This is a genomic window from Mycobacterium sp. E2699 (assembly GCF_001666745.1).
Taxonomy (GTDB): Bacteria; Actinomycetota; Actinomycetes; order Mycobacteriales; family Mycobacteriaceae; genus Mycobacterium.
In genome coordinates this window covers 225,694-266,367 of the sequence record NZ_LZJH01000035.1, presented here as the reverse complement: position 1 = coordinate 266,367, position 40,674 = coordinate 225,694, and the positions used below count along the sequence as shown (strand labels likewise).

The window sequence follows — 40,674 nt, the reverse complement described above, 5'->3', positions numbered from 1 at the left end:
CCCGGGACCTCACGCTGCGGCTATGGGACGCGGACACCGGCCAGCCGATCGGGGCGCCGTTTGACGGGCATACCGACCCCGAGTCTGCAACCAATACCCCACCTCCCGATCCACCCAATACGACTGAGCCGCAGCCGGAGACAACACCATCACCAAAAAACGAGCCCGATCCATCGCCTCGGTGATCTTGCCCCACAAATCCGGACTCACCTCCAAATTGGTGTCATCACGAAACACCCGCAACGCCCGCAACTGCCCCAACCGCCGCCCAACCCGATGCAAACCCTTCTGAATCCCACTAGCCACCAACCGATCCCGATGCGTATACGACAAAAACGCGTCATACTCCGGCACCACCCGCCCCACACCTGGTGGCACAACCTGCATCGCATCCGACATCATGCCTCCTGAGCAAGGATCAGCGTGTTGGGTTCAACCAGTAGCAATTCCCGCGCGAAACGGGTTGCGGCGCAAAAGATCCGGTCAGACATGGCCGACGGCCACTAACCCGCGGGCTCGTCCGCCGGGGTGGGCAGCCCGGGGCAGGTCGCGACGTACGGGATGTCGGGCGACACCCAGTCCCGCCACTGTTTGTGGCTCATGTTGGCAATAAGCTTGTCGCACAAGGTCTTCGAGGTGGCGGTGACCGGCCACAGCCTTGCGGTGCCGTCGCCGCTGCCGCTGGCGAGGCGCTGCCCGTCGGGGCTGAATGCGACGGCGGTCACCGAGTTGGCGTGGCCGGTGAGCGGTCCGAACAGCGGTTGCTGCGTGTCGGCGTCCCATAACCGCACGGTGGCGTCTCGGCCGCCACTGGCCAGCCGGTGCCCGTCGGGGCTGAACGCCACGCCGAGCACCACGTCGGTGTGCCCGCTCATCGGGGCGCCGACGAGGTGGCCGGTGTCGGCGTTCCACAGCCGCACCAGGTGGTCCTCGCTGACGGAGGCGAGGCGGTGGCCGTCCGGGCTGAAGGCCACGCCGTAGACCTTCCCGCTGCGATCCTCGAGCGGCGTGCCGATGGCTTCGCCGGTGTCGGCGTTCCACAACCGCACCGTGTAGTCAAGGCCTCCCGCCGCCACCCGATGCCCGTCCGGGCTGAACGCCACGCTCCATACGGTCCTGGCGCTCCCCGTCAGCGGTGCTCCGCTCGGCCGACCGGTGGCGGCCTCCCACAGCCGCACGGTGCCGTCCCCGCCGCCCGTCACCAGCCGCCGCCCGTCCGGACTGAACGCCACGCTGGACACGCCGTCGGAGTGCGCCGAGATCGGTGTGCCGACCGGGCGACCGGTCCCGACGTCGAACACGACAACCGTGTCGTCGTCGCCGGCGGTGGCCAGCCGGTGCCCGTCCGGGCTGAACGCGACGCCGAGCACGGTGCTGGTGTGCCCGGTCAACGGCGGCCCGGCGGGCTCACGGGTGCTCACGTTCCACAGCCGGGCGGTGTGATCCTCGCCGCCGGTGGCCAGTAGGCGCCCGTCGGGGCTGAAGGCCACGCTGTCCACCATGCCGTTGTTTCCCGCGAGGGGCTCGGTGGCGTCCCACAGCCGGAAGGTGTGGTCCCAGCCCGCCGACGCCAGCCGTCGGCCATCGGGACTGAACGCCACGCTGAGCACCACGTTGGTGTGCCCGGTCAGCGGGGAGCCCAGCTGCCGTCCGGTCTCGGCGTCCCACAACCGCACGGTGTTGTCGACGCTGCAGCTGGCCAACCGGCGTCCGTCCGGGCTGAACGCCACACCCGTCACGCCGTCGGTGTGCGTCTCCCAGGGCGGCCCCAGCTGCCGGCCGGTGTCGGCGTCCCACAACCGCACACTGTTGTCATCGCCGCCGCTGGCCAGCCGGTGCCCGTCCGGGCTGTACGCGACGCTGCGCACCTGATTGGTGTGCCCGGCCAGCGGTGCTCCCACGGCCCGGCCGGTGGCGACGTCCCACTGCCGCACCGTCTTGTCGCGGCTGCCGGAGGCCACCCGCTGGCCGTCGGGGCTGAACGCCACGCCCGTCACGACGTCGGTGTGCCCGGTCAGCGGTGACCCCACGGGCCGGCCGGTGTCGGCGTCCCACAGCCGCACCGTCATGTCGTCGGCGCCGCTCGCGAGCCGGTGCCCGTCGGGACCGAACGCGACGCTGGTCACCCAGCCGGTGTGCCCGGTCAGCGGATTCCCGATGGGTTTGCCGGATGCGGTGTCCCACAACCGCACCGTGTGGTCACGGCTCGAGGTGGCCAGCCGGCGACCGTCCGGGCTGAACGCCACACCAGTCACCATGCCGGTGTGGCCCGTCAGCGGCGCCATCAGCGGCTGGCCGGTGTCGGCGCTCCACAATCGCACGTTGTTGTCATCGCCGCCGGTGGCCAGGCGGTGCCCGTCGGGGCTCACCGACACGGCCAGCACCCGCGCGCCGGTGTCCGCGACCTTGAGCGTGCTCGAGCGCACGGCGGCGGCGTGCAGGAGCGGGCGATCGTCGTGGGTGTTGGCCAACGTGTCGGCGGCGAGAAGTTCCTGGAAAGCACGCACATCCCCGCCCGGCGCCGATCTGGTGAAGATGTCCCCGGCCTCCGCGCGCAGCCGCACGGCGGTGGCGTCGAGGAACCGGCTTTGGGCTTGCCTGCGCGCCGAACGCGCATGAACCGACGCGGTCGCCGCCAGGATCGCCCCCACGACGGCGATCACCGCCACCACCGCCGTACCGGCCACCACGGCGCGCAGCACGCGCGAGCGCCGGCGCAGCGCCGCCGCGTGGGCCTCGGCGGTCTGCTGGCGTTCCCGCGCATCGCGAAGTTCGGCCTCCCGGCGCCGCGCCTCCGCCATCCGGCTGGCGTCCTCGGCGACCCGGGAGGCGCGCAGATACTCCCCCGCGACGAGCAGCCGCTCTTTGAATTCGGCGGTGGCGGCGAGGCTTTCGGCATCGACCAGCCGGGTTCCCGTCAGCAGCCACGAGGGGTTGCGGTCGTGGCCGGCCCAGGCGGCGGCGCCGCGCTCCACGTCGTCGGCGGTCAACAGGTGCTGCCGCTCCTCGCGCAGCCACCCTGCCAACGAGTTCCATTGCCGCAGCAGGCTTTCCAGCGCCACCTCGATGACGACCTCGCCGTCGCGCTCGTCGCGGACCATCAGCCGTTTCCTGACGAGCGCGTCGATCAGCGGGTGGCTGTCCTCGGGCAGGTCGCGGTAGCGCGCCACCCGCCGCACCGGCTGATCGCTGTCGGGATTGATCGTGGCCAGCCACGGGATGAATGCCGACCGTAGGATCGCCAGCGCGGTGCGGCGATCGTGCGGAGAGTCGGCCAGGATTTCGTCGATCTCGTTGTTGACGACATCGCGCATGCCGCCCATCGCTTCGTAGTCATCGACGGTCAGCTCGTTGACATCCGCGTCAAGCCAATCGGTGTACAGCCGGGCCAGCGTCAGCGACAGCAGCGGCAGGGTGTCGGCGCCCTCGCGGGCATCCTCGATCAGGCGTTGCACCAGGGCCGGCGAAAATCGGACATGCTGCTCGGCCTCCGCGGTCCGCGCGGCGGGGCCCACGATGACGTCGCGGAACTCAGAGGCCGGCATGGGCCGCAACTCGTTGAACAACACGCTGCCGAGGCCGTCGAGGGCGCGATGATTCTGCATCGCCTCGTAGCTGTCGGTGCGGATCGTCGCCGCGACCACGAAACCCAGACCGGCGGCGTTGATCTCGCGCAGGCTCGCGGCGAGCAAGGTCAGGAACTGCTCGGCCTGGTCGCCGGCGTCGACCGAGAACAGCTCCTCGGCCTGATCGAGCGGCAGCACGAGCGTCGGCGCCGCCCCGTCCCGGCCGACGTCGGCCAGCCGCTTGGCGGCCGCGGAGCGCGCCTCGGTCAGCAACCGCGCGATTCGATCGGGGTCGCCCAGGCAGGCCCTCTTGATGTCGCCCAGCCGGGTTCCGCGCAGTCCGAGTCGCTGGCACGCGCTGTGGATGGCGGCCGCGAAACCGTGCTCGCCGGTCAGCGCGGCCCGTTCGGGGCGCATGATGCCCAGCACCGCGAAGCGACCGTCCTCCCGCTGCAGCCGCGGGATCAATCCGGCGCGCAGGAACGACGACTTGCCGCTGCCCGACGGGCCCAGCACCACGAACAGTGGCTTGGCCCCCGCGAGCCGCATCGCGCGCATCTCGTCCAGGCCGCGCACGATCGCCGCGTCGCGGCCGAAAAACACTCCGGCATCGAGGGTTTCGAACGGTTCCCAGCCGCGGTACGGCGCGCGAAGCGGGTCCTCGGCCGGCGGCCACACGAAGTTCTCCGGCCCCACCCCGGTGCCCGCGATGGCCCGGCGCAGTTGATCGAGCGCCGCGGAGTTGAAGCGCAGCGGGGGGCCCCCGGGCACCTCGATCGGCGTTTGTGGGCCGACGGCGAACAGGTCGCAGCGCTGCCATTCGGAGGTGATGTCCGAGGGCCCGGTGTCCTCGAGCCGGGCGACGAGAATCTGTTTGCCGAGACCCTCGCTGGTGCGGTATTCGGCCCTGCACTGCGCGGACGCCTGCCAGGCGGCTGAGACCAGGCAGATCACCGCCTCGCAGCGGGAATCGTTTTTGAACAGCTCGCGCTTCCACCGCGCCGCCGAACCGGTCACCGAGTCGGGGCCGAGGTCCAGGAAGATCTCGTTGACGAGTTGCGGCCGGTGCTCGCACAGCCAGTTTCTCAACGCGATCGCCGCGCGGCGGTCCTCCGCCGAATGACTCACGAAGACGCGCGACATGGCCACTTCCCGATTGTCATGACGATTCGCCCGGGCCGGTCGGCAGTCCGGGGCAGAGCCGGACATAGGGGATGTCGGGAGAAACCCATGCGCGCCAGTCTTTTTGGCTGATGTTGGCAATCATCTTGTCGCACAGGGCGTTCGAGTCGGCGACGAGAGGCCACACCCGCACGGTGGCGTCCACGCCGCCGCTGGCGAGCCGTTGGCCGTCGGGGGCGAAGGCCACCGCCCACACCCCGCCGTCGTGCCCGACCAGGGGCTGCATCAGCGCGTCCCCGGTGCGGGCATCCCATAACCGGATCGTGTGGTCGATACTCGCGCTGGCCAGCCGGCGACCATCCGGACTGAACGCGACGGCGGTGACGGCGTCGATATGCCCGCCGATCGGTGCGCCGGCCGTGCGGCCGGTGTCGAGGTTCCATTCCTGCAGCGTTCCGTCCCTGCTGCCGGTCACCAGCCGGTGCCCGTCCGGACTGATCGCGAGGCAGATGAGATCGGTGGTGACGATGCGCAGGGTCTGCAGGGCCCGGCCGCTGTCGGCGTCCCACAGCCGCACGGTGCCGTCCCAGCTCGAGCTGGCGATCCGGCGGCCGTCGGGGGTGAACGCCACACCCGTCACGGTTGAGGCGTGCCCGGTCATCGGCGCGCCGATGGGCCGCCCGGCGTCGGCGTCCCACAGCCGCACCGTCCCATCCCAGCCCGCCGAGGCCAGGCGGTGCCCGTCGGGGCTGAACACCACCTTGCTCACCTTGCCGGTGCCTATCAGCGGCGCCCCGATCTGCCGGCCGGTGTCGGCATCCCACAGCCGCACCGTCCCATCCCAGCTCGACGACGCCAGGCGGTGGCCGTCGGGACTGAACGCCACACCCGTCACGTCGTCGGTGTGACCGCTCAGCGGGGCTCCGACGGGTTGGAGGGTGTCGAGGTTCCACAGTCGAAGGGTGTGGTCACCGCTGCCCGTGGCGAGGCGATGCCCGTCCGGGCTGAACGCGACACCGAAAATGGTCCCGGTGTGGCCGGTGAGCGGCTGGTCGGCGTCCCATATCCGGACCGTCTGATCGTCGGCGGCGCTGACGAGGCGGTGGCCGTCCGGGGTGAACTCCACCGCGTCCACCGACATGGTGTGCCCCGTGATCGCCGGCCCGAGGGGCTGCCGGGTGTCGGCGTCCCAGATTTGGAGCGTGTTGTCGGTGCTGCCGCTCACCAGCCGGCGCCCGTCGGGGCTGAACGCCACCGCGGTCACGTCCTGGGTGTGGCCGGCCATCGAATTGCCGATCGGTTTTCCGCTGTCGACGTCCCAGAGCCGCACCATGCGGTCGGCGCCTCCGGTCGCCAGCCGGCGCCCGTCGGGGCTGAAGGCCACGCACCACACGGTGGCGTCGTGTTCGGCCAGCGGCGCGCCGATCTGCTTCCCGGTGTCGGCGTCCCAGATTCGCGCCGTGCGGTCGGAGCCGGCGCTGGCCAGCCGGTGTCCGTCGGGGCTGAAGGCCACGCTGTTGACGCTGGCGGTATGCCCGGTCAGGGGATCCCCGATCTGTCGCCCGGTGTCGGCGTCCCACAGGCGCAGCGTGTCGTCGTCGCTGGACGAAACCAGCCGGCGCCCGTCCGGACTGAACGCCACATTGGTCACCCAATCTGTGTGACCCGTCAGGGGGGCGCCGATGGACCGCCCCGTGGCGGCGTCCCATATCCGCAGGGTGTTGTCTTCGCTGGCGGTGGCCAGGCGATGCCCGTCGGGGCTGAACGCCACGCTCATCACGGGCTTGGTGTGTCCCCGCAGTGGCGCCCCGAGCGCCCGGCCGGTGGCCGCGTCCCACAGGTGCACCATGTTGTCCCGGCCGGCGCTGGCGATGCGGCCCCCGTTTTGGGCGATGCCGAGCACGACCGTGCCGGTGTCGATGATCTTGAGCGTGGTGACACGTTCGGCGGCGGCGTGCACCAGCGGGCGATCGTCGGGGGCGCCCGCCAACGCGTGGGCGGCGAGCAGCTCGTCGAACGCGCGGATGTCCCCGCCGGGAGCCGATCCGGCGAGCATGTCGGCCGCCTCGGCGCGCAGGCGGGCGGCGGTCACGTCGTAGAACCGGCTTTGCGCCTGTCGCTCGGCCGCGTGCAGCTTGGACGTGTTGACCACGGCCATGATCGCCCCCACGATCGCGATGACGGCCACCACGGCGGTGCCCGCCAGCGCGCGGCGGAGGATGCGCGAGCGCCGGCCCAGGGCGGCGGCGTGGGCATCGGCGGTGTGTTCGCGCTCCCGGGCGTTGCGCAGTTGCGTTTGCCGATAGGATTCCTCGGCCGCCGCGGTCGCCTCCGCGGCGTACCGCGATGCCGCGAGGTAACCGCGGGTGCCGGCGAGGCGCTGTCCGAATTGCGGCATGCCCTCCAGGGTTTCGGCGTCGGTGAGCCGGGTGCCGCTCAACAGCCACGCCGGGTCGTGCCAGTGGGCCTGCCAGGCCGCAGCGCCGCGTTCCACGTCGTCGATGGTGATCAGGTGCTGGCGTTCCTGACGCAGCCAGCCGGCCAGCGATTCCCATTGGCGCAGAAAGCTTTCCAGGGCCACCTCGACGACCACCTCGCCGTCACGCTGGTCGCGGACCAGCAGCCTCCGCTCCACCAGCGCGTCGATCAAGGGGCGGCCTTCCGCGGGTAGATCGCGATAGCGCGCCACGCGCCGCATCGGCTGGTCGCTGTCGGGGTTCACCGTCGCCAGCCACGGGATGAACGCCGACCGCAGGAGGTCGAGCTGGTGCCGGCGCCGCGCGGGATCCTCGGCCAACACCGCCTCGACTTCGTTGTTGACGACGTTGCGCATTGCGCCCATCGCGTCGTAGTCGGCGGGGGTCAGCTCGCCGGCCGCGGCGCCTTCCTGTCGGCGCTCTCGCCAGTCGCCGTACAGCCGCGCCAGCGTCAGGGAGAGCAACGGCAGGCTGTCCGCGCCCTCGCTGGCGTCGGCGATCAGCCGCTGGACGAGGGCCGGGGCGAAGCGCAGTTGTTCGCCGGCGGTCTCACCGCGCCGGGCCGGGCCGACGATGACTTCGCGGAACTCGGTCGGCGGCATCGGTTTCAGCTCGTTGAACAACGTGGTGGCCAGCCCGGCGAGGGCGGGATGGTTCTGCATCACCTCGTAGCGGTCGGTGCGGATGGTGGCGGCGATGATCAGGCCGGTGTCCTCGGCGTTGAGCCGGTGGGCCAGCCCGGCGATCCGGTGGAGGAAGAGCTCGGCTTGCGGTCCGGCGTCCGCGGCGAACAATTCCTCCGCCTGGTCCACCGGCAGGATCAGCGTCGGCGCCGACCCCTCACCGCCGGCTTGGCCCAAGCGCTGCATCGCCGCGGAGCGCAGCTCGATCAGCAGTTGCCGAACCCGTTCCGGTTCGTCCAGGCAGGCCCGGTTGACCTCGTCGAGTGGCGGGCCCGGCAAGTCGAGCGCCGCTCGTGCGGTGTGAATGGCCGCGCCGAGGCCGCGGTCCCCGGTCAGCGCGGCGCGCTCCGGACGCAGGATCCCCAGCACCGCGAAGCGGCCGTCCTCGCGCTGCAGTCGCGGGATCAGGCCGGCCCGGAGGTAGGAGGACTTACCGCTTCCGGACGGGCCGAGCACGACGAACAGCGACTTGGTCCCGGCCAGGCGCATCGCGCGCAATTCGTCGACCCCGCGCACGATGGCCGCGTCGCGACCGAAAAACACTGCCGCATCGATGCTTTCGAACGGTTCCCAGCCCCGATACGGCGCGCGCGTCCGATCCTCGTCGGGTGGCCAGACGAAATTCTCCGGTCCGACGCCGCTGCCCTCGACCGCCCTGCGCACCTCCTCGAGGACGGTGGTGTTGAACCGCACCGGCTCTCCCACGTCCCCCAGCCGGGCCAGCTCCGGCGCCGCCGCGACATCAAGTTCCGTGTGCGGGCCGTCGGCAAAAAGGTCGAACCGCCGCCATTCGGAACTGATGTCGGTGTCGGCGACGTCCTCCAGGCGCACGCAGAGGATTCGTTTGCCCAAGCCCTCGGCGATCCGGTACTCCGCCTTGCATTCGTGGGAAGCCTCCCAGTTCCGCGACAGCAGGCAGATCACCAGCTCGCACCGGGCATTGCTGGCGAAGAGCTGGCCCTTCCATCGATCTCCCAGCTGCAGGCCCGTGCGGGTGTCGATGTCGAGGAAGATCTCGTTGGCCAGCTGCGGTCGCCTCAGCGACAGCCACTGCTTCAGGGCCACCGCCTGACGGCTGTCCAGGCTGGAATGGCTCAGGAAGATTCGCAGCACGACGGTGTCCAATCGCCCATGTAGCGTGCGGCCCGGCCGGCGCACCGGGCCTGACACCACCCGGAAAGCGCCGACCGGTCAATCAGCATTTGCCGCACGCCCGTGCCAACCAGATCTTCTCGTCACTCCATCGAGACCAGCATGCTCCCGGCGTCCGGCAGGGACGATTTGAATGTGTCCTGGCTGTTGGCGAAGTAATTGTAGAAGGCGGAGATCTCGGTCGAGGAGTTGTACAGGACTATCCATCCTCCCCAGATCTGCATTGTGCCCTGGTTGGTTTGGGCGTCGGCGGTGTAGTCCAACTCGATCAGTTGTTGAAAGTTCTTGCCTTGCAGCGGCACCGGCCGCGCCGAGGAATTCTGCTGGACGTTGGTCAAGCCGCCGCTTCGGATGTTCTGGTTGATCAGCGTGTTCGCTTCGCTGACGATGTCTTGCGTATTGGCTTTGCCGACGGAGGCATAAACGATGGCGTCGTGGCCGGCGTTGATCAGGTCGACCCACTGCCGGTCCCGATTCAGGATCGTCCAGCCCTGGGCGGGGGCCACGGACACTCCGCTTCCGAGGTCGATCGGGCCGAACGAGAGGGCAAGGGGTTTGGTGACGGACGCCAGATGCATGTTGCCCGAACGCAGTTCACCCGGCCGTCCCGGCGCCGGCAGGAGGGCGCCGGCCGCGGCCGCGGCGCCGGGCGCGATCGTGCCGCCATGCCCCGGGGGTGTCGGAGGCGTCGAGGCGCCGCCCTCCGCGACGGCCAGGCTGATCGCCGCGGCGACCGCCACCACCACGACGATGACAGCCGCCATCGCGGCCGCGTGCAGCCGATGCTCGAACTCCTCACGCTCCCCGGCCGTTTGGGCTTGGTCCGAATCGGCGACCGTCGCGGCCTGCAATGCGTTGCGAGCGGCCCACATTCCCGCGCCGGCCAACAGGAACGCGGCCAACGCCGTCAGCACGATCCCGCGCGTCCCGTACGGCTGCAGCAGCGTGGTGGCCAACTCGTACACCACCACCAGCGCCAGGCCCTCGAGGACCCCCACCACCGTGTTGACGCCCGGGACGCGCAACCCGAGCACGCCCACCATGGCGGCGGTCGCGAAGATGATCGGCTGCAAAAAGCCGAGCGTCAACGCGATGAAGGCCACGTGCGCGGGGTCGCCAGTGGTGGCCTGCACGTGGGTGAACGCTCCATGCTGCACGACGACACTGAGGCCCAGGGAGAACGCCGCACCAGCCAGCGAACAGGACACCACGACATCCAACGGATGGCGAAACGCCGACCGCGTGCTGATCAGCAGCGGGGCGATCAGAACCGCCGCGAACGCCACCACCGGCAGGACCAGGCCCAGCTTCAGGATCCGGGAGACCGGCGGCGAGTGGTATCCCGGCGCGCCCCACGCCACGACGGAGTCGACGAAATACGTTTCCAGCAGCCCCACGCCGACTCCGAGGACCAGCGCGAGCCCGAAGGCCAACACGATGATCGTGATCGGCTCGTCGTGCCACAGCCGGTGATCGTGGATGTAGACCAACACCGCCGCCGGCAGTGCGACCGCGGCCAACACCAACGCCACCGGCAACGAGCCCAGGGCGGCGGCGATCAAGGCGGCCACCAATGCGAGCCCGGTCACGTTGCGGTAGAGGTGATGGCGTCGCTCCGCCAGATGCGGCATCAACGTTCCCATCAGCGCCACTGGTCGACGCGGCTCCGAGGAAGCCGGGCTAGTCGGATTGACCATTGTTCGTACCTCTCCGGTTTTTCGGAAGCTGCATGCGAAGGATCACCGGCGGACCGGTGGTTGCGAACACACGGAGCAAGCCCGGACCGCAAGCCGTTGGCCGATCTGGGGCCCGATCGGTCGGCGTTGTATTCGGTCGCATAAGCAGCCCCCAAAAAGGCGGAATTTGCGCACTCGAAGTTTACGACCGCCGCACGCTTCAGGCGAGGGGTTTGCGCCGCGACGTTTTCAATGACCACAGGTCATTAGTTCACGCGTCGAATGCCCTGTCCCGGCGCCCCGTTCGGTCACCGGCCGCGCAGCGGCGGGACGCCGGCCCACCCGCCCGCCGATCAGCCGAGGGCGGCGGTGAGCAGCCCGGCCAGAACCGCCGGCGGACTCATCGGCACCGCCCGAATCAGGCCGGAGCCGACCAGGGCCGCGGCCCGGCCGTCGGCCGAACCGCCGCTAAGCGCGGCGGCGAGCACATCGGCGGTGCCCCCGGAGCCCGAAACGATCAGGACCGGGCGGGCGCTTTCGACACTGTGCCGGACGTCCAGGTAGGCGATCTCCCCGCCGTTGACGAGCACCGTGACCGATCGCCCGGACCCCGCGAGCGCCGTTGCGGCGCGGGCGATCCACGGCGACTCGGCGCCCCACTCGTCGCCCGGCACCACGACGAAATGCGTGTGGTGGGGTTCGAGCAAGGTGGCGACGTCGCCCGGGGACTGTTCCCGCGGCAGTTTCACCGGCCCGGCGGCCACCACGCCCAGCAGCGGAAATGTTGCCCCGCAGGCCGCACGGGCCTCGCCCAGCAGGCGCATGACGCCCGACCGGGTCCCGCCGTCGACGCCGGCCGCGCCGCGCGCCTGAAGGACCGGCGCGATGGCTTCCGCGAACAACGGACGCAGGCCGGCCATGCCGTCCCGGTCCAGCCCCGCGGCCCCGCCGACAACCACCACCGCCGGCCGCGGCGGGCGCAGCCCCAGCGCGTCGAGCGCGGCCGGCAATTGGTTCTCCTCGCCGACATACACGGCGCGCGCGGAGGCCGCGCCCGTCAACTCAACCCGGAACGGCGACGCCACCGGGCCGTCCCAGGAATCCGGCGAAGTGCTCGACGGCGACAGCGCCCGCCGCCGCCTGCCCGACCCGGCGTAGCTCGCCGATGTGCTCAACCGAATCCAGCGTCTGCACCTCCTCGGGCGCCACATCGCCCAGGCCCAACTCGTCGAGCCCGCAGCGCGAGAGCTCCGCGTTGTAGCGGACGTAACTGAAAAGCCGCTGCGGCAACAGCCCGGCTCCCCGCATCAGGTCCCCGACCTCCGCGTCGATGGGCGCACCGTGGCGGCACCGGCCGAACACCCGGCACAGCATGTCTTGTTCGGTGAGCGCCGCGTGCATCAGCGCCGCCGGCACGGAGGCGACGTTGAACAGGAGGTTCATCGAATCCGGGCGCAGCCGGTCGTCGGCCTTGGGACAGGTGCCCGTTCCCACCGAAACCAGCAGCAGATCGGATTCCGTTGCGGGCCAGCCTAATCGGTACTCGTCGAGTGTCGCCATCAGGAACAGTTGGAAGGCGGGGTTGTTGTACATGGTCAGCGCGCCGTCGACGAACACGAAGTTGCGCCCGCCCAGCGGGACCGTCTCGGGCGGGAAATAGGTCGGCGCGGCGGTGCTGGCCCGCACCAGCTGCCACAGCGGGATGGCCAGGTTACTGTCCGGCCGGCTCGGGTCGTTGAAGAGCGCGTTGGGGTTGTTGCTCAGCGGCCAGGGCGAGTCGGTGGTCGCGTTCCGCGCAACGATCATCAGCAGGGTCTTCAGCTCGTCGCTGCCCAGCGTGGTGTCTTCGCCGAGGACGCTTTGCAGGAGTTCCTGCAGCCGCACGCTGCCGTAGCGGTAGTGATACAGGCGGCGCAGCGATGCGTGGTCGAACATCTCGTCGCCCCTGCTCACGTAGAGCTCCAGCAGCTGTCCCGCGTGCAGCCCCTTGGCCAGCCCGGCCGCGATCATCGCCCCGGTGCTGGTTCCGCCGATGTAGTCGAAGTAGTCCCCCAGCACGAAATCGTCTCCCACGCAGAGGTGTTCTGCCAGCATCGATTCCAATCGCCGCAGTATCTCCAGGGTGATCACACCCCGAACGCCGCCGCCGTCCAGGGCGAGCAGCTTCTTCGGTCCCGGCGAGCTCACGCGGTCCCTGAAGGACATCTGACCTCCCGTCGTCGCTGCGACCGAACTTATCCGCCACCCGGGCTCGCGTGCATCCGATTGCCCCGAATGCGGTCAACTCGCCGATTGCCCGGTCCGCGTGCGGTTTCGTGGCGGACAATGGCAGCCATGCCCGGCAGGCCGGCGCGGACGGCGCCACCGTGACACCGCCGCCCGCGCCCTGGATCGCGATCACCGGGCTGGACGGCTCGGGCAAGACGACATTGGTGCGTTCCCTGGCCGAGCAGCTGGGCGGGTTCCGGTTCCGGCTGCCGTACCACGGCTTCGTGCGGCAATTCCTGGACGTGTCGGGCGGCGGGTCGGCCTTCGGTGACGTCCACACGGATCGCTTGCTGTTCGCGACGGATGCCCGGCTGACCAACACCCTCATCCGCGACTGGCGGCGAACGCACCCGCTGCTGCTGTCCCAGCGGGGGTGGATGGACAACTTCATCTTCGGGGCTGTGCAGGGCGTCAGCTACGACGAGACCGACGCGTTGCTGCGCACGACGGAGCTCGAGCGCGCCACAGCGATCGTCTACCTGACCGCCGAGCCGCGGGTGGCCTTCGACCGCGTCGCCGCCGACGACAACGGGGACAAGTACGAAACACTCGAGTTCATCACCGAGCAGCACCGACAGACGTTGCGGTTCTACGAATCCGTCGACACGGGCCTGCCGGCCCTGACGGCCTTCGACGCCATCCCCGCAACCCTGATCGACACGACCACGCTGACCATCGACGCGGTCCTGCGGAACGCGCGGGACTTCCTGCGCACGGTGTCGGTGTCACAATGACAGGATGGCAGGGCGCGGTCGCGGCAACGTCGTGCTGGTCGACATGGACGGGGTGCTGGCCGATTTCGACGCGGCGGTGTTGGATCGGCTGCCGCGCACCGTGGCGCGCGTCGCCCGGACGAATTTCTACGTCGCCGACGACTATCCGCGGCACGCGGCCCACGTCGCGGAGATCACGCGCCATCCCGATTTCTTCCTCGATCTGCCGCTGGTCGACCACGCGCTGCAGGGATGGCAACGGCTCATCGATGCCGGGTACGAGCCGCGGATCTGCTCGGCGCCGCTGTCCAGAAACGAACGGTCGGTGCGGAACAAACTCGCGTGGTTGCGACGCCACTTCGTTCCCCACTTCGGCGAACGAGTGGTCACCGACGCGATCATCGATCGGGAAAAGTACCGCTACGAAGGGCTTGTCCTGATCGACGACCGACCGGAAGTCGACACGAACGACGGCCGGGCCAGCTGGCGGCACGTCGTGTTCGACCGCCCCTACAACCGGAACTCGAGCGCCGCGCTGCGGCTACGCGGCTGGGACGATCCGCAGCTGGAAAGCACGCTGCAGCACGCGCGGTGACCGGGCGGGCGGATGTATGTTGAGCCGATGTGGAGCGGGCCCGTCGAACCGATCGCGCAGGCCATCCACGAGCGTTGGCGCAGCGCGCAGATCGCGGCCGGAAAACCCGCGCCGTCCTGGCAGGAACTGGATGAATCGCGCAGGGAGTCGAGTCGCGATCAGGCCCGCGACATCCCCGCCAAGCTGCGCGCCGTCGGCTGCGATATCGCACCACTGGACCGGACGCGCGCGAATGATTTCGCCTTCGCCGACGAGGAAGTCGAGAGGCTTGCGTCCGCCGAACATGCGCGCTGGGTGCGGGAGCGCACCGCCGACGGCTGGACCCCGGGCGACAAGGACGCCGCGCGCAAGACAACTCCCTATCTGGTGCCGTTCGAGGAGTTGCCCGCCGAGATCGCCGATTACGATCGCGACGCGGTCAGGGAAATCCCCCGGCTGCTGGCTTCGGTGGGCCTGCGGGTTGTCCGCGGACGAACGCCGACGCTCGCCCCCTGAAAGCCCTTGTAGCCCTCTGCAATTCGCTAAACATCCGCGGACGCCGGTTCCGTCGTGGACACCCTCGGGCCCTGGTAGACGGGCACCGGTCCGCGGTAGCGCCGCTCGAATTCGGCAGGGCGCACCGGCCATTGCTCGCCCCGGTCACCCTGGATCACGAAGTCGCCCTCTTCCGCCGCGACAGGTCCCTCGAGCGTGGGGACGGTCTCGCCCGGCCGGGCCCGCCGCGCGAGCACCGTTCCCGTGCGTTGCCATTGGTCTCCTCCCAGATGCCGGTAGGTCGCCCGGAAAATATCGTCGCGCACCGGCCAGCTGTGACTGCCATCGCGCACCTCCCAGTCGCCGGCAGCACCGCACAGGGCCTCCCCAGCGGCGGTGGTGTACTTCCATTGCCTGCGATGATGTTTCGCGGTCACGGTCCCCGTCCGCTCGTATGTGTCCCACATCGGCATCGAGCGGTAACCGAGCTTGCGCAGCTCCATCAGCGTGCCCGCCAGGCTCTTGAGCGCCGCGGCTTTCAGCTCCGGGTCCATCACCGTGGCTTCCCAGTCCGCCACCAATTTCTCGTGTTTCCGGTGGGTTTCGTCGCGCCGGTCGCCCTGCTTCCAATCGTGCCGGCGCAGGAAGCGGCTCCAGTCCTCCCATTCGGCTTGCGCCATCGCGTAGGCGGTGTCCTCGCTGAAGCCGAGCCGCTGGAGCCGGGCCAGCGCGATCTGGGAGTCCGCCAGGCTCTTCAGCGCGACCGCCCTCAGCTCGGGGTCCGCCAGGGTGGCCTCCCAGCTGTCGACCAATCGTTCGTGCCGCTTGTCGGCGATGTTGCGCGCGGGACCCCATGTCCACCCGCGCTGACGCAGGTAGTTGCTCCACTGTTCCCACTCCGCGCGCGCCATGGCGTAGCTGGCGGCCTCGCCGATCCCGAGCCGTTCCAGCTTTTTGAGCGCGGCCTCGGCGGGCGGTGTCCCCCCGTCGGCGCCGGCATCCAACGCTTCCAGGCTCTCCGGGGACACCGCGGTGTGCGGCGCGTCGGTGGCGTTCCAGGTGTGGCCCGCGATCTTCTCGACCATCCAGAGGGCGTTCTGCAGCTGGCGACGGTTGGAGCCCTTGTAGAAGCCGCTGAGCTTGTCCCACGGCTGCGCCGCGGGCTTGGTGCGATCCCCTTGCGACGACGCGTAACGCTCGTGGATCAACATGGCGGCGCGTTCGAAGTTGTCGTGGGCGTGGCCGTCCGGAAGTTCCATTCCCAGCCGGTAGGTTCGCAGCTCGCAGGCGACGGGGACGCTTTCGGCGTTGAGCCGGGCCGTCGGATCGCACATGTAGATCGGCATCGTGGGATGGCTTGCGGCCAACCGTGTCCCCAGGATCGGGTCGGCGGCCGCCACCGAGTCGACCACGATGACGGCCTTGGTCGAGTCGATCCCATCGGTGTCGGCGACGACCCGGCCCACCACCGCCGCGGAGGGCACCGCGGCGACGCGGTCCACCGGCGGCGGGTCGCTGCTGAACCCCTTCCGCTTGTGGCGTTCCTCGTGGTCGCTGACGTATTCGTCGGCATCGGGGGCGACCACGGTCAATGCGGGCAGTTCCGGCTGGCCCTCCGGGGCATGGAAGCACCGCTCGATGTGCCGCTGGGCCATCTCCGCGCACAGCGCAAGTGTCAATTGGGAAGCGCCGCAGACGATGATCTGTCGAACCGCCTTGTTACGAAGAACCTGGTCGGTGAGCCGCCGCGCGGTCGCCTCGTACTTCGACACGGTGTCGGCAACCCACAGGTGATCGGAGTCGCCGCCGTGATGACCGAACTTCTGCGCCCGCCAGGCCTCGGCCAACCATGGGTCGTCGACGCGCACGATCAGGGGAATGCGCCGCCTGGTCGCGACGGGCGCCAGGAGTTGGCTCACGGCGGTAAGCCGCGAGAGATTCGTCGACGGATCCGCCGAAAGCAGATACAGCGCGCTCAGGCGACGCCAAAACTTGTGCTCCACAAGCGTTTCGGGACGCTCGAAGCCCACCTGCACGACGCGCGCTCCCAGCCTGCGCGCCTCGGCGATGCACGCGTTGTCGACGTTGTCGGTCATGAGCACCAGCGCGCCGCCCGGGCGGAGACTGCGCGCTATGGGGCCGATCATCGACACGGAGTCGTCGTCGAGGTCCACCACCACCGTCACCGTGCGCGCCCAGGCGGCGCGCAGACGGTCAGATTGCGCGCGAAACGCCGCCGCGGCGACGCCCACCACGCTGATGAAGAGCGCGGCGACGATGGTCAGGCGCGCGACCTGCAGCGCCGCCGGCGTGGGCTTCGGGCATATTCCGGCGCTTTCCAGGACTTCGTCGCCGATGCCCCCCTTCACCAGGGAGGCCGTCCACAGCAACGGGCTGACGAAGGTCGGATGGTCCGGGTTGGTGCAACCCCAGAATGAGCTGAAGCCCAGCACCAGCCCGGTCAGGGTGAGCCCGACGACGATCATGACCGGCACGGCCGCCGACGAACGATTGCGCGGCAACCGGTAGGTGAGGACGCACAGCAGCGCGATCACCGCGACCACGAGCATGACCGGTGCCCAGTCGCCGCCGTCGGTCAGCCACTGCAACCATCGCGGCCATCTGCGTTCGGGCGCCACGGCCGCCAGGGCGAGGCAGCCGACGAGGCCGACGGCCACGACGAGCAGCGCCAGCTGTGCGACCCGCAACCCTGGGTCTCCGATCAGCGTCGGGCTGTCGGCTCCGCGGGCGGCCCAACCGCCTCCGCGCGAAGTGCGTTGGCTCGACTCGCCGTTGGCGCTCGGGTCAGCGTGCGGCGTCATTCAGGCCCAGTCCGTGTGCGGGTAAGCCGGCGGGCTCATCGGCAAAGGATATCGGCACCCCCGCCGGGTGCGGAAGGCTTCGCGGAGCGCCAACCACCCGGGTGTCGGCGAACGTCACGGCCAGCGCTTGTAACAACGGTCTTGGTCCCCGAGCACCCCGACGCGGAAGGCCGCAATGCGCGCGAACACGGACGGCGCCGACGCGCCGTTGACGTCCCCGGCGGCCGCGCCGTTGGTCAACAACCCTGAAACGGCCTCGTCCAGGTCGCCGCCGCTCAGCGCGATGGTGACGCCATTGGACACGACGACGGGCTTGGACAGCTTCGCGGTCGCCACGCCGGTCAGGCAAGCGGTGCGCAACCCCGCGTTGGTGTTGTCGAGCGCGAGTCCGCCGTGCTGCTTCTCGAGGGCCATCATGAACCGCGACACCAGCACCGAAAACGCAGTGTAGTCGCCGAACAGCGGCCCCATCATGTCGAGGGGGGAGCCGCGGGCCAAACTCGTGCCCATCATAACCAGCCGGGGCATGTCCACGCTGATGGTGTTGCTCGACGGACAGAACCACGCCGGCGGGCTCGGATGGGCGTCGGGACAGGGCGGCTGCTCGAACACGAGCTGCGGCGGCGTGGATAGGGGAAACAGCTTGTTCAGCGCCTCCAGCACCGACTTCGCCGACTCGTTGGTGATCGGCGTTTCGCCGGTGGTGCCGTGCTCGAGCAATTCCTTGGGGAGGTTGGTGCGGCGCTGCGCGATCTCCGCCTCGTTGATGCCCGCGCAGGCGCGCACTCCGCCGTCGAACCCGAATTGGAACGCCGTGACCCGTTCGAACGCCGAACCGTGCACCAGACGCCGCTCGGCCGGGTTGCCCGCCGCCAGCAGCGGGTCCCGAATGCCGATCATCACCCGCAGCAGCTTGGCCAGGCCGTCCCCGGTGCTGAGCGTGAACCTGGGCGATTTGCCGTCCGCCACCCAGCGCATGTACACGCCGGCAAAGCAGTCCGCCTGCTGTTCGGCCACCGTCGCGGAGGCGGTGTTGGTGATGTCCACCAGCGCGGCCATGTGCTGGATGGCGTGGCCGTACTCGTGTGCGAGCACCACCGCGACGCCCATGTCGCCGCCCACGTCGCGCTGCTCGGGCATGAGCTGACCACGGTCCCAGCCGATGGTGTTGCGCGACAACGTACACGTCGCCGGCGGGCTGGGCCGGTCGTCGGGGCAGTTCTGGTCCCTGGGGTCGGTGCTGCCGCACCACATCGCGTTGACCGTGTCGTAGGTCGGCGCCCCGCAGAAGCTGCCGTTCTTGTAGCGCGAGTCCCAGGAGAACACCGCGTTGACGGGCGCGAAGTTGCCCGTCAAGGGCGCGCCGTAGGCGCCCGCCCAGAATTGTTCGATGTCGGAAACCGCCATGGCGGCCAGGTTGTCGATCTCGCCGCCGTCACCGTCCTGGATGGGCCGCGTCGGCCCCGGAGCACCGGGCCGCAGACCCGAGGTCCCATTCGCCACCGGCGCCCCGGCCACCTGCGAGGGGTTGGGGCTCTCGGGGATCGGGGGGTGGGAGTCCGGGGGTCTCGGGGGTTTCGAACAACCCGCGACCAGCAGCGTCAGCGCGGCGACGGCGGCGACGGCGAGTCGCTTCATCGAGCCTCCTCGTGCCCGGTGACGAACGCGTGCGCCGCGGACGTGGGCGCGTTATGGACCGGCATCGTTGTTCACCCCGGAGCAGCCAGTGCCACGAGGATCGTGTCGGCTCTGGACAGGTGCCGTTCCGCCGTTTTCAGGGCGGACACGAAATCGTCCAGTTTGGTCATGCTGTGGGTCGCAACGGCCTCGATGCAGGACTGCGCAGCCGTGTCGAAGTTGTCGATGGCCTGCTGAACCTCGACGGTCAATCTCGGGTCCGGAGTGGGCATTCCGTTCCGCAACCCTTCATTGGCATCGTGGAGTCCGGTGCAATCCGCTTGCAACTGATCGGCATCGATCGGCCCCTCCGCCTGCAGGACGCCGAAGGCGTCGTTCTCCGCCCGGTGGATGCCTTCGACCGGCACCGCCGAGCGGGAAAGCCAGTCGGCGAGCGGAACCTGTGCGTTGGCGGTCGGTGGCGGGGCGGTTGTCAGCAGCGCGAGGCACAGCAGGCCGGCCGCACCGACCGGCAGGCGGCGCACCCGCGGATGTGGTTGGGGCGCAGCGTCGTTCGCGTGATGCACCGCCGCACGGCCCGGGTTGGTCTTGCAACCGGAGGGCCGACGCGGCGCCGAGGAACTGCTCTTCGGGAAAGTCACCATCATCGGGCTTTCGCATATCCGGTGTGGGCGGCCGCCCGCACGGGGCGTCGTCCAGGACGAACGTAGGGTAGCCCGCCGCGTTGCAACGCGCACTGGTTTTTCCGATCCGACTCGCTACCGACACGGGGCGCGGGCCCGGCGCCCTCGCTGTGCCCGGCTGTAGACGCGAACGCGTTGCTCGCTTCCGCCCGGTGACGCGCCGATCAACGGTTCGGCTGACCTCGTCGATGACCCGCCCGCGGGCGGGATCTCGCCGTTCGGGCGCACCGCCTAGTCCAGGCGGGCCATCCAGCCGTGCGTGTCAGCGAAGGTGCCCCGCTGGATCCCGGTCAGCGTGTCACGCAGCGCCATCGTCACCTCGCCCGGTTGCCCGTCGGCGATCGTGAACTCGTGGTCGCCGTACTTCACCCGGGAAACCGGCGTGATCACGGCGGCGGTGCCGCAGGCGAACACCTCGGTGATCTCGCCGGCGGCGGCCTTCTTCTGCCACTCGTCGATGTCGATCCTGCGCTCCTCGACCGAGAATCCGGCATCAATGGCCAACTGCAGCAACGAGTCCCGGGTGATGCCGGGCAGCAGCGAGCCGGACAGCTCCGGGGTGACCAGCCGCGCCGATCCGCCGCTGCCGAAGACGAAGAACAGGTTCATCCCGCCCATCTCTTCGATGAAGCGGCGCTCGACCGCATCCAGCCATACCACTTGGTCGCAACCGTTTTCGGCGGCCTGGGCCTGGGCCAGCAGCGAGGCGGCGTAGTTCCCGCCGAACTTGGCCGCGCCGGTGCCGCCGGGGCTGGCCCGCACGTATTCCGTCGACACCCACACGGTGACGGGGCTGATGCCGCCCTTGAAGTAGGCGCCAGCCGGCGAGGCGATCAGCAGGTAGCGGTACTGCTTGGCCGGCCGCACACCCAGTCCCGGCTCGGTCGCGAAGATGAACGGCCGCAGGTACAGCGCCTCCTCGCCGCCGCTGCGGGGCACCCACGCCTTGTCGACAGCGACGAGCTGGCAGAGGGATTCGACGAAGAGGCCCTCCGGCAGCTCGGGAATCGCCAGCCGCCGCGCCGACGAACGCATCCTCACCGCGTTGGCCTCCGCGCGGAACGACACGATCGAGCCGTCCGCCCAGCGGTATGCCTTGAGCCCCTCGAAGACTTCCTGCGCGTAGTGCAGCACGATCGCCGACGGGTCCAATTCGATCGGGCCGTAGGGGATGACGCGCGCGTTGTGCCAACCCTGGCCCTCGTCGTAGTCGATCGACACCATGTGGTCGGTGAAGTACTTGCCGAAACCCGGCTCCGCCAGAATGGATTCACGTTCTGCGTCGGTCGCCGGATTAGACGCGCGTAGAACCGTGAACTCGAGTGAGCCGCTGGTCATGGGGCCGATTCTATATCCGTGCGGCAACGGGTTTTCCTCACGTGAACCCCTGGCGGCTAACGCGTTTTGAGGTCGACGAACGGCGGGCGCACCACCTCGCACTCGACGGCGCGGCCGCGGACGTCGACGGTGACGTGCGCGCCGTCGTCGATTCCGGCGTCGGTGTCGATCAGCGCCAGCCCGATGCCGGCCTGCAGCGTCGGCGAGAACGTCCCCGACGTGGTGAACCCGACCGGAGCGTCCCCGGCCAGCACCGTCAGCCCGGGGCGCAACACCCCGCGGCCGACCATCCGCAGCCCCCGCAACAGCCGTCGCGGTCCCGCCGCCTTCTCGGCCAGCAGCGCGTCGCGGCCGAAGAAGGCGTCCTTCTTCCAGCCCACCGCCCACCCGCAGCGCGCCTGCAGCGGCGAGATGTCGAGCGAAAGCTCGTGCCCGTGCAGCGGATAGCCCATCTCGGTGCGCAGCGTGTCGCGGGCGCCCAGGCCGGCCGGGGCTCCCCCGGCGGCCGTCACCGCCGCGATCAGCGCGTCGAACACCGCTCCCGCGGAGTCCCAGGGCGGCAGCAGCTCGTAGCCGTGCTCGCCGGTGTAGCCGGTCCGGCAGACCCGCACCGGCACTCCCGAAAACGAGGCATCGGCGTAGCCCATGTAATCCATGTCGGCCGGCAGGCCCAGCTCGGCGAGCACGCCCGCCGATCGCGGGCCCTGCACCGCCAGCACCGCATACGAGCGGTGCTCGTTGGTGATGGTCAGCCCGGGTCCCGAACCGGACTCGGCCGCCGCCCGCAGCGCCTCGACCACCGCGGCGGTGTTGGCGGCGTTGGGCACCAGGAAGATCTCGTCGTCGGCGACGTAGTAGGCGATGAGATCGTCGATGACACCGCCGGATTCGGTGCAGCACAACGTGTATTGCGCCCTGCCCGGGCCGATGCGGCCCAGGTCGTTGGTGAGCGCGGAGTTGACGAACTGCGCGGCGCCCGGGCCGCGCACCAGGGCCTTGCCGAGGTGGCTGACGTCGAACAGACCGACCGCGTCGCGGGTGGCGTTGTGTTCGCTGACCGTGCCCGCGTAGGACACCGGCATCGACCAGCCGCTGAACTCCGCGAAACTGGCGCCCAGGGCGCGGTGGCGGTCTTCCAGCGGTCCGTGCTGCAGCTCGGTCACGACGACCCACCCTAATGGCCTCCGCAGCTGGCACACTTGGGCAGGTGTCCGGTCCGCTCGACTCCTTGGACTTCGAAGAGTTGGAGGCCGCGGGTATCGGCGACGCCCGCGAGCGGGCCGACCTGATCAGGTACCTGCACGGGCTCGGCTTCACCCTCGACGACATGGTCGAGGCCGAACGGCGCGGGCGGCTGTTCGGGCTGGCCGGCGACGTCGTGGCCTGGTCGGGCCGCCCGATCTACACGGTGCAGTCCGCGGCCGAGCGGCTCGGCCTGTCCGCCGACGAGGTGGCGCACGCGTGGGCCTTGCTCGGCCTGACCGTCGCCGGCCCCGATGTGCCCGCGCTGAGCCAGGCCGACGTCGACGCGCTGGCGACGTGGGTCGCGCTCAAGTCGGTGGTCGGCGAGGAAGGCGCGCTCGGGATGCTGCGGGTGCTCGGCGCCACCATGGCCCGGCTGGCGGAGGCCGAGTCGACGGTGATCCGCGCCGGGACGCCGGACATCCAGATGAACCACACCCACGACGAGCTGGCCACGGCGCAGGCGTACCGGTCGGTCGCCGAGTTCGTGCCCCGCATCGGAGCCCTGATCGACGTGGTGCACCGCCATCACCTGACCAGCGCCCGAACCCACTTCGAGGGCGTCCTGCGCGACACGTCGCCGAGCGTGGTGTGCGGCATCGGTTTTGCCGATCTGTCCAGCTTCACCGCGTTGACCCAGTCCTTGACGCCCGCGCAGCTGTCGGAACTGCTCACCGAGTTCGGCGGCACCGTCGCGGACGTGGTGCACGCCGACGGCGGCCGGGTGGTGAAGTTCATCGGCGACGCCGTGATGTGGGTGTGCTCGGCGCCCGAGCGGCTCGCGCAGGCGGCGGTGGATCTGGTCGACCATCCGCGGGCGCTCGAGGCGGGCCTGGACGTGCGCGCCGGTCTCGCGTACGGCGAGGTGCTCGCCATCAACGGCGACTACTTCGGCCTCCCGGTGAACCTGGCCGCCCGGCTGGTGGCCGTCGCCGCGCCGAGACAGATCCTGGCCGCGGCCGAGCTGCACCGGCAGTTGCCGGGCTGGCCCGCGGTGCCCCACGGCCCGCTGACGCTCAAGGGTTTCGAGGCCCCCGTGACCGCGTTCGACCTGCATAGGCGGGAAAGCAGCGGCGCGGGTGACTAGGGTGGTTTGCCGTGACCACCACCGAACCGGGCTATCACGCCCCCACCGTCAACGTCGCCACCGCGCTGCCCAAACGCGGCGCGACTTCCGCGGTATTGCTGGTGCCGGTCGTCTCGACCGGCGACGACGACAGGCCGGGCGCGGTCGTCTCGGCGGCCGGGCCGTTCCTGTCCGCGGACGCCGTCGCCGAGATCGAGTCCGGCCTGCGGGCGCTGGAGGCCACCGGCGCCGCCGAGCAGGTGCACCGGCTGGTGGTGCCGTCGCTGCCGGTGGCCAGTGTCCTGACGATCGGGTTGGGCAAACCGCGCTCCGAATGGCCGGCCGAGGTGATCCGTCGTGCCGCCGGCGTGGCGGCCCGCTCCCTGGGCGGGGCCGAGGCGGTGCTCACCACGCTGGGGCAGCTGCCCGGCGACGACGTCTGCGCGGCCGCCGTCGAGGGGCTGATCCTGGGCAGCTACCGGTTCACCGAGTTCCGCAGCGACAAGACCGCCCCCAAGGACAACGGGCTGCGCAGGATCACGGTGCTGTCCACCTCCAAGGACGCCAAGAAGGACAGCGCGCACGGCGCGGCCGTCGCGACCGCGGTCGCCACCGCCCGCGACCTGGTCAACACCCCGCCGAACCTGCTCTACCCGGCCGAATTCGCCAAGCGCGCAAAGGCTTTGGGCGAAGCCGTCGGCCTCGAGGTGGAGGTGCTCGACGACAAGGCGCTGCAAAAGGCCGGGTACGGCGGGGTGATCGGCGTCGGGCAGGGCTCGTCGCGCCCGCCACGGCTGGTGCGGCTCATTCATCGGGGCTCCAAGCTGGCCAAGGGCAAGAAGGGCAAGGCTGGAAAGCGAGTCGCTTTGGTCGGCAAGGGCATCACGTTCGACACCGGCGGCATCTCGATCAAGCCGGCCGCGTCGATGCACTACATGACCTCCGACATGGGCGGCGCGGCGGCGGTCATCGCGACCGTCGCGCTGGCCGCGCAGCAGCAGCTGCCCATCGACGTCATCGCCACGGTGCCGATGGCCGAGAACATGCCGTCGGCGACGGCGCAGCGCCCGGGCGACGTGCTGACCCAGTACGGCGGAATCACGGTCGAGGTGCAGAACACCGACGCCGAAGGCCGGCTGATCCTGGCCGACGCCATCGTCCGGGCCTGCGAGGACAACCCCGACTACCTGATCGAGACGTCCACGCTGACCGGCGCGCAGACGGTGGCGCTGGGCGCCCGGATCCCCGGGGTGATGGGCAGCGACGAGTTCCGGGACCGTGTTGCGGCGATCTCGCAGCGGGTGGGCGAGAACGGCTGGCCGATGCCGCTGCCCGACGAGCTCAAGGACGACCTGAAGTCCACGGTCGCCGACCTGTCCAACATCAGCGGGCAACGCTTCGCCGGCATGCTGGTGGCCGGGGTGTTCCTGCGGGAGTTCGTCGCCGACGGAGTGGCGTGGGCGCACCTCGACGTGGCCGGCCCGGCCTACAACACCGGCAGCCCGTGGGGCTATTCGCCCAAGGGCGCCACCGGGGTGCCGACCCGCACCATGTTCGCGGTGCTGGAGGACATCTGCGAAAACGGCTGACCGCCCGGCTCGGCGCCGATGTCTAGTTCGTGAGCAGCGCGGTCACGGCTCGCCGGATCCGGCGGCGCGGCCAGCCCGTCACGCCCGCCGCGGCCAGCGCGGCGTTAGCCGCGTTGCGCCCGCACGCGCCGTGCACCGATCCGCCGGGGGTGGCCGACGCGCTGCCCAGATACAGGCCCTCGACCGGGGTTTCGGCGCGGCCCATCCCCGGCGCGGGACGAAAAATCAGCATCTGCTGCAACTGCGCGGTGCCGCCGTTCAGCGCGCCCAGGTGCAGGTTGGCGTCGCTGGCCTCCAGGTCCGACGGGCGCTGCACGAACCGGTCGATCACGGCCTCGCCGAAGCCGGGAGCGTGCTCCTCGATGACGTGGTCCATCGACTTGGCGAGGCGCTCGGCCGCGACGTCGTCTGCCACGTTGCGCGGCAAATGCGTGTAAGCCCAAACACTTTCGGTGCCCTGCGGCGATCGGCTGGGGTCCGCCGTGGTGGTCTGCCCCAGCAGCATGAACGGATGCTCGGGCACCACCCGGGTGTTCAGGTCGGCCATCCAGCGCACCAGCCCGTCGGCGTCGGCCCCCAGGTGGACGGTGCCGACGCCCCGCAGGCTCTTCGCCCGCCACGGAATGGGGCCGTCGAGCGCGTAGTTGACCTTCACCACCGGCGGGTCCCAGACGTAGTGCTCGAGTTCGCGGCGCAGCGCGGCCGGGACGGCGTCCTCGGGCAGCATGTCGCAGAACAGCCGCGGCGCGGTCACGTCGGCCACGATGGCCCGGCGCGCGCGGACCGTGAGACCGGCCGCGGTGGTCACCCCGACCGCCCGGCCGCCGCGCACCTGGATGCGGGACACGTTCTGATTGCATTCGATTCGCGCGCCGGCCGATTCGGCGCGGCGCACCAGCGCCGCCGTCAGCTGGCCCGAACCGCCGACTGGCACCGGCCAGCCGCCGTCCTGGGCCAGCATCGTCATCAGGAAGCCCATCGCACCGCTGACGGGCGCGTCCGGCGGGACGTCGGCGTGCATCGCGTTGCCCAGCAACAGCATTCGCGGCGCCTCGCCGTCGAACAACTGCTGCGCCATGGTGTTGGCGGGCTGGATCAACAGGCTGGCGAGCCGCACCGCGTCGCCGGTGCCCAGCTTCAGCAGCAGCCGCAGCATCGGGCGCACGGGCGGAAACGGCGCCAGCATGGCGTCCAGCAGTGGCGCCTTGATTTTCTGCCACAGTTCCACGGCGCGCCACCAGTTGTCGCCGTCGGTGGGCTCCCGGCGGGCGAATTCCGTTGCGGTGCGGGCCGGGTCGGGGTAGACGATGGGCGGGTCGTCGTCGGTGGCGCCTCCCGGGTGGCCCACCACCGCCGGCGCTCGCGACCATCGCAGCCCGTGCTCTTCGAGCCGCAGCGCCGACATCGCCGGCGAGGCGACCGTCATGGGGTAGAACGAGCTGAACAGGTCTGTGATGTACCCCGGTGTCAGTTCGGCGCTGCGCACCGCGCCGCCCGGCTCCGGCTGGGCCTCCAGCACCAGCACGTCCCACCCGGCGTCGGCCAGCACCGACGCCGCCACCAGCCCGTGGTGCCCGGCGCCGATGACGACGGCGTCGGCGGTCTCGTCCGTCATGCCCTACTTGACCTGGCTGGGCTCGAGGCGTTCGGCGAGCGCCGCCAACCGCCACAGGCACTCCCGGTTGCGCGGATAGACGGCGGCCAGCACCAGGCGGTCGGGAAGGATCCGCAGCGGCCCGGAAGCCGGCGTCTCGATCATCTCGATGCGGCAGCCGTCCGGGATGTCCTTGAGGCGCAGCGTTATCCGTGCCGAGCCCAGCGCCCCGAGCCCGGCGCGCAGCACGAGTTCCTCGCCGGGCGTGCAACTTTCGACCACCGTCGCGTCGCTGATCACCAGCGGCCACACCCCTACCGAGTGCTTGATGGCGGAGCCGGGTCGCGGCCAGTTCGGGTCGACCGCGCGGGTCCGGCTGTTGCCCACCACCCACTGCGCATACGTCCATCCATCGCTCATCGCATCCCAGATCTGCTGGCGGGGAGCCCGCACTTCGCGGGTGGTCGCCATCTGTCGAGTCGCAGTCATTGCCCCCGAGTACCCCACCCGGCGGGAACCATGCGCCGCATCGGCCGCCGGCGACCGGTTTAGGGGCGGCGGCCAGTGGTTACTACGCCGTTACGACACTCGCGTTTGACGGGAGGCTAATAGTGACTGTGCGACGGATCATCATCGCAGTGGGCGCCGTGCTTTTGCTGGCCGGGATCATCGGTCTGTTGGTGCCGGTGTCCGTATCGGACGGCAACGGCAATTCCGTCTCGTGCGGGAACGGAATCGCCATGGACCTGAACAGCGCCAGGAACGCCAACGACAAGAACGGCGCCAACATCCCCATCCTCAACCAGGTCCTGCCCCACACCGACTACGTGGCGCAGTGCCAGTCGTCGGTGAACGGCCGGCGGAGCTGGACCATCCCGTTGGCCGTCATCGGGGTCGTCGCGATCGGCGGCGCGCTGTTGGTGCGACGACCAGCGGGGTCCCGAACGGTCTAGATCACGCGCACTCGCGCGGCGTTGCGCAACGCCTGCGGGGCCACGCGCGAAAGACCGTAGACCGCATAGGCTTCCGGCGCGACGGGACGGATCGGTTTCTGCTTCCTGACCGACGACAGGATCGCGTTGGCGACCTTGTCCGGCCCGTAGCGGCGCAGCGCGAACAGCCTGCCGATCTGGCCCCGACGGTCATCGACGCGTTGATCCTTGCCGGCCGGCGCGCTGAACCGGGTGGTGCTGATGATGTTGGTGTTGATCACGCCGGGGCAGATCGTGGTCAACCCGACCCCGGCGGCGTCGAGCTCGGCGCGCAGGCAGTCGGAGAACATGTAGGTGGCCGCCTTGGAGGTGCAGTAGGCGCTCAATGACCCCAGCGGCGAAAAGGCGGCCATCGACGCCACATTGACGATGTAGCCGCCGGTGCCGCGCTCGACCAGGCGCCGGCCGAAGGCCCGGCAGCAGTTGACGACGCCGCCCAGGTTGATGTCGAGCACCCGGTCGAAGTCCTCGGCCGGGGTGTCCAGGAAGCCGCCCGCCGCACCGATGCCGGCGTTGTTGACCACGATGTCCGGGACGCCGTGCTCGGCGCTGACGCGCTCGGCGAACGCCTCGACGGCGCCGGCGTCGGACACGTCGAGCACGTACGGATGCGCGACGCCGCCGCGCGCGGCGATCTCGGCGGCGGTCTCCTTGACGGTGGCCTCGTCGATGTCGCTGACCACCAGCTCGGCGCCCGCGCGGGCGAAGGCGAACGCCGTCTCCCGGCCGATGCCGCTGCCCGCGCCGGTGACCGACACCAGGGTGTCGCCGAAGTCGCCGCGCGGGCGCCCGACTTGGGCGCGCAGCATCGCGCGGCTCGGCTGTTTGCCGTCGGCCAGGTCGGCGAAGTCGTGCACCGCCGCCGCCATCACCTGCGGATGCGACATCGGCGAGAAGTGGCCCGCCCTGATGTCGCGGCGCCACAACCGCGGCACCCAGCGCGCCGCGTCGTCGAACCCGTAGGGCCGCACGTACTTGTCCCGGGTGTTGACGATCAGTTGCACCGGCACGTCCACGACGTGCAGCTCGCGCTTCCGGGAGAACGACCGAAAGTAGTTGGCGGGATACGTTTTCACCGAGTGGGCGGCGTCGCTGGGCAACTTGGCGGAGTGATGGATCTTGTCGTCGGGGATGTTGTCGACCGCGTTTCGCCGCAGGGCAGGGATCGACAGCGCCAGGCGCAGGAACAGCGGCGCCAGCACCGGGATCGAGAAGAACACCATGTATGTCAGCCGCAGCGCCTGGCTGACCGCCCGCACGAACCTGCGCGGGCGCCAGGGCCGTCGCAGCCCGCCGAAGATGTATTCGACCAGCTGGTCCTGGCTCGGGCCGGACACCGACGTGAACGAGGCGACCCGGTCGCCGGCGCCGGGGCGCTTCAGGTACTCCCAGATGCCGACCGAGCCCCAGTCGTGGGCCAGCACGTGCACCGGGCCGCCGGGGCTCAGCTCGCCGATCACCGCGGCGAAGTCGTCGGCGAACCGGGCCATGGTGTAGCCGGACACCGGCTTGGGCGCCGACGACATGCCGACGCCGCGGTTGTCGTAGCGGACGACGCGGAACCGCTCGGCCAGCAGCGGGACGACGCCGTCCCACAGCACGTGGGAGTCGGGGAAGCCGTGCACCAGCACGACGGTCGGGCCCGCGCGGTTGCCCTCCTCGTAGACGGCGATGCGCGCGCCGTCCGCGCTGTCGACGAACCGCTGGGGCACCTGTTGAATTGCCGGCATCGGACCTCCCGCTCTGGCTACGTCGCCACACCGTAGCAAGGGTGTTCGGGGTGCCCGGGCAACCGCGCGCCGTCCGCCCTGGATGTGTGCCGGCGCGGGCGCAATGACAGGATAGTTTTGGTTAGCGACATCGACCCGCCCCCGACCCACGAGCGATCGAGGAGTCAACACAAATGGCCTTCTCCGTCCAGATGCCGGCACTCGGTGAAAGCGTCACCGAGGGGACGGTCACGCGCTGGCTCAAGCAGGAAGGCGACACGGTCGAACTCGACGAGCCCCTCGTCGAGGTGTCGACCGACAAGGTCGACACCGAAATCCCGTCGCCGGCCGCGGGCGTGCTGACCAAGATCGTCGCCCAGGAGGACGACACCGTCGAGGTGGGCGGCGAACTCGCCGTCATCGGCGACGCGGGCGAGCAGCCGCAGGCCCAGCCCGCGGCGCCCAGCCAGCCGGAACCGGAGCCCGAGCCGGAACCCGAGCCTCAGCCGCAACCCCAGGCCGCGGCCGAGCCCGAGCCCGAGCCCGCGGCGCCGCCCGCGACCGGGGGCGATGCTTCCGGCGACTCCAAGCCGGTGCTGATGCCCGAGCTCGGCGAGTCGGTCGCCGAGGGCACCGTGACGCGCTGGTTGAAGAAGGTCGGCGACTCGGTTCAGGTCGACGAGCCGCTGGTGGAGGTGTCCACCGACAAGGTGGACACCGAAATCCCCTCCCCGGTGGCCGGCGTCCTGGTCAGCATCACCGCCGAGGAGGACGCCACCGTGCCGGTGGGCGGCGAGCTGGCCCGCATCGGCTCGGGCGCGGAGGCATCCGGCGCGAGCGCCCCGTCCGCCCCGGCAGCCCCGCCCGCGCCCAAGCCGGAGCCGAAACCCGAACCCAGGCCGGAGCCGAAACCCGCGCCGCAGCCGGTTTCCGAGGCCAAACCGCCCGCACCGGCCCCCGCGCCGAAACCGCAACCGGCCCAGGCCCCGCCCGCCGCGGAGGCCGGCGGCCCGGCTGCCGACGGCGCGCCGTACGTGACCCCGCTGGTGCGAAAGCTGGCCAACGAAAACAACATCGACCTTTCGGAGGTCACGGGCACCGGCGTGGGCGGTCGCATCCGCAAACAGGACGTGCTCGCCGCGGCGCAGAAGAAGCAGGAAGCCAAGGCCGCGCCCGCGCAGGCCCCCGCCGCCGCGCCGGCCGCGGAGCCGGCCAGGCCGGCTCCGGCCGCGGCCACCCCCGCGCCCGCCCTGGCACACCTGCGCGGCACCACGCAGAAGGCCAGCAGGATCCGTCAGATCACCGCGGCCAAGACCCGCGAATCCCTGCAGGCCACGGCCCAGCTCACCCAGACCCACGAGGTCGACATGACCAAGATCGTGGGCCTGCGGGCCAGGGCCAAGTCCGCGTTCGCCGAGCGCGAGGGCGTCAACCTCACCTACCTGCCGTTCATCGCGCGGGCCGTGATCGATGCCCTCAAGATCCACCCCAACATCAACGCCAGCTACAACGAGGACACCAAGGAGATCACCTACTACGACGCCGAGCACCTCGGCTTCGCGGTCGACACCGACCAGGGTCTGCTCTCCCCCGTCGTGCACAATGCCGGCGACCTGTCGCTGGCGGGTCTGGCCAGGGCCATCGCCGACATCGCCGAGCGCGCCCGGTCGGGCAACCTGAAGCCCGACGAGTTGGCCGGCGGCACCTTCACGATCACCAACATCGGCAGCCAGGGCGCGTTGTTCGACACCCCGATCCTGGTCCCGCCGCAGGCCGCGATGCTGGGCACCGGCGCGATCGTCAAGCGGCCGCGGGTGATCGTCGACGAGTTCGGCAACGAGTCGATCGGCGTGCGCTCGGTGTGCTACCTCCCGCTGACCTACGACCATCGGCTGATCGACGGCGCCGATGCCGGACGTTTCCTCACCACCATCAAGCACCGGCTCGAAGAGGCAGCGTTCGAGGCTGACCTGGGTCTTTAGGAGGCTTGGACAACTGTGGCCAAGCCGGTCATCGCGATTGCGGGTTCGTCCGGTCTGATCGGCTCGGCCTTGGCCGCGGCGTTGCGCGCCGCCGACCACCCGGTGGTGCGCATCGTGCGCCGGACGCCGGCGAATTCCGAGGAACTGCACTGGAATCCCGCGAGCGGCGATTTCGACGCCGACGCGCTGGTCGACGTCGACGCCGTCGTCAACCTGTGTGGCGTCAACATCGGTCAGCGCCGCTGGTCGGGCGCCTTCAAGCAGAGCCTGCGCGACAGCCGCATCGCCCCCACCGAGGTGCTGGCCAACGCCGTCGCCGACGCCGGCGTCGAAACCCTGATCAACGCCAGCGCGGTGGGCTACTACGGGAACACCAAAGACCGGGTGGTCGACGAAAATGCCAGGACGGGAAGCGGTTTCCTGGCCCAGCTGTGCGAGGACTGGGAGGCCGCCACGCTGCCGGCCCAATACGCCGGCACCCGGGTGGTGCTCGCCCGCACCGGCGTGGTGCTGGCCCGGTCGGGCGGCGCGCTGCGGCGGTTGCGGCCGCTGTTCGCGGCGGGCCTGGGTGCCCGGCTGGGCAGCGGCCGCCAGTACATGTCGTGGATCAGCCTCGAGGACGTGGTGCGCGCGCTGCTGTTCGCCATCTCACACCCGTCGCTGTCGGGTCCGGTGAACGTGACCGGGCCGGCGCCGGTGACCAACGCCGAGTTCACCACCGCCTTGGGGCGGGCGGTTAACCGCCCCACGCCGCTGATCCTGCCGGGTTTCGCGGTGCGGGCCGCGCTCGGCGAGTTCGCCGACGAGGGGCTGCTCATCGGGCAGCGCGCGATCCCGTCGGCGCTCGAGCGCGCCGGTTTCCAGTTCCACCACAACACCATTGGCGAGGCGCTCGACTACGCCACCGCCCGGCGCGACCACGACTAGCTACTTGAGGACCAACCGGAACCCGGGTATCGCCGGGGTCAGGCGGCGCCCGCCGCGATGTGCCGCTTCCCCCACTCGCACATAGCCTTGGTGACGGGCCGCAGTGACATGCCGTATTCCGTCAGCGAATATTCAACGCGGGGCGGCACTTCCGGGAATACCTCGCGGCGCACGATGCCGTCGGCCTCCAGCTCACGCAATTGGCGCGACAACACGCGTTCGCTGATTCCCGTTGTCTTGCGCCGAAGTTCGGCGAATCGGTGGGTACCGCCGTTCATCATGTGGAAGATCAGCACGGCTTTCCACTTGCCACCGATCACCGCGAGCGTGGCTTCCACCGGGCAACCGAAGTCGTCGTCCACACTAACCTCCCGGTCAGTACCGCACCTCAAGGTGCGTTCTTGTCTGCGGCCCCGCCCGGCCATAGCGTCCGTTACGGGCCGACGGCCTGCGAGCAGCAGTATCCCGCCGGGCGGAAACCATCGCAAGGGAGCCGAACATCAAGATCGCCATCATCGGAGCCGGCAACGTCGGCCGCGCCCTGGGGGCCGCGTGGGGCGTCGGGCACGACGTCAGCTACGGCGTGCGCAACCCCGATGATCCCAAATTCTCCGACCTCGGCGCACCGGTGGCGGCCAATGAAGCCGCGGCCGGCGGCAGTGACGTCGTGGTGTTGTGCACGCCGTGGTCGAACACCCAAGAAGCCGTCCTTGCCTGCGGCGACCTGACGGGCAAGATCCTGATCGACTGCACCAATCCGCTGACGGCCGACCTGACCGCTCTGACTGTCGGCCACACCACCTCCGGCGCAGAACTTGTCGCCCAATGGGCGCCCGGCGCCCGGGTGTGCAAGGCGATGAACCAGATTGGCGCACCGCTGATGAACCATCCGCGGTTGCCGGGCACACCGGTGATGTTCGTCTGCGGTGACGACGCTGCCAAGGACGTTGCCATCGCACTCGTCGCGGAGTTGGGCTTCGAAACCGTCGATGCCGGCGACCTGGGCGTGGCCCGGCTGCTCGAGCCGTACGGGCTGCTCTGGATCCACCTTGCGCTGCGGCGCGGATTCGGAGCGAACTTTGCCTTCGCGCTGCTTCGAGAGACAGCCGTCGAGTGATCGCCGGGTCGAAGGGAGCTCAACGTGTCTTCGGGAGCCGGGGCGTCGGAACTGGAACGCAACCGTCGGCTGGTGATCGACCACTTCGACGAGTTCGTGAACAACAAGGACCTGGCCGCCATCGACCGCAATATGTCGGCCGACTTCTACGATCACGACGGCCCGGGCGGCAGGCCGACCGACCGCGACGGCGACCGCAGGTTGATGGCGGCTTTGCACGAGTCGTTCCCCGACCTGCACGTCGAGGTCGTCGAATCGCTCGCCGAAGGCGACAAGGTGATGGTGCGCAACGTCTGGACCGGTACCGACGCCAGGACCGGTAAGCGGGTGGAATTTCACGGGTTCGTACTGTGGCGCCTGGCCGATGGGAAGATCGTCGAGCGCTGGGCAACCGTGACGCCGGCGCGGGAGTTCGCCGGCGACACCGTGCAGTGGTGACGCGCGCTTCCGCAGGGTGTGGCCGATCTGTCGCCAAGTGCGCGCCCGCCGGACGTTGCGCTGACCAAACCGGGACGCGCGACCCGGTGATCGCAACGACATGAGTAACCTCGCGTCAATGAGCTCCATCCGCTCGAGCGCAGAGCCGATCGACGTCCGCCAGCTGGGGACGGTCGACTACGGCACGGCCTGGCGGCTGCAGCGCGACCTGGTCGACGCCCGGGTCGCCGGCGGTCCGGACACGCTGCTGCTCCTCGAGCACCCGCCGGTCTACACGGCCGGACGGCGCACCGAGCCGCACGAACGGCCGGTGGACGGCACCCCCGTGATCGATACGGATCGGGGCGGCAAAATCACCTGGCACGGTCCCGGACAGCTGGTCGGCTACCCGGTCATCGGATTGGCCGAACCGCTCGACGTGGTCAAATACGTTCGGTGCCTTGAGGAAGCGCTGATGAGGGTGTGCGCCGACCTGGGCCTGGACACCGTTCGGGTCGACGGCCGGTCCGGGGTTTGGGTGCCGGCCGGCGGCGGCCGCCCGGCGCGCAAGGTGGCCGCCATCGGCGTTCGGGTGTCACGCGCGACGACGATGCACGGCTTCGCGCTCAACTGCGACTGCGATCTGGGCGCCTACAGCGCGATCGTTCCGTGCGGCATCACCGACGCCGGCGTGACGTCCCTGTCGGCCGAACTGGGGCGGACGGTCGCGGTCGACGAGGTGCGGGCGGCCGTCGCGGCCGCCGTGTGCGACGCCCTGGACGGCGCGCTGCCGGTCCGTGAAAGGCCCACCGCCCGCGTAGCATCAACCACGTGACTGTCGCTCCGGAAGGCCGCAAACTGCTGCGCCTGGAGGTGCGCAACGCGCAGACCCCGATCGAGCGCAAGCCGCCGTGGATCAAGGTGCGGGCGCGGATGGGCCCGGAGTACACCCAGCTGAAGGGCCTCGTACAGCGGGATGGCCTGCACACGGTCTGTGAAGAAGCCGGCTGCCCCAACATCTTCGAATGCTGGGAGGACCGGGAAGCCACCTTCCTGATCGGCGGCGACCAGTGCACCCGCCGCTGCGACTTCTGCCAGATCGACACCGGCAAGCCCGCCGAACTCGACCGCGACGAGCCCCGGCGGGTCGCCGACAGCGTGCGGGCGATGGGCCTGCGCTATGCGACGGTCACCGGCGTCGCCCGCGACGACCTGCCCGACGGCGGGGCCTGGCTGTACGCGGAGACCGTGCGCGCCATCAAGGAGCTCAACCCTTCGACCGGCGTCGAGTTGTTGATCCCCGACTTCAACGCGGAGCCGCGGCGGCTTGCGGAGGTCTTCGGGTCGCGCCCGGAAGTGTTGGCGCACAACGTCGAAACGGTGCCGCGCATCTTCAAGCGGATCCGGCCGGCGTTCACCTATCGGCGCAGCCTGGCCGTGCTCACCGCGGCCCGCGACTCCGGCCTGGTCACCAAGAGCAACCTGATTCTGGGCCTGGGCGAGACCGCCGACGAGGTGCGCGGCGCGCTGGCCGACCTGCGCGCCGCCGGCTGCGACATCGTGACGATCACCCAATACCTGCGCCCGACGGCGCGCCACCACCCGGTCGAGCGCTGGGTGACGCCCGAGGAGTTCGACGAATTCGCCCGCGACGCCGAGGCGCTGGGCTTTTCGGGGGTGCTGGCCGGCCCGCTGGTGCGGTCGTCCTACCGGGCCGGGCGGCTGTACGCGCAGGCCGTCGGCGGCCGCGCCTCGTAATTCCGCGCGAACGTATCCTTGGTGACTATGGCTAAACCCCGCACCGCCGCCGAGAACAAGGCCGCCAGGGCTCAGGCGGCCGCCGCCCGCAAGGCCGCCGCCAAGGAGCGCCGCGGTCAGTTCTGGCAGGCGTTCAACATGCAGCGCAAGGAGGACAAGCGCCTGCTGCCGTACATGATCGGCGCCTTCGTGCTGATCGTCGGCGTCTCGGTGGCCGCCGGTGTGTGGGCCGGCGGGCTCACCATGCTCACGCTCATCCCGCTCGGGGTGCTGGTGGGCGCGCTGGTCGCGTTCATCATCTTCAGCCGCCGGGCGCAGCGCTCGATGTTCAGCAAGGCCGAAGGCCAGGCCGGCGCCGCGGGGTGGGTGCTGGACAACCTGCGCGGCAAGTGGCGGGTGACCCCGGGCGTCGCCGCGACCGGCCACTTCGACGCGGTGCACCGGGTGCTCGGCCGGCCGGGCGTGATCCTGGTCGGCGAGGGATCGGCGGCCAGGGTCAAGCCGCTGCTGGCCCAGGAGAAGAAGCGGACCGCCCGGGTCGTCGGGGAGGTGCCGATCTACGACATCGTCGTGGGCAGGGGCGAGGGCGAGGTTCCGCTGCGCAAGCTGGAGCGGCACCTCACCCGGCTGCCGCACAACATCACCGCCAAGCAGATGGACACGCTGGAGTCGCGGTTGGCCGCGCTGGGATCGCGCGCCGGCGCCGGCGTCATGCCCAAGGGGCCGCTGCCGAACGCCGGCAAGATGCGCGGCGTGCAGCGCACCGTGCGCCGGAGGTAGTCGCTCCCGAACTCAGCGGCGCAGCACCGCGGTGCCGCTCAGCCGATCGTGCATACCCCGGCCGTCGGCGTCGGTGAACAACGCCGGGATGACCAGCGCGACGAGCAGCCCGCGCACGGCCAACCGGCCCACCCCGACCGGCACCCGCCCGTCCACCGACGCCACCTGCAGACCGAGCACCAACTGCCCCGGGGTGAAGGTGAACAGGCGCACCGACACGAGGCCGAGGACGAGCCAGACGATCAACACGGCGGTCGACAGCATGCGTCCGGAGAAGAGGCCGAACGCCATCGCCAGCGCCGCCAGGCCGTAGGCGATCAGCCAGTCGATCATCAGCGCCGCGAGCCGGCGGCCCATCGGCGCCAGCGATCCCGCCCCGCGCTCCGGCAGGCCCAGCCGCTCCCCGGGGTAGGTCGATCGGGCGCCCGGCGAACCCTCGGTCACAGCACGCCGCCCGAGGCCCGGCCCGGCCGCCGAGAACTAGTGCGCCCGTGCGGTCGACCAGATACGATCTTGCGGGTCATGGCCCCACAATAGAACCCGCCGGGCGACCCGGATTCTGCTGCGGGGAGCATGGTCACGTAACCTCTGCGCAACATCGAGTTGACTGACGGGCAACATGCGCTCCATAGCGTCAGGCCGCGGATCACCAAGTAAAGGAGCATTCTGTGACGGAAATGACGCCCGACGACGTCTTCAAACTCGCCAAGGACGAGAACGTCGAGTTTGTCGATGTCCGGTTCTGTGACTTGCCGGGCATCATGCAGCACTTCACGATTCCGGTTTCGTTCTTCGACGAGAGCGTGTTCGAGGACGGCCTGGCCTTCGACGGCTCGTCGATTCGCGGGTTCCAGTCGATCCACGAGTCCGACATGCTGCTGCTGCCCGACCCGCAAACCGCGCGCATCGACCTGTTCACCGAGGCCAAGACGCTGAACCTGAACTTCTTCGTGCACGACCCGTTCACCCTCGAGCCCTACTCGCGCGACCCGCGCAACATCGCTCGCAAGGCGGAGAACTATCTGATCAGCACCGGCGTCGCCGACACCGCGTACTTCGGCGCCGAGGCCGAGTTCTACATCTTCGACTCCGTCAGCTTCGACTCACGCACCAACGGCTCGTTCTACGAGGTCGACGCGATCTCGGGGTGGTGGAACACCGGTGAGCCCAACGAGAACGACGGCAGCCCCAACCGCGGTTACAAGGTCCGCCCCAAGGGCGGCTACTTCCCGGTGGCCCCCGTCGACCACTACGTCGACCTGCGCAGCAGGATGCTGCACAACCTGATCCTGTCGGGCTTCAGCCTGGAGAAGGGCCACCACGAGGTGGGCAGCGGCGGCCAGGCCGAGATCAACTACAAGTTCAACACCTTGCTGCACGCCGCCGACGACATGCAGCTCTACAAGTACATCGTCAAGAACACCGCGTGGCAGGCCGGCAAGACCGTGACGTTCATGCCCAAGCCGCTGTTCGGCGACAACGGATCCGGGATGCACACCCACCAGTCGCTGTGGAAGGACGGCGCCCCGCTGATGTACGACGAGACCGGCTACGCCGGCCTGTCGGACACCGCGCGGCACTACATCGGCGGCCTGCTGCACCACGCCCCGTCGCTGCTGGCCTTCACCAACCCGACGGTGAACTCCTACAAGCGGCTGGTTCCCGGCTTCGAGGCCCCGATCAACCTGGTGTACAGCCAGCGCAACCGCTCGGCGTGCGTGCGCATCCCGATCACCGGCAGCAACCCCAAGGCCAAGCGGCTGGAGTTCCGTTGCCCCGACTCGTCGGGCAACCCGTATCTGGCGTTCTCGGCCATGCTGATGGCCGGCCTGGACGGCATCAAGAACAAGATCGAGCCGCAGGCGCCGGTCGATAAGGACCTCTACGAGCTGCCGCCCGAGGAGGCCGCCAACATCCCGCAGGCGCCCACCCAGCTGTCCGCGGTGATCGACCGGCTGGAGGCCGACCACGAATACCTCACCGAGGGAGGCGTTTTCACGCCCGACCTGATCGAGACGTGGATCAGCTTCAAGCGGGAGAACGAGATCCTGCCGGTCCAGATCCGGCCGCACCCGTACGAGTTCGCGCTGTACTACGACGTTTAAGGCGTCGCGGCGCTAGACGACGCCGCCCGCGCGGGTTTGCTTGCCGCGCGGGCGGTTTCGTCTGTGCCGGGCGGCCCGTCCGCCGCTCCGAACTCACCCCTGGCGATTCGGGTGGCCCTGCCGCTGGACGACCGGCCGTACCGTCATGCGGGCGGGGCCCCGATGTCCTCGTGCGCCGGCGGCGCATGCCTGTCTGCTGGTTTTGCTTTGCTGCGGCCCCGAGCCAACTACCATGCCCGTTGTCGGTGAGTCCGGTGGCGCCCAGGATGGGCCGGGTCGGAGGCAAGGGATAACGGGTCGATGGCTGGGTTGGCTCGGGTAACGGGTGCCGGGTGGTGTGTCGCTTCCCGCATCGATGCCAGCGCGGTTCGGTAAGTCATGGCGCGCATATTCCTGAGCCACTCGAGCGTCAACAACGCCCAGGCCGTCGGCCTGAGCGACTGGCTGGCGGCCGAGGGCTGGGACGACGTATTTCTCGACCTCGCCGCCGATCGGGGCATCGCGGCGGGGGAACGATGGGAGCGCGCGCTCAACGAGGCGGCGTCGCGCTGCGAAGCCGTGCTATTCCTTGTTTCGCGTGCGTGGCTTGGATCGAGCTGGTGTCACACAGAGCTTTCGCTCGCGCACAAACTCGGCAAGCGGCTCTTCGGCGTGCTGATCGAAAGCTTCGAACCCGCCGACCTGCCTGCTGAGCTGAGCGACACCTGGCAGGTCGTCGACCTGGCCTCGGGCCGCGACCACCGGCAATTCCGGGTCACGCTGCCGCGCACCCACGAGGAATGCCACGTCACCTTCTCCCAGGAGGGCCTCAAGCGGCTGCGCGCCGGCCTGGTCAAGGCGGGTTTGGACCCGCGGTTTTTCGAATGGCCGCCGGAAGACGACCCGGATCGCCCGCCCTATCGGGGCCTGCGGCCGCTGGAGGCCGACGACGCCGGCATCTTCTTCGGACGCGATGCGCCGACCTTCGAGGCGCTCGACCAGCTGCGGGGCTTGCGCGAAGACCCGCCACCACGGCTTCTGGTGATATTGGGCGCTTCCGGCGCCGGCAAGTCATCGTTCCTTCGCGCCGGCCTCTTTGCCCGGATGACGCGTTACGACCGTGATTTCTTGCCGTTGCCGATTGTCAGGCCGGAACGTGCGGCCATCACCGGCGACAACGGCCTGCTGCGGGCGCTCGAGTCCGCGCGGACCGCCGCGGGAATAAAGCTGGCGCGCAGCAAGATTCGAGCGGCCATCGACGGGGGCGCATCGACGCTGCGTCCCATCTTGCAGGCCCTCGTCGACGCGGCGGCACCCGAAGCGAGCGAAGCCGACGCCCCGACGAAGCCACCGGCTGTGGTCGTCTCAATCGACCAGGGCGAAGAACTTTTTCGTGCTGAAGGCCAGGAGGAGGCCCAACGACTGCTGACCCTGCTGCGCGAACTGCTCGACGAAGACGAACCCGCGGTGATCGTGGTGATCGCGATCCGGTCGGACTCGTATACCCAGCTGCAGGAAGTCAAGGCTCTCGAGGGTGTGCGCAAGGTCCCGTTCGACCTGGGGCCCATGCCACACGGGTCCTACGCCGAGGTGATCAAGGGTCCGGCAACGAGATTGGAGGAAACGCCGCGCCAGCTGAAGATCGACGACGGGTTGGTCGGCGTGCTACTCGAGGACATCGAGGTCGGTGGGGCCAAGGATGCGCTTCCCCTGCTCAGCTTCACGATGGAACGCCTCTACCTCGAGAACGGGGTGAACGGCCGCCTCACTCTCAGCGACTACCGCAATCTCGGGGGTATCAAAGGCTCGATCGAAGAAGCGGTCGAGCAGGCACTCACGGCGGAGACCCAGCCGCCAATCCCGGCAGATCGCGCCCACCGGCTGGCGCTGCTGCGGCAGGGACTGATCCCGTGGCTGGCCGACATCGATCCCGATACCGGTGCACCGCGGCGGCGTGTCGCGCGCCTTTCGGAGATCCCCGCCGACAGCCGGCCGCTCCTGCACAACTTGGTCGAACAGCGTCTGCTGACCATCGACCGGCTCGCCCGGACCGGCGAGACCACCATCGAGCCGGCGCACGAGGCGCTGCTGCGGCAGTGGAGTCTCCTCGGCGGATGGCTGACCGAGGATTCGGCTCTGTTGGCGGTGCTGGACGGCGTGAAGCGCGCCTCGCGCGACTGGGCCAAGCAGGGCAAGAGCATCGCCTGGCT

General features: G+C 69.9%; 31 protein-coding genes (1 of these 31 only partly in view). 15 read left to right on the top strand and 16 right to left on the bottom strand.

The features are described from left to right. Positions 1 to 9 precede the first annotated feature (9 nt). The 6 genes from A5696_RS26910 to A5696_RS05270 form a co-directional block, all read right to left on the bottom strand. Positions 10 to 387 (bottom strand): toll/interleukin-1 receptor domain-containing protein, encoded by a 378-nt coding sequence (locus A5696_RS26910; protein WP_231964238.1) that lies wholly within the window; start codon positions 385 to 387, stop codon positions 10 to 12. Between the two features lie 116 nt (positions 388 to 503). After that, positions 504 to 4,709: a TIR domain-containing protein gene (locus A5696_RS05290; RefSeq protein WP_067874428.1), complete on the bottom strand. Its 4,206-nt coding sequence runs from the start codon at positions 4,707 to 4,709 to the stop codon at positions 504 to 506. 16 nt (positions 4,710 to 4,725) lie between these two features. Further along, the gene (locus A5696_RS05285; protein ID WP_231964233.1) at positions 4,726 to 8,973 is read right to left on the bottom strand and encodes a TIR domain-containing protein; all 4,248 of its coding nucleotides are present in this window, start codon (positions 8,971 to 8,973) and stop codon (positions 4,726 to 4,728) included. 110 nt (positions 8,974 to 9,083) lie between these two features. Beyond that, positions 9,084 to 10,631, bottom strand: coding sequence for a zinc ribbon domain-containing protein (locus tag A5696_RS05280; protein WP_156738253.1), 1,548 nt, complete (start codon positions 10,629 to 10,631; stop codon positions 9,084 to 9,086). Positions 10,632 to 11,029: 398 nt separating this feature from the next. Next, a complete protein-coding gene (locus A5696_RS05275) occupies positions 11,030 to 11,761 on the bottom strand; it encodes a hypothetical protein (protein ID WP_067874424.1) in 732 nt (243 codons plus the stop codon). Continuing rightward, a complete protein-coding gene (locus tag A5696_RS05270; protein WP_067874423.1) occupies positions 11,739 to 12,881 on the bottom strand; it encodes a patatin-like phospholipase family protein in 1,143 nt (380 codons plus the stop codon). The genes A5696_RS05275 and A5696_RS05270 overlap by 23 nt, the downstream gene beginning before the upstream one ends. Positions 12,882 to 12,931: 50 nt before the next feature. On the opposite strand from A5696_RS05270, the gene A5696_RS05265 reads away from it, so the two are divergent. Genes A5696_RS05265 through A5696_RS05255 form a run of 3 tightly spaced genes read left to right on the top strand, consistent with a single transcriptional unit; the run spans position 12,932 to position 14,747 of the window. Then, positions 12,932 to 13,678 carry an AAA family ATPase gene (locus A5696_RS05265; protein ID WP_067874422.1) on the top strand — a complete coding sequence of 249 codons (747 nt, stop codon included), beginning with the start codon at positions 12,932 to 12,934 and terminating at the stop codon, positions 13,676 to 13,678. A 4-nt stretch (positions 13,679 to 13,682) separates the two neighbouring features. Beyond that, positions 13,683 to 14,252 (top strand): hypothetical protein, encoded by a 570-nt coding sequence (locus A5696_RS05260; RefSeq protein WP_067874421.1) that lies wholly within the window; start codon positions 13,683 to 13,685, stop codon positions 14,250 to 14,252. A 27-nt stretch (positions 14,253 to 14,279) separates the two neighbouring features. Beyond that, entirely contained in the window at positions 14,280 to 14,747 is a 468-nt protein-coding gene (locus A5696_RS05255) for a RyR domain-containing protein (RefSeq protein ID WP_067874415.1), read from the top strand. A 26-nt stretch (positions 14,748 to 14,773) separates the two neighbouring features. Here the strand turns inward: A5696_RS05255 and A5696_RS05250 are convergent, their stop codons facing one another. The 5 genes from A5696_RS05250 to gcvT form a co-directional block, all read right to left on the bottom strand. Beyond that, positions 14,774 to 17,434, bottom strand: coding sequence for a hypothetical protein (locus tag A5696_RS05250; RefSeq protein ID WP_067874413.1), 2,661 nt, complete (start codon positions 17,432 to 17,434; stop codon positions 14,774 to 14,776). A 228-nt stretch (positions 17,435 to 17,662) separates the two neighbouring features. Then, the gene (locus A5696_RS05245) at positions 17,663 to 19,186 is read right to left on the bottom strand and encodes a neutral zinc metallopeptidase (RefSeq protein WP_067874411.1); all 1,524 of its coding nucleotides are present in this window, start codon (positions 19,184 to 19,186) and stop codon (positions 17,663 to 17,665) included. A gap of 71 nt (positions 19,187 to 19,257) precedes the next feature. After that, entirely contained in the window at positions 19,258 to 19,833 is a 576-nt protein-coding gene (locus A5696_RS05240) for a hypothetical protein (protein WP_156738252.1), read from the bottom strand. A gap of 267 nt (positions 19,834 to 20,100) precedes the next feature. Further along, positions 20,101 to 21,207 (bottom strand): branched-chain amino acid aminotransferase, encoded by a 1,107-nt coding sequence (locus A5696_RS05235; protein WP_067874407.1) that lies wholly within the window; start codon positions 21,205 to 21,207, stop codon positions 20,101 to 20,103. A 56-nt stretch (positions 21,208 to 21,263) separates the two neighbouring features. Continuing rightward, complete coding sequence (gcvT, locus tag A5696_RS05230) at positions 21,264 to 22,370, bottom strand: glycine cleavage system aminomethyltransferase GcvT (protein WP_197516888.1); 1,107 nt, start codon at positions 22,368 to 22,370, stop codon at positions 21,264 to 21,266. Between the two features lie 14 nt (positions 22,371 to 22,384). On the opposite strand from gcvT, the gene A5696_RS05225 reads away from it, so the two are divergent. Further along, positions 22,385 to 23,536 carry an adenylate/guanylate cyclase domain-containing protein gene (locus A5696_RS05225; RefSeq protein WP_067874401.1) on the top strand — a complete coding sequence of 384 codons (1,152 nt, stop codon included), beginning with the start codon at positions 22,385 to 22,387 and terminating at the stop codon, positions 23,534 to 23,536. Between the two features lie 11 nt (positions 23,537 to 23,547). After that, positions 23,548 to 25,104 carry a leucyl aminopeptidase gene (locus A5696_RS05220; RefSeq protein ID WP_067874398.1) on the top strand — a complete coding sequence of 519 codons (1,557 nt, stop codon included), beginning with the start codon at positions 23,548 to 23,550 and terminating at the stop codon, positions 25,102 to 25,104. Positions 25,105 to 25,126: 22 nt separating this feature from the next. Here A5696_RS05220 and A5696_RS05215 read toward each other — a convergent pair whose 3' ends face one another. Together A5696_RS05215 and A5696_RS05210 are read right to left on the bottom strand one after the other, a co-directional pair. Beyond that, positions 25,127 to 26,719 (bottom strand): NAD(P)/FAD-dependent oxidoreductase, encoded by a 1,593-nt coding sequence (locus A5696_RS05215; protein WP_067874395.1) that lies wholly within the window; start codon positions 26,717 to 26,719, stop codon positions 25,127 to 25,129. Between the two features lie 3 nt (positions 26,720 to 26,722). Then, positions 26,723 to 27,187 carry an SRPBCC family protein gene (locus tag A5696_RS05210; protein WP_231964232.1) on the bottom strand — a complete coding sequence of 155 codons (465 nt, stop codon included), beginning with the start codon at positions 27,185 to 27,187 and terminating at the stop codon, positions 26,723 to 26,725. Between the two features lie 122 nt (positions 27,188 to 27,309). Between A5696_RS05210 and A5696_RS05205 the strand changes: the two genes are divergently transcribed. Then, positions 27,310 to 27,651, top strand: coding sequence for an aminopeptidase (locus tag A5696_RS05205; RefSeq protein WP_067874383.1), 342 nt, complete (start codon positions 27,310 to 27,312; stop codon positions 27,649 to 27,651). Here A5696_RS05205 and A5696_RS05200 read toward each other — a convergent pair. Continuing rightward, positions 27,648 to 29,420 (bottom strand): SDR family oxidoreductase, encoded by a 1,773-nt coding sequence (locus A5696_RS05200; RefSeq protein WP_067874381.1) that lies wholly within the window; start codon positions 29,418 to 29,420, stop codon positions 27,648 to 27,650. The two genes, A5696_RS05205 and A5696_RS05200, sit on opposite strands and share 4 nt — an antisense overlap. A 173-nt stretch (positions 29,421 to 29,593) precedes the next feature. Here A5696_RS05200 and sucB point away from each other — a divergent pair, with 173 nt between their 5' ends. Both sucB and A5696_RS05190 read left to right on the top strand, forming a co-directional pair. Beyond that, a complete protein-coding gene (gene sucB, locus A5696_RS05195) occupies positions 29,594 to 31,381 on the top strand; it encodes a 2-oxoglutarate dehydrogenase, E2 component, dihydrolipoamide succinyltransferase (protein WP_067874379.1) in 1,788 nt (595 codons plus the stop codon). Between the two features lie 15 nt (positions 31,382 to 31,396). Beyond that, positions 31,397 to 32,308 carry a TIGR01777 family oxidoreductase gene (locus A5696_RS05190; RefSeq protein ID WP_067874377.1) on the top strand — a complete coding sequence of 304 codons (912 nt, stop codon included), beginning with the start codon at positions 31,397 to 31,399 and terminating at the stop codon, positions 32,306 to 32,308. Positions 32,309 to 32,346: 38 nt separating this feature from the next. Here A5696_RS05190 and A5696_RS28200 read toward each other — a convergent pair whose 3' ends face one another. Beyond that, entirely contained in the window at positions 32,347 to 32,670 is a 324-nt protein-coding gene (locus tag A5696_RS28200; protein ID WP_255380981.1) for a helix-turn-helix domain-containing protein, read from the bottom strand. An 86-nt stretch (positions 32,671 to 32,756) separates the two neighbouring features. On the opposite strand from A5696_RS28200, the gene A5696_RS05180 reads away from it, so the two are divergent. The 5 genes from A5696_RS05180 to A5696_RS05160 all read left to right on the top strand — a co-directional run bounded on the left by A5696_RS05180 (position 32,757) and on the right by A5696_RS05160 (position 36,380). Continuing rightward, positions 32,757 to 33,425, top strand: a complete 669-nt coding sequence (locus A5696_RS05180; protein WP_369803297.1) for an NADPH-dependent F420 reductase — start codon at positions 32,757 to 32,759, stop codon at positions 33,423 to 33,425. Positions 33,426 to 33,449: 24 nt separating this feature from the next. Further along, positions 33,450 to 33,863 carry an ester cyclase gene (locus A5696_RS05175; protein WP_067874374.1) on the top strand — a complete coding sequence of 138 codons (414 nt, stop codon included), beginning with the start codon at positions 33,450 to 33,452 and terminating at the stop codon, positions 33,861 to 33,863. 118 nt (positions 33,864 to 33,981) lie between these two features. After that, positions 33,982 to 34,677, top strand: a complete 696-nt coding sequence (gene lipB / locus A5696_RS05170; RefSeq protein WP_067874373.1) for a lipoyl(octanoyl) transferase LipB — start codon at positions 33,982 to 33,984, stop codon at positions 34,675 to 34,677. Next, positions 34,674 to 35,600 carry a lipoyl synthase gene (lipA, locus tag A5696_RS05165; RefSeq protein WP_067874372.1) on the top strand — a complete coding sequence of 309 codons (927 nt, stop codon included), beginning with the start codon at positions 34,674 to 34,676 and terminating at the stop codon, positions 35,598 to 35,600. Before lipB ends, lipA begins: the two co-directional genes overlap by 4 nt. Before the next feature lie 27 nt (positions 35,601 to 35,627). Then, complete coding sequence (locus tag A5696_RS05160; RefSeq protein WP_067874371.1) at positions 35,628 to 36,380, top strand: DUF4191 domain-containing protein; 753 nt, start codon at positions 35,628 to 35,630, stop codon at positions 36,378 to 36,380. A gap of 12 nt (positions 36,381 to 36,392) precedes the next feature. On the opposite strand, the gene A5696_RS05155 is transcribed toward A5696_RS05160, so the two are convergent. Beyond that, a complete protein-coding gene (locus A5696_RS05155; protein ID WP_067874370.1) occupies positions 36,393 to 36,824 on the bottom strand; it encodes an RDD family protein in 432 nt (143 codons plus the stop codon). Between the two features lie 224 nt (positions 36,825 to 37,048). Here A5696_RS05155 and glnA point away from each other — a divergent pair, with 224 nt between their 5' ends. Both glnA and A5696_RS05145 read left to right on the top strand, forming a co-directional pair. Then, positions 37,049 to 38,485 carry a type I glutamate--ammonia ligase gene (glnA, locus tag A5696_RS05150; protein ID WP_067874361.1) on the top strand — a complete coding sequence of 479 codons (1,437 nt, stop codon included), beginning with the start codon at positions 37,049 to 37,051 and terminating at the stop codon, positions 38,483 to 38,485. A gap of 378 nt (positions 38,486 to 38,863) precedes the next feature. Continuing rightward, a protein-coding gene (locus tag A5696_RS05145; protein WP_067874359.1) for a TIR domain-containing protein crosses the window boundary here: on the top strand, positions 38,864 to 40,674 show its start. The gene runs 2,641 nt beyond the window's last position; the window shows 1,811 of its 4,452 coding nt (coding positions 1-1,811); its start codon is at positions 38,864 to 38,866; the stop codon falls past the right edge of the window.

Excerpts from the sequence above, each read along its gene's own strand:
- A5696_RS05290 (WP_067874428.1), bottom strand. The coding sequence starts at position 4,709 with ATGTCGCGCGTCTTCGTGAGTCATTCGGCGGAGGACCGCCGCGCGGCG.
- A5696_RS05160 (WP_067874371.1), top strand. The coding sequence starts at position 35,628 with ATGGCTAAACCCCGCACCGCCGCCGAGAACAAGGCCGCCAGGGCTCAG.
- A5696_RS05210 (WP_231964232.1), bottom strand. The coding sequence starts at position 27,187 with ATGACTGCGACTCGACAGATGGCGACCACCCGCGAAGTGCGGGCTCCC.
- lipB (WP_067874373.1), top strand. The coding sequence starts at position 33,982 with ATGAGCTCCATCCGCTCGAGCGCAGAGCCGATCGACGTCCGCCAGCTG.
- A5696_RS26910 (WP_231964238.1), bottom strand. The coding sequence starts at position 387 with ATGCAGGTTGTGCCACCAGGTGTGGGGCGGGTGGTGCCGGAGTATGAC.
- A5696_RS05260 (WP_067874421.1), top strand. The coding sequence starts at position 13,683 with ATGGCAGGGCGCGGTCGCGGCAACGTCGTGCTGGTCGACATGGACGGG.
- A5696_RS05235 (WP_067874407.1), bottom strand. The coding sequence starts at position 21,207 with ATGACCAGCGGCTCACTCGAGTTCACGGTTCTACGCGCGTCTAATCCG.
- A5696_RS05215 (WP_067874395.1), bottom strand. The coding sequence starts at position 26,719 with ATGACGGACGAGACCGCCGACGCCGTCGTCATCGGCGCCGGGCACCAC.
- A5696_RS05255 (WP_067874415.1), top strand. The coding sequence starts at position 14,280 with ATGTGGAGCGGGCCCGTCGAACCGATCGCGCAGGCCATCCACGAGCGT.
- A5696_RS05200 (WP_067874381.1), bottom strand. The coding sequence starts at position 29,420 with ATGCCGGCAATTCAACAGGTGCCCCAGCGGTTCGTCGACAGCGCGGAC.
- A5696_RS05240 (WP_156738252.1), bottom strand. The coding sequence starts at position 19,833 with ATGATGGTGACTTTCCCGAAGAGCAGTTCCTCGGCGCCGCGTCGGCCC.
- A5696_RS05225 (WP_067874401.1), top strand. The coding sequence starts at position 22,385 with ATGGCCTCCGCAGCTGGCACACTTGGGCAGGTGTCCGGTCCGCTCGAC.
- A5696_RS05245 (WP_067874411.1), bottom strand. The coding sequence starts at position 19,186 with ATGAAGCGACTCGCCGTCGCCGCCGTCGCCGCGCTGACGCTGCTGGTC.
- A5696_RS05270 (WP_067874423.1), bottom strand. The coding sequence starts at position 12,881 with ATGTCCTTCAGGGACCGCGTGAGCTCGCCGGGACCGAAGAAGCTGCTC.
- A5696_RS05280 (WP_156738253.1), bottom strand. The coding sequence starts at position 10,631 with ATGCCGCATCTGGCGGAGCGACGCCATCACCTCTACCGCAACGTGACC.
- sucB (WP_067874379.1), top strand. The coding sequence starts at position 29,594 with ATGGCCTTCTCCGTCCAGATGCCGGCACTCGGTGAAAGCGTCACCGAG.